This is a genomic window from Variovorax sp. GW821-FHT09B01 (genome assembly GCF_059418345.1).
In genome coordinates this window covers 1-54,144 of record NZ_JBWKPQ010000031.1, presented here as the reverse complement: position 1 = coordinate 54,144, position 54,144 = coordinate 1, and the positions used below count along the sequence as shown (strand labels likewise).

Genomic DNA, 54,144 nt, shown 5'->3' with positions numbered 1-54,144 from the left:
CGTCGATCGACCTCGAGCACGACGAACACGGCCGAGCCGCCGGCGAGCGCGTGCGCTGCCCGGTGCATGTGCTGTGGGAGCGCGGGCGCTTCCCGGCCGAACGCACGCCGGTCCACATCTGGCGCGACGCGGCCGCCGAAGGCACGCCGGTGGGTGGCGGCGAGATCGACTGCGGCCACCTGATGATGGAAGAGGCCCCCGAGGCGGTGCTCGCCGAGCTGCTGCCCTTCCTGCGCGCGCACTGGCCGTCGCCAAGCACCGCGCATCCAAGCCACATCCCCTGAACACGAACCCGAGGGCGCATCCGAACGCCCTCTTCCTGGAGACATGCCATGACTTTCAGCCACCGCCTTCTTTCGCCGCGCCGCGCGCTGCTGCTCGCCGCCGGCCTCGCGCTGGCCACGCCCCTGCACGCCATCGCGCAGGGCGCCTATCCCTCGAAGCCGATCCACCTGGTGGTGGGCTTCCCGCCCGGCGGGCCGGCCGACCTCGCGGCACGCATCGTCGGCGAGAAGCTCGCGCAGGACCTGCGCCAGCCGGTGCTGGTCGAGAACCGGCCCGGCGCCTCGCAGAACATCGCGGCCGACTACGTGGCCAAGAGCACGGCCGACGGCTACACGCTGCTGATGGGCAGCACCGCGGTGGTGGTGAACCACTTCCTCTACAAAGACATGCGCTTCGACGTGTTCAACGACCTGGTGCCCGTGGGCACGGCCGCGCGCACGCCGCTGATGGTGGTGGCCAATCCGCGCTTCACGGCGAAGAACATGAAGGAGCTGGTGGCCGCCGCCAAGGCCGCGCCCGGCAAGATCAACTACGGCTCGGGCGTGCGCGCGAGCACCACGCACCTGGCGGTGGAAGCCTTCAAGGCGCAGGCCGGCATCGAAGTCTCGAACATCCCCTACCAGGGCGCGGGCCCGATGCTCACCGACCTGATGGGCGGCCAGGTCAGCTTCGCCTTCGACACCATGGTGACCTCGATGCCGCTGGTGAAGGCCGGTCGGCTGCATGCGCTGGCGGTCACCAGCGCCACGCGCTCGCCGATCGCGCCCGAGCTGCCGACCGTGGCCGAGTCGGGCTACCCAGGCTTCGAGGCCATCGGCTGGTTCGGCATCCTCGCGCCCAAGGGCACGCCGCAGCCTGTGGTGCAGCGGCTCAACGCCTCGCTGCAGAAGGTGCTGGCCGCGCCCGACGTGGCCCAGCGCCTGGCCGGCGCGGGCGGCGACGTGATGCCGGGCACGCCCGAGGACTTCGCGCGGCTGATGCGCAGCGAGTCGGAGAAATGGGGCGGCGTGATCAAGCGCGTGGGCATCACGCTCGACTGAGAAGGAGTGAATGAACCTGCTGCGCGCCCCGATCTCGCATCTGCGGTCCTCGCCGTACGTGAGTACGGCTCCGGTCCTCGACGCGACCTCGGGGCGCTCGCGACGGTTCCTTCACACCTTCTGAGCGCCAGCTTCAGAGCGCTGCGATCGCGGCCTGCCGCGCGCGGTCGATCTCCGCGTGGTGGGCCTCGGCCCAGCGGTCGACCGCGATCAGCGTGCGGCTCAGCGACAGCCCGAGCGTGCTCAGCCGGTACTCGACGTGCGGCGGCACGGTCTGGTGGTCCTCGCGCAGCACCAGGCCATTGATCTCGAGATCGCGCAGGGTCTGCGTGAGCATCTTCTGCGAGATGCCGCCGACCCGGCGCAGCAGCTCGTTGTTGCGCAGCGGCTCGTCGCGCAGCAGCGGAATGATCAGCAGCGCCCACTTGTTGGCGACGAGCTCGAGCACGCGGCGCGAGGGGCAGCCGGCGCTCCAGACGTCGGCGGGCGCGGGCTCTGCCACGGCGGCGGGTTTCTTCGATGCGGGCATGGCGATTCCCATGGTTACCAGAAGGTGCGTACTTGTGGCTTGGTGCCTGGACCGGAATTATCCGTCTCCACATCAACCCTGCACACAACGGAGGAACGGATCATGGGATGGTTGTTACTGCTGGCGGCCGGCGTGGTCGAGATCGCGATGGCCGCGGCGCTCAAGCGCTCGGAGGACTGGACCCGGCTCTGGCCCTCGGTCGTCGGCGTGGCGAGCGCGCTGCTGAGCATCTTCCTGCTCGCCAGGTCGCTGCGCTATCTGCCGTTGGGCCCGGCCTATGCGGTGTGGACCGGCATCGGCTCGGTCGGCGTGGTGCTGATGGGCGTGCTCGCCTTCGGCGAGGCGCTGTCGGGCCCGCGCCTGGCCTGCATCGCGCTGGTGGTGGCGGGCACCGTCGGCCTGCGCACGCTGGAGGGCTGAGCGGCATGGCTTCGACGATCCTCCACATCCAGGCCTCGCCCTCGGGCGCGCGCTCGCGCTCGATCGACACGGCGGAGCATTTCCTGCAGCGGCTGCGCGAGCGCGACCCCTCGGCCGAGATCCGCACCCTCGACGTCTGGTCGCTCGACCTGCCGCCCTTCGACGCCACCATGATCGACGCCAAGTTCGCGGTGCTGCGCGCGCAAGCCGCCACCGACGAGCAACGGCGCCACTGGCAGCGCGCCGTGCGCCTCGCGCAGGAGTTCAACGCGGCCGACAAGTACGTGTTCAGCCTGCCGATGTGGAACTTCGGCTTGCCCTACCGGCTGAAGCACTACATCGACGTCGTGACCCTGCCGGGCGAGAACTGGCGCTGGTCGGCGCAGGAGGGCTACACCGGCCTGCTGCGAGGCAAGCGCGCGGCGCTGGTCTATTCGAGCGCGGGCGACTACCCGGTGGGCCTGCCCTCGCATGCGCGCGATTTCCAGAAGCCGTACATGCGCACCTGGCTCGAGTTCCTCGGCATCGTCGACGTGGTGGAGCTGGCCGTGGCACCGACGCTGGCACCGCCCGAGGCGGTGGCCGCGAACCTCGCGCGCGCCAGGGCGCGGGCCGACGAACTCGCGCGCGACTTCTAACTTCTAGCGCGGCGGCTCGCCCACGCCATCGAAGCGCTGCGCGAGCCACACCAGCAGCGGCATCGCCACGGCCCAGACGACGGCCAGCACCACGAGCGCCGGCCCCCGGTCGACGAACTGGGCCGCGCCGAGCTTCACGCCCGCCACGAACGACGCCGGCCCGCAGACCGCGCCCAGCACCGCCGCGAGCAGGTAGCGCCGGTGCAGCCAGCGCAAGGTGACGTTGAGCGCGATCGCGAACAGGCCCCACAGCGCGACCATCCAGTACGGCGCGAGCTGCGCGATCGGCTGGCCCGAGGGATAGCGCACCAGCCCGCCGAGGGCATGGCCGGTCTCGATCGCCACGCCCAGCGCGCAGGCGATGGCCACCAGCCGGGCCTCCTGCGCCGGCCGGGCCGACACCCACAGGTGCCAGGCGATCGCCGCCGCGATGCAGGCCGTGCCCCACAGCGGATGGCCATGGGCCGCGCCGAGCACGGCCGCGAACCAGGCGAGCTGGAACACGACGAAATTGGTAATCCGAACGGCGGTCATGGCAACAGGTACGCGCGCCGCGGCGATCCGGATGCCGCGATCTACATCGCGGGTGCGTGCGTGCGCGCCGCCGCGCGGCGCAGGCTCTGCGGCGGCTGGCCGAAGGCGCGGTGGAACGCGCGCCGCATGCGCTCGGGATCGGAGAAGCCGGTCTGCGCCGCGATGCGGTCGACCGACTGGCCGCCCTCCTCGATCAGGATGCGCGCGGTCTCCACGCGCAGCTTCTCGATCGCGCGCGCCGGCGACTGGCCGGTTTCGGCCAGGAAGGCGCGGCTGAACTGGCGCGGGCTCAGGTGCGCCACCTCGGCGAGCTGGTCGACCGAGAGGTTCTTGTGCAGGTTCTTCTTCGCGTAGTCGAGCGCCTGCTGGATGCGGTCGGTGCGCGGTTCGAGCTCGAGCAGCGCCGAGAACTGAGACTGCCCGCCCGCGCGCCGGTGGTAGATCACCAGCTTGCGCGCCACCGCGCGCGACAGCTCGAGGCCCAGGTCGCCCTCGACCAGCGCGAGCGCGAGGTCGATGCAGGCGGTCATGCCGGCCGAGGTCCAGACCGGGCCGTCCTGGATGAAGATGCCGTCCTCCTCCACCTTGATCGCCGGGAAGCCGCGCTGCAGCTCGCGCGCGAAATGCCAGTGCGTGGTGGCGCGGCGACCGTCGAGCAGGCCGGCCTCGGCCAACACGAAGGCGCCGGTGCAGATGCTGCCCAGGCGCCGCGTGCGCGGCAGCGCGCGGCGCAGGAAGTCGAGCAGGCCGCCCGAGCTCGGCGGCACCGTGGTCGAGCCCGCGACCAGCAGCGTGTCGAAGCGGCGCCGGTCGAAGGCGCGCGAATCGACCGTGACGCCGGCCGTGCTGGCCACCGGGCCGCCGTGCTCCGACAGCACCTCGAGCTCGTAGACCGTGCGCCCGGCCTCGGCGTTCGCGAGCTCGAAGACCGAGAGGGCCACTAGGTCGAGGATCTGGAAACCGGGAAAGACGACGAGGCCGATGCGCTGGGTCATGATGTCTTTAAAGGAGGGAAACATGTCATTTGAGACATCAGTGTCCGACCCAAACTCCTGGCTGTCAAACCACCTTTCCTCATCCCCTTCGACATCCAAGGACCTTTCCCATGAGCTCGCAAGACATCGCCATCTCCGCCCCCGGCAAGGGCACCGCGCTGATCACCGGCGCTTCCACCGGCATCGGCGCCGTCTACGCCGAGCGCCTCGCGCGCCGCGGCTACGACCTCGTGCTGGTCGCGCGCAACAAGGAGCGCCTCGAGGCGCTGGCCGAACGGCTGGTGCGGGAGACCGGCCGCCGCGTCGAGGTGCTCGCGGCCGACCTCACGGCCACCGCCGACCTGCGCCGGGTCGAGGAGCGGCTGCGCAGCGACGAACGCATCACCCTGCTGCTCAACAACGCCGGCCTCGGCGCCACCGCGACCCTGCTCGATTCCGACCCCGACCAGATCGATACCATGATCCAGCTCAACGTGGTCGCGCTCACGCGCCTCACGCGCGCCGTGGCGCCCGGCTTCGTCGCGCGCGGCGGCGGCGCGCTGATCAACATCGCCTCGATCGTCGCGCTCTCGCCCGAGCTGCTCAACGGCAGCTACAGCGGCAGCAAGGCCTACGTGGTCAACCTGAGCCAGTCGCTGCACCACGAGCTCGGCGCCAAGGGCGTGAAGGTGCAGGCCGTGCTGCCGGGCGCCACGCGCACCGACTTCTGGGGCATCGCGGGCGTGCCGGTCGAGCACCTGCCGCAGGAGATCGTGATGTCGGCCGAGGACCTGGTCGACAGTGCCCTGGCCGGCTTCGACGCGGGCGAGCTGATCACCATCCCCTCGCTGCCCGACGTGGAAGACTGGCAACGCTTCGACGCCGCGCGGCAGGCGCTGGGCCCGAACCTGTCGCGCAGCGTGCCGGCCGCGCGCTACGCGAACGCGGCGACAGCAACAGCAGCCTGAGCGGCGCGCGCTCGCGGCCCGCGCCTTGACCTTGGCGCGGGCAGGTGGATTCGCGCGGGCGGCGCGGCCCGCGCCCGGCCGGCGGCAAGATGGCCGGCCATCCCCAGGAGCCCGCCCCATGAACAGCCCCCGAAGCATCAAGATCCCCGGCCCCGACCATCCGATCACCGTCGCGCCCAACCCCGCGCGCGTGGTCGTGACCCTCGGCGGCCGCACCATCGCCGACACCCGCGCCGCCCTCACCCTGCGCGAGGCCTCGTACCCGGCCGTGCAGTACATCCCGCGCGCCGACGTCGACATGTCGCTGCTCGAGCGCAGCACGCACACGACCTACTGCCCGTACAAGGGCGAGTGCAACTACTTCAGCATCCCGGCCGGCGGGGAGCGCTCGGTCAATGCGGTGTGGACCTACGAGTCGCCGTATGACGCGGTGGCGGGGATCAAGGACCATGTGGCGTTTTATGTGGATCGGGTGGATGGGGTCGAGGAGCGGGCGGGCTGAGCTGTTCGCCTGATCCGCAACGTCCCCCTTGTGCAAAACCCCGGCGATGAGCCAGCATCGGGGCCACGAACAAGGGAGGACGTGCCATGTGCACCAGAGAGGCGGCGGTCGTTTCATCCACTGGGGCATGGGCGAATCGTCGCACCGCGTCCCTGCCTCCTGAGCCGGAACGCCCGCCCTCGCTCAGAGCACCCTCGACCCTGCGCCGGTCCGCCAAGTGGATCGCCATGACACTGCTGTCGGGGTGGCTCGCAAGCAGTGCCATCGCCGCCCCGCGTTGCGCCAACCTCTTGCCCAAGGAAGGCACGTGCGGCCGGTACAACGTATCGCTGGTGGACCTGACCGCCAACTCGGAGCAGTTCGACGGAAAACGCGTTGTCGTCGCGGGTTTTCTCAGCCTTGAGTTCGAAGGCCATGCCCTGTATTCCGATAGTCGCCCAAACCTTGCGGGAAGCGCGCAAGGATACTTGCGTTGTCTCCGTCTTCATCGGATAGCTCTTGCTTCAACGCTTCAGGCGACGACTCATGCATCTCACCATCGACCGTGAACATTACGCTGCATTGGAAGCCCGGTTCTTTCTGCTGTATGCAGACCCCTCCCATTCGATCGACCAGTGGAAAGACGAGGTCGATCGCTACGGCCTGCTGGAGGCCTGCAGTGCCGGTCGTTCCTACTATCTCGATGCCGAAACCCTGGCCGAGGGCGCGGCCGACATTGCGCTGAAGGACCTCGAGCGCGTGCTCGCCATGAATGGGGTGGCGATCGGCAATCCGACAGTGGAATACGATCCTCTCAAAGATGAAACCATCCTGAGGGTCGACGGAAAATGCTGGCCCTTGTGCGCGCATCCTTCCTCCTCCCTGGACAGCTGGGCCGACTTCTCACGGGGATTCTTTTCCATGGTGAACGGCCTGCTGGCGTCTGTTGGATCGCAGGAGCGGCTCTACGCTTTCAGACCCTATGCCAACGACCAGATGGGCATCTTCCTCACACCGCCGCTGTTCGAAGCACTCGCGGACATTGGCTTGGCCGCCCGTCTGGAACGCATCGACGTGCCGAGCTTCTGAACGGCAAGCAGACATCGATACAGCACCCGAGCAAAGGATTCACAACCGATGACCGCCATCTTCACCTTCAAGTGCAGCCGTTGTGGCGACATCCACGAAGGTTCGCCCAGCTTTGCTTTCAGAGCGCCCGACCACTATGCCTGCCTCTCGGACGAGCAGAAGGCCTCCTTGGGGAAACTCAGCGATGATTTCTGCACCATCACGCACGACGAGGGTACCGACTACTTTGTCCGAGCCATCCTCGAAGTCCCCATTCACGGGGTCGAGGAGCCATTCCTCTGGGGAGTCTGGGTCTCGCTGAGCAAGAAGAGCTTCGATCGCTATGACGAGACCTTCGACGATCCGGTCGAGGGAGAAGGATTCTTCGGTTGGGTCTGCAATGACATCGACGTCTATCCGTATCCGTCGACGCGGCCCGCCGATGTCCGGGTTCAGCTCGGCAACCAACGCCCCAAGGTGATCCTGCACAAGAGAGACTCGGAGGATGACCCCTTGGTCATCGACCAGACCCGAGGTATCTCGGTGGCACGTGCGCAAGAACTGGCCGAGCAGGTGCTGCACAGGACTTGAAGAGGGCGGCGTGCGGAAGAGACGTTACGGACCGTTTCGTTCACCGGCTCTTTCCAGAGGGGCCACAGACTCACTTCAGCGCTTCATGCCCGTACTGCACATCACGAAGAACGACATCCACCTCTGCAGCGTCGGCTCGGACAACGTGTGGATGTTCTCCGCCTCCGTCCACGCAGACATCTGGGGGCCGGCTTGCTCCGAACTCACGGTCACGGGCGGCGGAAAACGACGCTCCGACGGCTCCTTCGACTTCCTGATCTGGGAAATGGCGCACGAGTTGCGCAAGGGTGACCGCATCGTCTTCTCGTTCGAGGAGGGTTCGACCTCATCGCCCAGGCAGCCCGCCATCGATGACGAGACGCCGTCCGAGGACATGCCGACCGATCTCGTCGCTTCCGAGGAGGACATCACCCGGCTGGCGGCGCGACCGAAGTCGAACCAGGATTGCAGGTGGCGATGCGTCGTGTCCGGCGAACCGGAAATCCTCGTGCTTCCGGACGACCACCGCCAGAACCTGGACCTCCACTTGCTCTGGAACGAAATGCGCGCCCACCGGGTTCGGGTCGGCCTGTCCAGATCGTCGCTGGACGAGGTCATGAGCCGAAGCGGGGGCGAGGACGTCGTTCTCGCGTACATCGAGGGAGCTGCTCGCATCGAGCTCGGCATCGAATGAACCCCGCCCTCCGCCACGCCCTCCAGGTCTTCCTCCGCGCGATCCTGGCCCTGTGCGTAGCCGCCGCGCTGCCCTTGGCGCATGTCGAATGGGGAGAGCCCTATCCAGGCGAAGGCCAGAAATCCTTCGGGATGGTGCTGATGTTTTTCCTGGTCGGCATGGGCGTTGCGCTCGTCTACTTCATCGTCGGTACGGTGGCGCAAGTGCTCCTGCAGCGAAGACCGCCCAAGGTCTCGCTGGGCATCGATCTAGGGCTTGCCTTGCTGCTGGGTTTGCTGCTCGCCTACGGCGGCGTCACGGCCCACTATCTCGATGAGTCACCCACCCGGCCCGAAGCCGACACCACGGCTCACGCACCCCCACCCCGCCGATAGACCCCCGGCGCGCTCCCGGTCCAGACCTTGAAGGCCCGCTGAAACGCCGAGCTGTTGGCGAAGCCGAGTTCGTCGGCCAGTTCGGCCAACGGAACGGCGCTGGTGCTGAGCCGGACGATGGCGGTGTCGCGGCGCAGCTCGTCCTTCAGCGCCTGGAACGAAGTCCCCTCCAGCGCGAGCCGCCGCTGCAAGGTGGAGACCGTGACATGCAGCGCGTTCGCCGTGGCCACGAGGTCGGACCATGCGGGCTGCATGAACTGAAGATGGGCCCGCACGCGCGCACTGACCGCGTCGCTGCCTCGGCGCGGCACGAGCATGTGGAGCTGCGCATCGGCGAGAAAGCTGCGCAGCGCGGCCTCGTCGCGGCGCACGGCGTCGTTCAGGCGCCTGGCATCGAACCAGAAGGCCGAGCGCTCGCTGTCGAACTGCTGCAGCGCGGGGAAGATCTTTCCGTAGCCGCCGGCATGCGCGGGCGGACCGAATGCGAAGTCGAAGCGCACGACCGGCAGCTGGCCGCCCACCACCCAGGCCATCAGGCGCCACGTGGTGCGCAGCAGCACCTCCTGCAGGAACACGGTCTGCAGGGCGGCGGGACCGTTGAAGCGCATCACCACGCCGGCCAGGTCGTCCCTGCACACGGCCTCCAGCACCACGTCGTCCTGCAGCAGGTGGAAGGTTCGCGTGGCGCGGCGGATGGCGACCTCCAGGGTCGGGGCGCCCAGCGTCGAGCGCGCGATCAGCGCGAAGCTGCCGCGCTTGAGTGGGCGACTCAGCAAGCCGATGAAGTCATCGTCCAGGCCTTCGGTGAGCGCACGGAACAGCTTCGCGTACTGCTGCGCCGTGACGCGTGCATCGGCCTGGGGAAGCAGTTCGGGGGCGATGCCGGCCTCGGCGAGGAAGGGCTCGCAGGGCCGGCCGCTGGCGCGGACGCCCGACAGCATGCCGTGCACGAAGCTGATGGAGACCGTCTGGGGAGGATGAAGCATCGAAGGCAAGGCGCTGGAACGGAACGGCATCGACTGTGCACCGGCAGGCACCGCCGAGGCAAGCGCCGCGACCCGCACGGGGGCACGAGGGCGACATCAGATTGAGGTCTTCCGACATTCGAACAACGCAAAGCGGCATCGTGCAAACGGCGATCGATTCCTAGCATTGGCGGCATGGGCATGAGCCCGCGAACGAAGACCAACGAGAAGGAGACGATGCCATGTACGTGACCCAGGCACTGCACCGCGCGGTGCAGCAGCACCCCGACAAGGTGGCGGTGCGCTTCGCCGGCCGCACGCGCACTTTCGGCGCCTATGTCGAGCGCGTCGCCCGCCTCGCCGGTGCGCTGCAGCAGCTCGGCATGCGGCCGGGCGACCGCGTGGCCATGCTGGCGCTCAACTCCGACCGCTACCTCGAATATCAGATGGCCGTGCCCTGGGGCGGCGGCGTGCTCAATCCCTGCAACATCCGCTGGTCGGCCGCGGAGATCCTCTACTCGCTCGAGGACTCGGGCTCGACCCTGCTGCTGGTCGACGAGACCTTCCGCCCGATGGTCGAGAAGATGCGCGCCGAGTCCGGCAGCCTGCGCGAAGTGATCTATTGCGGCAGCGGCGTGGAAGACGGCGAGGTGCCGCGCGGCATGCATGGCTACGAGGCGCTGCTGGCGGCGGCCTCGCCCGTCGCCGACGCAATCCGGCGCGACGAGGACCTGGCCGGCATCTTCTACACCGGCGGCACCACGGGCTTCCCCAAGGGCGTGATGCTGAGCCATGCCAACCTGTGCAGCTCGGCGATGGCGATGCAGGCCGAAGGGCTGGCGGCATCGGGCGGCAACTACCTGCATGCGGCGCCGATGTTCCACCTCGGCGATATGGGCCTCGCGATGCCGCACTGGCCCGCGGGCAACACGCACACGATCATCCCGATGTTCAGCCCGCAGGGCGTGCTCGATGCGATCGAGCGCGACCGCGTGACCAACACGCTGCTGGTGCCGACCATGATCCAGATGCTGGTCGACCACCCGTGCATGAAGGAGCCGCGCGACCTCTCCAGCCTCAGGTGCATCTTCTACGGCGCTTCGCCGATGCAGGAGGCCGTGCTCGAACGCGCGATGGCCGCGCTGCCCCACGTGGCCTTCGTGCAGGGCTACGGCATGACGGAGCTGGCGCCGCTGGCCACCATCAATCCGCCGAGCTCCTACACGGCCGAGGGCCACGCGCTGGGCCGTCATCGCTCCGCGGGGCGCGCGAGCGTGTGCATGGAAGTGCGCATCCTCGACCCCGAGGGCATCGAGGTGCCGCGCGGCACGGTGGGCGAAGTGGCGGTGCGCGGCCCCAACGTGATGCAGGGCTACTGGGGCAAGCCCGAGCAGACGGCCGCGGCGGTGCGCGAGGGCTGGATGCACACCGGCGACGGTGCCTGGATGGACGACGGCGGCTATATCTACGTGGTCGACCGCATCAAGGACATGATCATCAGCGGCGGCGAGAACGTCTACTCGGCCGAGGTCGAGAACGCCATCGCCCAGCACCCGGCCGTGGTGGCCTGCGCGATCATCGGCATCCCCAGCGACGAATGGGGCGAAAGCGTGCACGCGGCGCTGATCCTCAAGCCGGGGCACGGCGTCACAAGCGACGAGGTCATTGCCCACTGCAAGGCGCTGATCGCGGGCTACAAGTGCCCGCGCAGCGTGGCCTTCGTCGATGCCCTGCCGATGTCGGGCGCCGGCAAGGTGCTCAAGACCCAGCTGCGCGAGCCGTTCTGGCAAGGCCGCCAGCGCAACGTCGCCTGAGCCTTTTCACCCCTCCCCTTCCTCTCCACTTTCAGGAAATCTCCATGCATCACGATGTGTTCGTCAGCGGGGTCGGCATGATCCCCTTCACCAAGCCCGGTGCCAGCGAGTCCTACCAGGCGATGGCGGCCGAGGCCACGCGCCGCGCGCTGGCCGATGCCGGCATCGGCTACGAGCTGGTGCAGCAGGCCTACGTGGGCTATGTCTATGCCGACTCGACCGCGGGCCAGAGCGCGCTCTACGCGGTCGGCATGACCGGCATCCCGGTGGTCAACGTCAACAACAACTGCTCGACCGGTTCCACCGCGCTGTTCCTGGCGCGCCAGGCCGTGGCCAGCGGCGCCGCTGATTGCGTGCTGGCCCTGGGCTTCGAGCAGATGACGCCGGGCGCGCTGGGCGCGGTGTTCAAGGACCGGCCCAGTCCCTTCGAGCGCTTCGACCAAGCCACCGACGAGCTGGTCGAGGAAGCGGGCATTCCGCTCGCGCTGCGCTACTTCGGCGGCGCGGGGCTGGCCCACATGCAGCAGTACGGCACCAAGCTGTCGACCTTCGCGAAGATCCGCGCCAAGGCCAGCCGCCATGCGGCCAACAACCCGGTCGCGCTGTTCCGCAACGTGGTGAGCGAGGACGAGGTGCTGGCCACGCCCGTGATGTGGCCCGGCGTGATGACGCGGCTGATGGCCTGCCCACCGACCTGCGGCGCGGCCGCCGCCATCGTCTGCTCGGCCGGGTTCGCGCAGCGCCATGGCCTGGACCGCAGCGTGCGCATCAAGGCGCAGGCCATGACCACCGACAAGCCGGTGAGCTTCGAGGCGCGCGACATGCGCGAGGTGGTCGGCTTCAGCATGGCGCGCGAGGCGGCGCAGAAGGTCTACGAGGCGGCAGGCGTCGGTCCGCAGGACATCGACGTGGTCGAGCTGCACGACTGCTTCGCGCACAACGAACTGATCAGCTACGAGGCGCTGGGCCTGTGCCCGGTGGGCGGGGCCGAGAAGTTCGTGGTCGACGGCGACAACACCTATGGCGGCCAGGTCGTGACCAATCCCTCGGGCGGCCTGCTGTCCAAGGGCCATCCGCTGGGCGCGACCGGCCTCGCCCAATGCACCGAGCTGGTCGAGCAACTGCGTGGCACGGCCGACAAGCGCCAGGTCGAGGGTGCGCGGCTCGCGCTGCAGCACAACCTGGGCCTGGGCGGCGCCTGCGTGGTCACGCTCTACGAACGCGTCTGAACCCCCTCAACGACAAAGGAGACCTTCCCATGATCGACAAGAAATGGATCGGCCACGAGCTGCCGGCCTCGGTGCTGCCGATCGAGCGCAGCCGGCTGCAGTTCTTCGCCAAGGCGATCGGCGAGACCGACCCGGTCTACACCGACGCCGCCGCCGCGCGCGATGCCGGCTACCCCGACCTGCCGGCACCGCCCACCTTCCTGTTCGCGGCCGAGCTCGACTCGGGCGCGTCCGACCGGCTGCTGGCCGACCTGCAGATCCCGCTGGCCAAGCTGCTGCATGGCGAGCAGAGCTTCAGCTACCACCGCCCTGCCTGCGTGGGCGACACCGTGACGGTGCGCTCCACCATCGGCGACATCTACGACAAGAAGAACGGCGCGCTCGAGTTCGTGGTGAAGACCTCGCGCGCCACCAACCAGCGCAACGAACTGGTGGCCGAACTGCGCACCGTCATCGTCTGCCGCAACTGAAGGAACACGCCCATGACCTCCCCCACCTTCGACACCGTGCAGGTCGGCGACGAACTGCCCGCCGTGCAACTGCCGGCCGTGAACCGCGGCACGCTCGCGCTGTTCGCGGGCGCCTCGGGCGACCACAACCCGATCCACATCGACACCGACATGGCGCGCCGCTCGGGCATGCCCGACGTGTTCGCGCAGGGCATGCTGGGCATGGCCTGGCTCGGCCGCGTGCTCACGCAGTGGGCGCCGCAGAGCCGGCTGCGCCACTTCGAGGCGCGCTTCCAGGGCATCACGCACCTGGGCAACGCCATGCGCTGCAGCGGCCGCATCGCCGAGAAGACCGAACGCAACGGCGAACGCGGCGTGCGCATCGAGCTGCAGAGCACCAACCAGTTCGGCCAGACCAGGATCGTCGGCGAAGCCTTCGTCGCCCTGCCCTGACACCCCATCCCCCGCAAAGAAAAGAGAACACCATGACACGCAAACTCGAAGGCAAGGTCGCCCTCATCACCGGTTCGGGCCGCGGCATCGGCCGCTCGATCGCGCTCAAGCTCGCCAGCGAAGGCGCGCGCATCGTCCTCAACGACCTCGACGCCGAACCCGCGCAGGAGGCGGTGCAGGCCATCCGCGAGGCCGGCGGCCAGGCCGTGGCCTGCGTGGGCAACGTGACGGCGCCCGACTTCGCCGAGCGCTTCGTCGGCACGGCGGTGAGCGAATTCAAGGGCCTGGACATCCTCATCAACAACGCCGGCTACACCTGGGACAACGTGATCCAGAAGATGACCGACGAGCAGTGGTACGCGATGATCGATTGCCACCTGACAGCGCCGTTCCGCATCCTGCGCGCCGCGCAGCCGGTGATCCGCGCGCTCGGCAAGGCCGAGACCGAGGCCGGGCAGCGCATGATGCGCAAGGTGGTCAACATCTCGTCGATGGCGGGCCTGTTCGGCAACCCGGGCCAGACCAACTACGCGGCGGGCAAGGCCGGCATCGTCGGCATGACGCAGACGTTGGCCAAGGAATGGGGCCGCATGAACGTCACCGTCAACTGCGTGGCCTACGGCCTGATCAAGACCCGGCTGACCGGCAATGCGGCCGAGGGCGGCACGGCCCATATCGACGGCCGCGACATCAAGGTGGGCGTCAACCCCGACCTGATGGCCGCGATGGAGCGCGGCATTCCGCTGGGCCGCGGCGGCACGCCCGAGGAAGCGGCCGGCGCGGTGTACCTGCTGTGCATTCCGGAATCGGACTACGTGAGCGGCCAGACGCTGGTGTGCAGCGGCGGCCTCACGGGGTTCTGAGCGATGGCTGCCGCTGTGCGCAGCGAGGTGCGCGAAGGCATCGCGACCCTGGTGCTCGACCGGGCCGAGGCCCTCAACGCGCTGGGCCCGCCGCTGCTCGACGCGCTGCTGGCGGCGCTGCGCGCCTGCCAGGCCGACGCGCAGGTGCGTGCCATCGTGCTGACCGGCGCGGGCCGCGCCTTCTCGGGCGGCGGCGACATCGGCTACTTCGGCGACGTGCTGGCCGGTGGTCCGCAGCATGCGCAGGAGCAGATCGGCCGCGGCATGGAACAGGTGGGCAACCCCATCGCGCAGGCCATTTCCGACAGCGCGGTGCCGGTGGTGGTGGCCGTCAACGGGCCCTGCGTGGGCGCGGGCGTCGGCATCGCGCTGGCGGCCGACGTCGTGATCGCGGCGCGCTCGGCCTACTTCCTCGTGCCGCAGGTGGCGCAGCTCGGGGCCGTGCCCGACCTGGGCGCGACCTGGTCGCTGCCGCGGCTGGTCGGACGCAGCCGGGCGCTCGGCATCGCGCTGCTCGGCGATCGCATCGATGCGGCGCGGGCCGAGCAATGGGGGCTGATCTGGCGCTGCGTCGACGATGCCGCCCTGCTCGACGAGGCGCATGCACTGGCCCGGCGGCTGGGCAGCGCATCGGCCGCGGCGCTGCGCGACACGCGCCAGCTGATCGACGCGGCCACCGACCGCACGCTGGCCGAGCAACTGGCCGGCGAATGCGAGGCCCAGCGCCGGCACGTGGCCGGCGCATTCTTCAACGACGCCTGCGCGCGCTTTCTCGCGCGCGCCAGGGCCTGAACGAGCACCCGAAAGAACCATGCTGCCCCAACTGCTGCGCCATCGCTGGATGGACGAAGACATCGATGCCTTTCGCGAACAGGTGCGCCGCTACATCGCGGCCGAGCTCTCGCCGCAACTGGAAGGCTGGCGCCGCCAGGGCTTCATTCCGCGCGAGGTCTGGCGCCCGTTCGGCCGGATGGGCTTCCTGCTGCCCGAGATCGACGAGGCCTACGGCGGCGCCGGTGCCTCGCTCGCCTACCAGATGGTGGTGCAGGACGAACTGGCGAAGGCCGAGTTCCCTGCCAACACCGGCGTGCACAACCTCGCCGCGCACTACATCCTCGACTACGGCACCGAGGCGCAGAAGCAGCGCTGGCTGCCGCGGCTCGCGAGCGGCGAGCTGCTGGCCGGCATCGCGCTCACCGAGCCCGGCTGCGGCTCGGACCTGAAGGCGCTGCGCACCCGCGCGCGGCGCGAAGGCGAGCACTACGTGATCGACGGCGCCAAGACCTTCATCACCAACGGCTTCTCGGGCAACCTGCTGGTGGTGGCGGTGCGCACCGGCGAGGCGGGCAGCCGCGGCGTGTCGCTGGTCGTGCTCGAGACCGAAGACCTGCCGGGCTTTCGCGTAGGACGGCGGCTCGAGAAGCTGGGCCAGCATGCGTCGGACACGGCCGAGCTCTTCTTCGACGGCGTGCGCGTGCCGGCCGACCATCTGCTCGGCGGCAAGGAAGGCGACGGCTTCATCCAGCTCATGAGCCAGCTCTCGTACGAGCGGCTGTTCCTGTGCGTGCCGGCCGCGGGGGTGATCGAGCGCGCGGTGGAACTGACGGTGGAATACACGCAGCAGCGCAAGGCCTTCGGCCACAGCGTGTTCGATTTCCAGAACACGCGCTTCAAGCTCGCCGAGTGCGCCACCATCGCGCACGTGGTGCGCAGCTTCGTCAACGACTGCATCCAGCGCCTGGTCGACGGCACCCTCGACCAGGAGGCCGCCTACATGGCCAAGCTGTGGTGCACCGAGCAGCAGGGCAAGGTGACCGACGAGTGCCTGCAGCTGTTCGGCGGCTACGGCTACATGGTCGAGTACCCGATCGCGCGCATGTATGCCGATGCGCGCGTGCAGCGCATCTACGGTGGCACCAGCGAGATCATGAAGGACCTGATCGCGCGCAAGCTGGGCGCGTGAAGCGCGCAGCGCGCGGGCGCCCCCCATAAAAAAGCCGGCCCCTGCTTTCGCAAGGGCCGGCTTCTTGTTGGCTGAACCGCTGGCCTCAGTGCGGGGCTGACCCCGCGGTGCGACCTGGTTCTATGCGCCGATTACAGCGGCAGCGAGTCGCCGCGGGCAGCAGCGCGGGCTTGTGCGCGCACTGCGTTGCGGTCCACAGTGCTGGCGACCAGCGGAGCCACGCCCGACGAAGCGCCTTCGGCGTAGGGGTTGTCGCTGTGTGCAGCAGCAACCGCTTCGGCACGCACGGCAGCACGGCTGGTCTGCGACACGATCACTTGGGCCGGGCCGGCGTTCGCGCCTTCGGCATAGGGATCGGCGCTGCGAGCGGCGATGACGGCTTGGCCGGCGACTTCGGCGCGGCTGGCGGCCGAGGTCAGGGGATGCACACCCTCATAGGTTTCTGCATGGGCTGCACCGGCAGCGGCCAGCAGGGAGAGGGCAACGGCGGAGAGGAGCTTCGAGGCGTTCATTTGAGTATTCCTTCAATTCTTGTGACTTGACTTTGGATGATTCGAACCGGTCTTGGTGGGGCGCCGTCCCTTCGGGGGCGGCCACCTCGTCAGTGCCTGTTCACCCAGATCAGTCGCTGCCTTCTGCTTGTCTTGGAGTCGGCGGCTGGTCCGTGAGATGAATTGTGCGCCTCGAATCTAGGTAAAAACCCTAGGCAAATGGAACCGCGGCGTTCACGGGAAGGAAACAATCGATCGCCTGCGCCCCGCCTGCCCCCTCCTGCCTCCTCTTCATCGGTCCTCGAGGAAATCGACCACCGCGCCCACGAACTCCTTCGGAAACTCCACGTTCGACAGGTGCACCGCGGGCAAGGTCAGCAGCCGCGCGCCCGGCACGGTGGCCGCGATCAGCTCGCCATGGCTCGCGGCCGTGACCGGGTCGAACTCGCCCGCGATCACCAGCGTGGGCCGCTCGATCAGCGCGATGGGCCGGCGCAGGTCGGCGTCGCGCACGGCGGCGAGCGCGCCGGCCAGGCCCTGCGGGTCGATCTCGAGCAGCACCTGGCGCAAGGCCTGCACCACCGGGCCGTTCTCGATCAGCAGCCGCTCGGGGAACCAGTTGCGCAGGAAGCCCTCGGCCGTCTCCTTCATGTCCGGGGCGGCGAGCACGCCGACGATGCGCTCGTCGAACACGCTGGCCGGACCGAGCCACGAGGAGGTGTTGGCCAGCACCAGCCGGTCGATGCGCTCGGGCGCATGCACGCCCAGCCACTGGCCGATGAAGCCGCCGAGCGAGAGGCCGAGGAAATGCGCGCGCTCGATCTTCAGCGCGTCGAGCAGCTCGATCGCGTCGCGGCCGAGCCGGTCCATCGAATAGGCGCCCGGCGTGACGCCCGAGCCGCCATGGCCGCGCGTGTCGTAGCGCAGCACGTGGAAATGCCGGCCCAGCGCCTCGAACTCGCCGTCCCACATCGAGAGCGTGGTGCCGATGGAGTTCGACAGCAGCAGCACGGGCTTGCCGGCATCGCCATCGAAGCGGTAGGCGATGCGGGCGCCGTCGCCGGCGGTGGTGGTGTGGGTGAAGTGGCTCATGGCGTGCTTTCCTTGGCATGGCTTCGGAGCCTCGGGCCCCTGCAACGGCGATCACCGTGGCACAAATCGTAGTTGCGCCCCTTGGCGAAAGAAATTACAAAGTTCGATCAATCCTTGTCAGCAAATCGAACATGAGCGAATTCACCCTGCACGACCTCCAATGCTTCGACGCGGTGGTGCGCGCGGGCGGCTTCCAGGCCGCCGCCACGCAGTTGCATCGCTCGCATCCGGCGGTGTTCGCGGCCGTGGCCAAGCTCGAGCGCCAGCTCGGCCTGGTGCTGCTCGACCGCGGCGGCTACCGCGTGCAGCCCACCGAGGCCGGCCGTTCCTTCCATGCGCGCGCGCAGTCGCTGCTGCGCGAGCTCGAGGGCCTGCGCGGCCATGCGCGCCAGCTCGCGGTGGGCGAGGAAAGCGAACTGCGCGTGGTGATCGGCGACCTGTGCCCGCGGCCGCAGGTGCTGGCGATGCTGGCGCGCTTCTTCGCGCAGTGCCCGGGCACGCGGCTCGCGCTCTATTTCGAGGCGGTGGCCGGTCCGGCCGAGCGGCTGTTCGACGGCGAGGCCGACCTGATCCTGCACGGCATCGACAAGCGCGATCCGCGGCTCGAATGGATCGACCTGTGCAAGGTGCCCTTCGTGCCGGTGGTAGCACCGGCCCTGCTGGCCGAGCCGCTGCCGCGCGCGCCGGGGCCCGAGCGCATGCGCGCCTACACCCAGTGCGTGATGCGCGACACCGCGCGCCACACGCCGCCCCAGGACCACTTCCTGATCGAGGGCGCGCACCAGTGCACCGTGGCCGACCAGCTCATGAAGAAGGAAGTGATCCTGCTGGGCCTGGGCTGGGGCCACATGCCGCGCTTCCTGATCGAGAAGGAACTGCGCGACGGCCGGCTGCGCTCGATCGCGGGCCGCCACCTGCCCGGCAGCGTCGAGGAACTGGTGGCGGCGCGCCGGCGCGACCGCTCGCCGGGGCCGGTCGCGAGCCGGCTCTGGGCCCACATCGAGGCCGAGGCGCCGACGCTGCGCCGTGCGCTGGCCGGCACTGGCGAGGCGGCTAGCGCCCCAGGTCCTTCGCCGACACCCCGGCGATCCCCCAGTTCTCCTTCGGCACGTCGTGCAGCCACACGCGCACGTTCTCCTTCGGCGCGTTGACGGCCTCGACGATGGCGGCCGTGACCTTCTCGATCAGCGCGCGCTTCTGGTCCTCGGTGCGACCTTCGATCAGGTAGATCTGTGCAAACGGCATGGTCTGGCTCCTTCCGTGTTCAGACGAAGCGCAGCCCGACGCTGCCCATGCCCTGCACCTTGAGCGTGACCGAGTCGCCCGCCTGCACGGCCACCGCCTCGGTGATGCCGCCCGACAGGATCAGCGTGCCGGCAGGAATCTCCTCGCCGCGCGCGCCCAGGTGGTTGGCCAGCATCGCGATGGCCGCGGCCGGATGGCCGAGCACCGCCGCGCCGGCGCCGAAGGCCACGGGCTGGCCGTTCTTCTCGAGCACGATGCCCACGGTGCGCAGGTCGACTTCGCTCGCGGGCACGGCCCGGCCGCCGACCACGAAGCGCGAGGCCGAGGTGTTGTCGGCCACCACGCTCTTGAGGTCGAACTTGAAGTCGCGGTATCGGCTGTCGATCACCTCGATGCCCGGCAGCACGAAGTCGGTGGCCGCGAGCACCGCGCCGATGTGGCAGCCCGGGCCCCTGAGCGCGCGCTTCGTCACGAAGGCGATCTCGGGCTCGACCTTCGGATGGATCAGCTCGCTCACCCGGCACTCGCCGCCCTCGGGCACGGCGTAGTTCTCGGCCATGAAGCCGAAGACCGGCGTGGTCACGCCCATCTGCTTCATCTTGGCGTGCGAGGTCAGGCCGGCCTTGAGGCCGACGATGCGCAGGCCGCGCGACGTCTTGCGGCGGCGGATCTCGTCCTGGATCGCATAGGCGTCGTCCCAGTCCATCTGCGGGTATTCGTCGGTGATCTTGGGCGTGTCGCGCGCCTCGAGCTCGCAGGTCTCGAGGTGCTCGGCGAGCGCGGCGATGGTCTTCGCATCGAGCTTCATGCCGCCACCTCCTGACGCGAGCGCGCCAGCGTGATCGCCGTGTCCTCGATCATGTCCTCCTGCCCGCCGACCATGCCGCGCCGGCCCAGCTCGACCAGGATCTCGCGCGCCGGCACGCCGTACTTCTTCTCGGCGCGCTTGGCGAACAGCAGGAAGCTCGAGTACACGCCCGCGTAGCCCAGCGTCAGCGAGTCGCGGTCGACGCGGATCAGGTGGTCCATGATCGGCACCACGCGGTCCTCGGCCACGTCCTGGATGCCGAACACGTCGACGCCGGTCTCGATGCCCATGCGGTCGCAGACCGCGACGAACACCTCCATCGGCGTGTTGCCCGCGCCCGCGCCCAGCCCCGCGGCGGCGGCGTCGATGCGGTTCGCGCCCGCCTCCACCGCGGCGATCGAGTTGGCGATGCCCATCGCGAGGTTGTGGTGACCATGGAAGCCCAGCTCGGTGTCGGGCTTCAATGCCGCGCGCACCGCGCCCAGCCGCGCCTTCACGTCCTCGGGCAGCATGTGGCCGGCCGAGTCGGTCACGTAGATGCAGTTGGCGCCATAGCCTTCCATCAGCAGCGCCTGGCGCACCAGCAGTTCGGGCGAGGCCATGTGGGCCATCATCAGGAAGCCGACCGTGTCGAGGCCGAGCTTGCGCGCCATCGCGATGTGCTGCTCCGACACGTCGGCCTCGGTGCAGTGCGTGGCCACGCGCACCGTGTGCACGCCCAGGCCGTGCGCCATGCGCAGGTGGTCGACGGTGCCGATGCCCGGGATCAGCAGCGCCGAGACCTTGGCGCGCTTCATCAGCGGGACCACCGTGCCGAGGTACTCCTCGTCGGAGTGGGCCGGAAAGCCGTAGTTGACCGAGCTGCCGCCCAGGCCGTCGCCATGCGTGACCTCGATCAGCGGCACGCCCGCCTCGTCGAGGCCGGTGGCGATGTGCTTCATCTGTTCGAGCGTCATCAGGTGGCGCTTGGGATGCATGCCGTCGCGCAGCGTCATGTCGTGCACGGTGACGCGGCGGCCCTTCAGGGTGGTGGTGTTCATGGGGTGGGTGCTCCTATGCCGCGACGGCTTCGGGTTGCGGGGCGCCGGCGAGCATCGCCTCGGCGAACATCTCCGCCGTGCGCGCCGCGGCGGCGGTCATGATGTCGAGGTTGCCGGCGTACCTGGGCAGGTAGTCGCCCAGGCCCTCGACCTCGAGGTAGATCGACACGCGCTTGCCGTCGAACACCGGCCCATTGACCAGCTTGTAGCCCGGCACGTAGCGCCGCACCTCGGCGATCATGGCGTGCACCGAGGCCGTGATGCGCGCCTCGTCGGGCGTGTCCTCGGTCAGGCAGTGCACCGTGTCGCGCATGATCAGCGGCGGCTCGGCGGGGTTGACGATGATGATCGCCTTGCCCTTTGCGGCGCCGCCCACGCGCTCGACCGCGCCGGCCGTGGTGCGGGTGAACTCGTCGATGTTCTTGCGCGTGCCCGGGCCGACCGAGCGGCTGGCCACCGTGGCCACGATCTCGCCATAGGCCACGGGCTGCACGCGCGACACCGCCGCCACCATCGGGATGGTGGCCTGGCCGCCGCAGGTGACCATGTTGACGTTGGCGGGCCGTTCGCCGGCATCGGCCATCAGCGCCTGCAGATTGACCGGTGGCACGCAGAACGGGCCGATGGCCGCGGGCGTGAGGTCGATCATCAGCACGCCGAGCGCATGGAGCTTCGCGCTGTTCTCGGCATGCACGTAGGCGCTGGTGGCATCGAAGGCGATCCGCACGCCGTCGGCCTCCACGTGCGGCAGCAGGCCGTCCACCCCCTCGGCGGTGGTCTTCAGGCCCATCTCGCTGGCGCGCTTCAGGCCGTCGGACTCGGGGTCGATGCCCACCATCCACACCGGCTCGAGCACCGGGCTGCGCTGCAGCTTCGCGAGCAGGTCGGTGCCGATGTTGCCCGGGCCGATCAGCGCGCACTTGATCTTGTTCGTCATGGGTTTTTCTCCGTCAATGGAAGCGCACCGAGCAGCCGCCGAGGCCGCCGATCGAGACGCGGAAGTTGTCGCCGGCCTGGGCCGGGAACATGGCGGCGAGCGCGCCCGAGAGGATCACCTCACCGGCCTTGAGGCCGATGCCGAGCGCGCCGAGGGTGTTGGCCAGCCACGCGACCGCGTTGACCGGCGAGCCGAGCGCGGCGGCGCCCGCGCCGGTGGCGATGATCTCGCCGTTCTTCTCGAGCACCATGCCGCAGGTCGAGAGGTCGACGCGGCGCGGATCGACCGCGCTGTCGCCGAGCACGAACACGCCGCACGAGGCGTTGTCGGCCACGGTGTCGGCGATCTTGATCTTCCAGTCGCGGATGCGCGAGTCGACGATCTCGAAGCAGGGCATCACGCATTCGGTGGCGGCCAGCACGTCGGCATTGCCGATGCCCGGGCCCATCAGGTCGCGCTTGAGGATGAAGGCGATCTCGCCCTCGGCCTTGGGCTGGATCAGCGTGGTGCTGTCGATCGATTCGCCCTCGCCGACGATCATGCCGTCGAGCAGGTAGCCGAAGTCGGGCTGGAACACGCCGAGCATGTTCATCACGGCGCGCGAGGTCACGCCGATCTTCTTGCCGACGATGCGCTCGCCGGCATCGAGGCGGCGCGCGATCATGCGCTGCTGCACGCCGTAGGCATCGGCCACGGTGATGCCCTCGTGCCGGCTGGTGAGCGGATCGACGACGCCGCGCGCGCGCAGCGCCTCGTAGAGCTCGTCGCCGAGCTGCTGGATCAGTGTGGGGTCCATGGTCTCTCTTTGCGTTGGGATGGAAGAAATCAGTCGGCCTCGGCCAGGAAGTCGCCGACCAGCCGGGCGAAGCGCGCGGCATGCTCGATCTGGGTCCAGTGGCCGCAGCGGCCGAACACGTGCAGCTGGCTGTCGGCGATCCACTCGGACAAGGTCAGCGAGGTGGCGAGCGGGATCACGCGGTCCTCGCGGCCGTGGATCAGCAACGTCGGATGCGGCAGCGCGCGGATGTCGGCCTCGGGACTGGCCAGCGCATCGACCCAGCGCTGGCGCGGTGCCGGGAACATGGCGCCGAAGGACTCCTGGAAGCCAGGCCGGATGCTGGCCTCGTAGCGCAGCTGCGCGAGCTCGTCGCTGACCAGCGTGCGGTCGAAGGCGAACACGTCCATGATGCGGCGCATGTTCTCGAACGAGGGCGTGTAGCCCCAGACGGCGTCGAGGCCCGGCGTGATCGCGAAGGGCACGCCCACGCTGCCCATCAGGACCAGCCGGCGCACACGATGCGGCGCGCGGATGGCCAGCGCCAGCGCGAGCGCGCCGCCGAAGGAGTTGCCGATCAGGTCGGTGCGTTCGATGTCGAGCGCATCGAGCAGGTCGAGCGCCTGGCGCACCCAGCCGTCCATGTCGTAGGCCGCGCCCGACACGCGCTCGGTGAAGCCAAAGCCGGCCATGTCGGGCGCGATCGCGCGCCGGCTCGCCGCCAGCACCGGCAGCACGAGCCGCCAGTTGGCCCAGGCGCTGACGCCCGGGCCCGAGCCGTGGATTAGCAGCACGGGCGCGCCCTGCCCCAGGTCGTGCACGTTGGTGGCGAAGCCGCCGGTGCGCACGCTGTGGGCGATCTCGGGATGGGTCACTGCCGTGTCCTCAGAGCTTGATGCAGACGTTGCGGAGCTCGGTATAGAACTCCAGCGAATGCACGCCGCCCTCGCGGCCGATGCCCGAGGCCTTGGCGCCGCCGAAGGCGGTGCGCAGGTCGCGCAGGAACCAGCTGTTGACCCAGCAGATGCCGACCTCGACGCGCTTGGCGACGCGGTGCGCGCGGCCGAGGTTCTCGGTCCACACGGTGGTGGCGAGGCCGTAGTCGGTGGCGTTGGCGAGCGCGATCGCTTCCTCCTCGGTGTCGAAGGGTGCGATGTGGCAGCAGGGGCCGAAGATCTCCTCGCGGATCACGGCGGCCGTCTCGGGCAAGCCGGTCCAGATGGTGGGCTGCACCCAGTTGCCCTCGGCCAGCGCGCCCTTCATGGCGGGCACGCCGCCGCCCGTGACGACGGTGGAGCCCTCCTTCACGGCCTTCTCGTAGTACGACAGCACCTTGCGCTGATGCTCGCGCGAGATCAGCGGGCCGAGGCCGACGCCGGGTTCTTCCGAAGGACCCGGCTTCAACGCCTCGGCCTTGATCTTGAGCGCCGCGACGAACTTCTCGAAGATCGGCCGCTGCACATAGACCCGCTCGGTGCCCAGGCAGACCTGGCCGCAGTTCTCGAAGGCCGAGCGCGTGATGCCGGCCACGGCCTTGTCGAAGTCGGCATCGGCGAACACGATGCCGGCGTTCTTGCCGCCGAGCTCGAAGGACACGGGCCGCACGCCCTTGGCGGCCGCGGCCATGATGGCCTCGCCGGTGCGGGTCTCGCCGGTGAAGGTGATGCCGTTCACGCCCGGATGCCGGGTCAGGAACTCGCCGGCCGAGTCGGGCCCGAAACCGTGCACGACGTTGTAGACGCCCGGCGGAATGCCGACGGCGTTCATCACTTCGCCGAGCAGGGTGGCGGTGGCGGGCGTTTCCTCCGAGGGCTTGACGACGACGGTGTTGCCGCAGGCGAGCGCGGGGCCGACCTTCCAGGTCATCAGCAGCAGCGGCAGGTTCCAGGGGCAGACGACGCCGATGACGCCCAGTGGCGAGCGCACGGCATAGTTGAGCGCCTGGCCGCCGTCGGGCGTGGCCATCTCGAAGCTCTCGGTGGGCACGTTCTTCACGATGTCGGCGAACACCTTGAAGTTGGCCGCGCCGCGCGGGATGTCGACATGCGAGGCCAGCGCATGCGGCTTGCCGGTGTCGGCCATCTCGGCGGCGAGGAAGTCGTCGAAGCGCCGATTGATCTCGTCGGCCACCGCATGCAGCAGCTCGACGCGGCGCGCGACGCTCATGCGGCCCCACTCGCCGTCGAGCGCGGCGCGGGCCGCGCGCACGGCGGCATCGACCTCGGCCGCGCCGGCTTCGTGCACCAGGCCGATCAGGCGGTTGTCGACCGGTGCCCGGTTCTCGAAGGTCTTCGCGCCGGCGACGAACTCGCCGCCGATGAAGTTCATGAACTGCTTCATCGAGCGCTCCTCAGGTCAGCACGCTCAGGAAGTTCTCGTTGAGCTTGCGGTCGTGATAGAAGATCGCGCGCCCGAGCTCGTCGTCGGTCCACACCAGCGGCGGCTTGTCGGGGTAGTAGATGTAGCCGCCCGAGAACACCTCGTTGCGGTTGCCGCTCGGGTCGAAGAAGTAGATGGTCTCGCCGCGCGTGATGCCGTGGCGCGTGGGACCGATGTCGAGCGACACGCGCTTCTTCGAGATGATGTCGGCCGCCTTCAGCACCTCGCCCCAGTTGTCGAGCAGGAAGGACGCGTGGTGGAACTTGTTCTTCTCGGCATGGCGGATGAAGGCGATGTCGTGCGGCTTGGTCGAGCAGGTCAGGAAGGCCGCGATGTACATGCGCTCGGGACCGGCCACCACGCTCTCGGCGAGCTGGAAGCCCAGCACGTCGATGAACAGCTTCATGGTGCCGTCGAGGTCGTCGCCGTACAGCAGGCAATGGTCGAAGCGCGAGGGCGCCATGCCCTTGAGATCGTCGGGATAGACCTCGGGGTTCTCGTAGGACATGCCGTTGCCGACCTTCTCCTTCTCGGCGAACAGTTCGATCGAATGGCCGGTGGGCACGGTGAAGCGGAAGCGCCGGCCGGTGCGCAGATGCTCGCCGGCCTCGATCCACTGCGGCTCGGTCGCGAGGCCGCTGGCCTTGACGTCGGCCGCGAGCTTCTCGAGCGTGGCGGGCGAATCGACGCGAAAGCCCATGAAGTCCATGCCGGCCTCGTCGGCCTCGCGCAGCACCACGCTGTGGTGATCGTGCTCGTCCCAGGCCTTGAGGTAGATGCGGCCCTGCGGGTCGCGCGCGGTTTCGATCAGGCCCAGCACGTCGCGGTAGTGCTTGAGCGCGGCCTCGATGTCGAGCACGCGCAGTTGCACGTGTCCGGGACGGATGACGCCGGTGATTGCCATGAGAGTCTCCTTGGTGGTTGAAAAGGTTCAGGTGGGGGAACTGGAATTTCTGGAAGCCGTTGCTGCATGCCGTTCGATGCAGCGGGCCAACTTGTCGACGGCGCGCAGGGCAAGATCGCTTTGCGGATAGGCCCTGCAGGCGAGCACATAGCCCTGGGCTTCTTCCGCGGCGCTGACGTGGCAGCGGCTCATGCGGTCGTGGCGCACGTGGCCCGATTCGATGCGGACCTTGCAGACGCCGCAGCCGCCGCCTCGGCAGCCGACGGGGATGCCTTTGCGGCCCAGTTGCTCCATGCCGCCGAGCAGGGTCTGGTCGGGTTTGCAGGGGTAGCGTTCGCCGGTGTTGTCTATGGCTACGGAGAAGCTCGCTGGATTTGCCATGTTTCGTCCTTGTTCTTTTGAGGTAGGCCGGGGCGCGTGCACAGGACAGCGGGTACTTCCCTCCGCGAATGTCCCCCGCCCTTCGGGCTCCTCCTTGATTTCGCTGCGGGAAGCACCCACTGCCCTGTGCACGTGGGCGCTGCGGTGGTGCGGGCGGTTCAACAGCCGTTGCGTCCAGGCGCACGTCGATGGGGTACTCCCCGCAGCGAAATAAAGGAGGAGCCGAAGGCGGGGGACATTCGCGGAGGGGAGTACCCCGTCGGCGTGCGCCCGCCCCGATGCATCCAAAAAAAGACGAGCCATCGCTAGAGCGCCTTGAACAAGGGACTGCGAGGCGCAGCAGAAGCCGCATCCGCCGCCGTAAAGAACTTCTCGGTATAGATATCGCGCTCGAACAGCCGCCCCTGCATCAGCGTTGCGATACAGGCCTCGGTCATCGGTGGCGGACCGCACAGGTAGGCCTTGTGCCCCCGGAAGTCGTTCGCGAAATGCGCCTTCAACGCTTCGTGCGCATAGCCCCGCGCACCGGCCCAGTCCGAGCCTTCGGGCAGGTCCGACAGCACCGGCAGATAGGTGAAGTTCGGATGCGCATCGGCCAGCTGCTCGAACAGCTCGCGGTAGTACAGCTCCTCGGGATTGCGCGCCCCCTGGATCAGCGTGATCGGCAAGGTGCAGCCCTCGGCCAGCAGGTCGAGCACCATCGACTTCGGGCTCGACAGCCCCGAGCCGCCGGCCACGAAGATCATCGGCAGCCGCGCCGACTTGCGCACGAAGAAGCGGCCGTTGGGAGCCGTGAAGCGCAGCCGCTGGCCCGGCTGCAGCTCGTCGTGCAGCCAGCCCGTGGCGCGGCCGCCGGGCACGCGGCGGATGTGCAGCTCGATCAGGTCCTCGCCCGGCGCATTCGCGATCGAGAAGGCGCGCTCCCCTTCCACCCCCGGCACCTGCAGCATCACGTACTGCCCGGCCTGGAACGAGGCCGCGCGTTCCGTGCGCAGCCACAGGCCGCGGATCGTTGGCGTCAGCATGCGCGCCTCCACCACCTCGGCATCGAAGTCCTCGAGCGGCAGGAAGCGCGCGTCGGGGTCCTCGTCGATCTCGGCCTCGATCACCAGGTCGGCCTGCGCCATCGCGCAGCACGCCAGGATCTTGCCCTCGTCGCGCTCGAAATCCATCAGCGCGAAGTTCGAGGCCTCGCCGTGGTCGCATTCGCCCTCGAGCACCTGCACCTTGCAGGTGCCGCACACCCCGTGGCCGCAGGCGTGCGGCAACCACACGCCCGCGCGCAGGCAGGCATCGAGCACCGTCTGGCCGTCGCGCGCCGCCACGCCCTGGCCCAGCGGCTCGATCATGATCTGGAAGCTCATGGCATCGCTCCTTGCTCGGTGGGCAGCCTCAGCTGCACGAACCCTCGATGCCGCGCAGGCCCGGCGTGCGGAAGCGGATCGCCGACTTGTGGACCAGGCCGTTGTCGGCCAGCGACTTCGCGGCATCGGGCACGAAGGGCTTGCCCGAGTCGAACCACTCGGCCGTGGTCCAGTCGATCTTTTCGAAATCGGGATGGCTGCCGTAGACGCCGGGCAGCACCTCCGACAGCAGCGCGCCGAAGGGCATGGCCGCGGGCAGCGGCAGGCACACGGGCGAACAGAACAGCAGGTGGTCTTCCCAGCCGATGTAGAGCAGGCGGTTGCCGTGGAAGCGCTCCTCGGCATCGGCGACGGTGCCGGTGTAGCCCGGGGCGAGTGCAATGACGGACATGTTTTTTCTCCTTGATGAGTGACGGCTTCGGCAGCGCGGCTTCGCCCTGCCGTTCAGGCGACGATCGCCTCTTGCTCGGGCGGGGCGCGGCGCTCGCCCGAGGTGTCCTGTCCCGTCCACCGATCCCAGTTCACCTGGTCCGGGGAGCCGTTGAACTCGCCGTTGTCCGCGCCCACGTTGATGTGGTAGTAGTCGAGCACCGCCGCGAGCGGGTTGAAGCCCTCGACCGTCGGGTCGGTGCCCTCGGGGAAGCAGTTGCCCTGGTAGATCTGGTGCACCGGCAGCCAGGCCTGCACGTACTTCTCGGGCTCGCCGTCGAACACGTCCTTGCAGCCGTCGGAGCAGAAGTGGTACTTCATGCCGTGGTAGCTGCTCTCGCGATAGCAGATCTTGGTCGGGTCGTCGGGCTCGGTGAAGGCCATCGGGATCTGGCAGGTCTGGCACAGCATCGGCAGCGTGTTGTTGAACCAGCGCTTGCCCTGCTGCTCCTGCGCGGCCAGCCATTCGAAGCGCGGGCGGTACAGCGCGTCGAAGGTGTCGGGGTACTTGGCCGACAGCCACTCCATCTCGTCGGGGCGCGGTGCCCACACGTTGATGTTGGCCGCGTGGCCGTAGTTGTTGAAGATGGCCCAGGCCTCGTGCGAGAGGCGGCCCTTCTCCTTGCTCGCCACCTCGTGGTACTTGGGCATGCGGATGCCGTACCGCGAGAGGTCCTGGAACAGCGCGCCGCCGTTCTTCTCGAAGTACATCTCCCAGGCCTCGGACCAGCTCATCACCCGCTTGGGCAGCATGTAGTCCATCATCATCGACACCAGCGTCAGCAGCCGGTAGCCGCGCCAGAACCACTTGTCGACCCACTTCTGCACGATCGGCACGTTGCCCGGGTCCTGCTCGAGGATGAACTTCACCACCTCCAGGCCCAGCGTCATGTGGCGCGACTCGTCGCTCTGGGCCGAGAAGCCGAAGGTCACGGTGGCCATGTCGCCGTTGTAGGCGGCGCCGCTCATGAAGGGCATGAACAGCAGGTTGGTCAGCACGTACTCGAACGAGAACGAGATCGCGGTCACGAACTCGAAGGGCCCCGCGCTCATCGCGTCCTCGAAGTAGCTCTTGGGCACCGACAGGTACCACACGCGGTCGTGCATGTGCTGCGGATCGTGCAGGCCGTTGAAGTACTTGTTGAAGTGGCTGATGGTGTGGAACTGCGTCTGCGCATGGCGCAGCTCGTCGATCGACTGCATCTGGCAGGCCACGCGCGCGCCCACGCCGCGAAACGACCGCCCGGCCATCGCATAGCCGCGGTGCGCCGCGTACTCGAGCGGCGACACGCCCGTGAGGAACAGCTTCAGCGTGTTCAGGTAGCGCGGGTCGCTGATATTGAACTGGCCGTTGTTCTGCTGGAACGCGTCGATGATCGCGTAGAGCTTCTTCTCCTTCTCGCCCTGGAACTTCCAGTAGGCGTCCATCGTGAGGCGGAACGGGTCCTCCCATTTGTCCCAGTCGTGGATCTTGATGCCCTCGAACTGGTCGAAGGGGAACACGTCGTCCATCGACTGGTAGCTGGTCTCCCAGCCGAGGCCGCGGGTCATCATGGCGTAGCGTTCCTTGAGGCCGAGGCGCTTGCCGGTGCTGCTGTTGGGGGTCGTCATGGCGTTGTCGTCCTGTGCGTTGTCGTTGTGGGTGCGGTGGTCGTCGGGGTGCGCGCGCTCAGGCGCCCCAGTGCAGCGTGAACTCGTCGTCGGTCTCCTCGATGCTTCCCGACAGCGAGATCAGGCTCAGGTGCAGTTCCTGCAGGTCCCAGCGGCGGCCGAGCAGCGACTCGACCGTGGCGCGACGCAGCGTGAGCCGGCCGGGCGCGTCGATCTTGACCATGGCGGGGTACTCGCTGACGATGGCCTCGGGGTTGTCGGCCACGATGGCCTCGACGATGGCGCGGGCGCTCTCGCTGATCTGCAGTGCGATGAAGACCGGCGTGCGGGACAGTGCCGCGGTGGCGGTGGCGGTGGTCATGGGGATGGGTTTCCTTGCGGTGGTGATTCAGGCGGTGCGCACCGAGCGCGCGAAGCGGGCGTCGAGCGCCGTGGCGAGTTCCTGCAGCGCGGGCACGCCCTGGGCGCCGAGCGCCAGCGCGGCCAGCGGCGCGAGCGCCTCGGCGATCTGCGCGCGCCAGTCGGCGTACCAGGCCGCGAGCTTCTGGGCATTGGCCGGCGACTCGTCGGCCGCGGTCTTCAACGTGGCATCGACCCAGCGCGCGTTCTCTTCGAACCACTCGTTCATGAACTCGGTCAGCATCGCCAGCGCATGGCCGGCGGCCGCGCCCTGCGCGTTCACGTAGTGGCGATAGACCAGCGGATACAGCAGGCCGTCGAACACCAGGTTCTGCGCCACGAACAACTCGAACCAGTCCTTGGTGACGAACAGGTTCTCCATCGTGCGGCGCACGCCCTGCCAGGCCGGGTGCGACATCCAGGCCTCCTTGCCCGCGTCGAGCGCCTGGCCCGAGTTGCCGTCGAGCTGCAGCCCGATGCGCGAGAGGTACTGCGCGATGCCGAGCCGGTCCATGGCCGCGAAGACGAAGGGCTGCGTGATCGCGGTGCCGTAGCCGTAGCCGCAGCAGTAGCTGTGGTTCATGTTCGCGCCCCACTCGTAGTGGCGCAGCGGCACCAGCACCTGCTGCAGCGACTCGCGCACGCCGGCATCGGCCTGCGCCAGCAGCTGGCGCTTGTCGGCGAACTCGAACTGCCGGTCGGCGCCCTCCTGCTGGCGCGCGCGCGTCATCGTGTAGACGCCGTAATAGAAATGGCGCGGATCCTTGAACGCATACCAGTCGGCCATGACGATCGCGGTGCGGCGCTTGTCGTAGAGCTCGTGCTGCGGATCCCACAGCGGCCGGTAGTGGAAGTTGGCCGTGGGCTGCATGTCCAGCGTGGCTTCCTGGTAGCGCGAGGCCGGCTTGTCGCCGAGCCGCCGCGCCACGTGCGAGAAGGTCTGGCGGATCGGCCGGATGTCCGAGGTCTTGATGTCGACTTGCACGGTGGGGTCTCCTTGGGTTGTCTTCGGGAAAACGGTGGGTGGGCGTGTCAGTGCTCGATGCCGGGCGCGCCGAAGCGCCACTTCATGCGCTCGAAGTCCAGGCGCGCGCCCTCCTCGGTCGTCAGGTGGCGCACCTCGTGGCGGGTGCAGAACTCGCGGAACTGGTCGAACAGCAGCACCAGCTCGACCGCGAGCTCGGGGTCGCCGATGGCGAACTCGAACTCGACGAAGCGGGCATCGCGGGTACCAGTCACGCGCACGAAACAGGGCTGACCGGTCATCCGGGCCGCGCTGTCGCTGGGGTGGCTCGCAGGCATCGAAGGCATCACTTGTTCAATCCATCACTTGGTGGACGACAACGGCGCCGCCCGTGCCTACAGGGGCAACGGGCGTGCCAGCGCGGCTAAGTGATTGATTTGCAAAGGCCCGCGATGCCGGCGTGCCGCGAGCACCGGGTAGTCCCGGATGCTCGTTTGATCATTTGCTGCGGTGCAGCTTGATCAAATGGTGAAAAAGCCGCGAACGGCTCAGGAGGCCGGCAGGCCTTCCTTCTTGAGGCGGTAGGCGAGCTGCGGCCGCGTGATGCCGAGCAGGCGCGCGGCCTGCGAGAGATTGCCCTTGGCGCGCTGCATCGCGGTCTGCATCAGGCGCCGCTCGAGCGAGGCGATATCGATGTTCTGCTCGAGCACGCGCTGGCACAGCGCGTCGAGCTCGCTGCCCTCGCCCGCGGCCTCGGCCACCGCGCCGACCTGGCCCTTCGCATCGAGCCCGCTGCCGTCGGGCGTGCCGGGCGGCGACATCCACAAGTGGCTGGCCTCGATGTCGCCGTGGTCGCTCGCCAGCAGCACGGCGCGCTCGATCACGTTCTCGAGCTCGCGGATGTTGCCGGGCCAGGCGTGCTTCTGAACGTCGCGCGCGGCCTTGTCGGTCAGGCCGCGCAGCTTCTTGCCATAGAGCGCGCTGTACTTCTCGACGAAGCGCGTCACCAGCGCCGGAATGTCGGCCGTGCGCTCGCGCAGCGGCGGGATCGAGATCGGGAAGGTGTTGAGCCGGTAGAACAGGTCGGTGCGGAAGCGCCCGGCCTGCATCGCCTGCTGCAGGTTGACGTTGGTGGCGGCGACGATGCGCACGTCGACCTTGATCGGCTGCTCGGCGCCCAGGCGCTCGACCTCGCCGGTCTGCAGCACGCGCAGCAGCTTGACCTGCGCGGCCAGCGGCAGGTCGCCGACCTCGTCGAGGAACAGCGTGCCGCCGTGCGCGCGCTCGAAGCGGCCGGCTCGCGCATGGTGCGCGCCGGTGTAGGCGCCCTTCTCCACGCCGAACAGCTCGGCCTCCATCAGCTCGGCCGGGATCGCGGCGCAGTTCACCGCGATGAAGGGCTGGCGCGCGCGCGGCCCGTTGTCGTGCAGCCAGCGCGCGAACACCTCCTTGCCCACGCCGGTCTCGCCGAGCAGCAGCACCGTGATCGCGCTGTCGACCGCGCTGCGCATCAGCTCGAAGGCGGCGCGGAAGCCCGGCGACACGCCCACCAGCTTCTGGTCGTACTCGCGCCGCGGCTGCAGCCGGCGGATGTGCTGCAGCCCGAGGTTGAACTCGATCAGGTTCTCGGCCACGTGGTGCTGGCGGAAGTAGTCGAGGTAGTGGTCGTCGTGCCAGTCCTCGGCCGGCTGGCCGACGATGCGGCAGCGGCTGTCGCCCATGCTCGTGCACTCGACCTCCTTGAACACCACCATGCGCCCCATGAAGGCCGTGGTGTAGCCCGAGGCATAGCCGATCTGCGACCAGCACTGCGGGTCCTCGCCATAGCCGAAGTCGGCCACGTGGGCCTCGCACTCCCACGAGTTCTCCCAGAGGAATTCGCCGTAGAACTGCCTGGTCGCGATGTCGAACTCGAGCTGCGTCTTCTGCACCGAGACGATGCCCTCGATGGAATGCAGGCGCGGGCCGAGCATGAAGGCGTCTTCGGCGCGCATGCCGGCGCGGCGTTCGCGCACCGCCACCTCGCCGTCGCGCAGGCCCGATGCGAAGCCCATGCGCACCAGCAGGCCGCGCGCGCGCTCGATGCCGAGCGAGTCGAGCAGTTCCTTGCGCAGCTCGGCGAAGGCGCGCGCATGCAGGAGCAGCATGCGCTGCTCGTCCAGCCAGATATGGCCCGAGCCGGCGCTGAAGCGCAGGAGCGAGAGAAGTTCTCCCACGGGGTGTCTCCTAGTTTTTGGGGGCGTTCGGTGCGCATTGTGCGGCACGCACCGCGGAAAACGCCACGCCCTTTCAGTCCGCCCCGTCGAGCGGCAGCAGCCTGTTCGACACCAGCGTCGACTTGACGATCGAAGTGCTGGTGGTCGCGAAACTGGCGATCTTGCGCAGGCAATGGTCGAGTTCCTCGATGCCGCGCAGGTGCATGCGGCAGACGAAGGCATCGTCGCCGGTCACCTTGTCGCACTGGACGATCTCGTCGATCTCGGTGATGAGCTTTTCGACCCGGGCCAGTTCTCCGGGCAGCGGACGAACGCGGACGATCGCCGCGATGGGGAAGCCCAGGGCCTTGGGCGAGACCTGGATCGAGCACTTCTCGATGATTCCCTGCTCGATCAGGCGCCGCAGCCGCTCGGCACAGCTGGGCTGCGACAGGTGGACTTTCTCGCTGAGCGCCTTGACCGTGATCCGGCTGTCCTGGTGCAGGATCTTGAGGATTCTTCTGTCGATTTTGTCCATCGTCATTAAATAAGGAGAAGCTGGAAGAGAAGGTTATTTAAATGAGGCGATTCATTCCACATCGAAGATAAATCGATTCCGCCGCCAGCCGGCACTTCATAGGATCAGGCCTCACTTTTCGAGTCCTTCCATGAAGCAATCCGGTGTCTTCGAAATGCTCGCCGCCATGGCCATCTGCGGCACCATCGGCATCACGGTCCTGATGTCCGGCCAATCCGAAGTCAGCCTCATCTTCTACCGCTGCTTCTTCGGCGCGCTGGTGCTGCTGGCGATCTGCCTGCTGCGCGGCTACATCAGTGCCTCGATCCTCAAGCCCAGGCTCATCGCCTATTCCCTCGTGGGCGGCATCGCGTTGCTGGCGAACTGGTATTTTCTTTTCGCGGCCTACGAGAAGACCTCCATCGGCGTTGCGACCACCGTCTACAACACGCAGCCGATCATCATGATCGTGCTGGGCTTCCTGGTCTTCAAGGAACGCATCACCGCCAACATCGCGCTGTGGACGGCGGTATCGCTGACCGGTCTCTTCTTCATCTCCAACCTCACGGCAGCTCCCTCCATCGACGCTCACGGCGCTGGTTCGCCTGCCGGCAACTCCGCCGATGCTCGTTATTTCCTGGGCGTACTTCAAGCGTTGGCAGCCGCCTCGCTCTATGCCGTGGCCGCGCTTTTCGCACGACTGCTCAAGGGTAATCCGCCAACGCTCATCGCGCTCCTTCAGATGGTGCTCGGGGCAGCCGTTCTGTGGCCTTTCGCCGATTTCGGCGCGCTGCTTTCGCAGGGATTCACCCGTCAGGCCATCGCCACGGTGCTGCTGGGCGTCTTTCACACCGGCGTCATGTACATCCTTCTTTACGGTGCGCTGCAAAAACTCGAGGCCTCCCAGGCCGCCTCCCTCTCGTTCCTGTATCCCGCGCTCGCCATCTTCATCGATTCGACCTTCCTCGATGTGAAGCTGTCGCTGCATCAGTACGTCGGCATCGCATTGATTCTGCTGGGTGCGGCGGGGATCAATCTGAAATGGAATTTGACTGCGGTTTTGACAACAAAGGGAGCGTTAGCGAATGATGAGAATGGTAGAAATTGACGGCGATCACGAACAAAAACTGATCGGCCGTGCCGCGCACGAACTGGTACGCAACAGGGTCGATGCCGTCTGGATTCATGGTTTTGTCAAAGGCGATGTCTGCGACGCGATCGCTGGAAACTTCCAAAAATCCAGCGCCCTCCTTCCCCGCAAGGACAATGTTCCGGGCCTGATGGTCGGAGAGTCGCACTATGCCAAGACACCGTCCGCCTACTACGAGACGTGCAGGCAATCCTGCGAATCCGTCGATTCGTTGTTCGAAGGCACGGAAGACCCGGTGCGCCGGCTGTACACGACCGTCGGACGGCACCTCGAACGAAACGTCCGCGCCGCCCACTTCGCGCACGGCGAAGCGCTGCACACGCGGGCCATCGCATGGCAGGACCGCCCCTCCTCCAGCTTTCTGCTCCAGCCTCATGACGATGTCTCGCAGGTCTTCTGCGAACGCAACAGGGGCTGGGAGATCGTCGACATACGAACCCTGCTCGCCGTCAACTTCTATGCAAGCTGCAAAGCAGGCCAAGGCATGCTCCGGGTCTACGACCTCCGGCACTCGCCGGAACTTGCGATGCAGGCCAAGGTGGAAGGCGTGGGCTATCCCTATCCCGCGGAGCTTCTTTCGAGCACCCGCTACACGGACCTCGCCGTTCGAACCGGCGATCTCGTGCTGCTCAACGGCGCATTCATCCACGGCGTCACGAGGAGCCAGGAGCACCGCATCGTGCTGAACAGTTTTCTGGGTGACCTGCGCGACGGTGAGCTGATCTACTGGACTTGAGTGCGAGACGTGGCACTTGCCGGCGTCAAGCCTGCGCCTTGCGCGTCTCGATCCAATGCACGATCTTGCCCGCGTGGCTGTGCGGTGCCTTGGCGCCGACGCGCCGGGCCAGGTCGGCCAGCGTCTGGGAGGACAGCACCTGGCGCATCCGGTCCTCGGCCTCGAGCATCACTGCATGGATCGAGCAGACACCGTCCATCGCCCAGCGCGGCGCCGCGCCGTCGAAGACCGCGCAGCGTCCGCGGATCTCGCGGCACTCGAACAGCGCCTTCGGTCCGTCGATGGCTTCCACCACGTCGAGCACGCTGATCCGGTCGGCGGGCTTGGCCAGGCGGAAGCCGCCGTTCTTTCCCTCGGTCGCCTCGGTCAGGCCGGCCTTGCGCAGCTTGGTGAAGAGCTTGGCCACGAATTCCACCGACAGGCCCTGGAGCTCGGCGAGGTCGCGCACGCTGGCTTCGGTGCCTCCGGTGGGAGGCCCCGACAAGTAGAGAAGGCAATGCAGTCCGTATTCGACACCGGCACTGATGTGGCTCAAGCTGGCTCCCGTGGGAATGGAGGGGCGGATCGTAACTGAGCCCCCCCCCCCCTCGCGCGCGCCGACGCGCGGCGGCGCTCACTTCTTGTCGAGCGTGACCAGGTTCTTCTCCTTCGAATCGGCCACGAAGATCGCGAGCAGCTTCGCGGGCTCGGTGGCGCTCGCGTTGTCGCTCACCGCGTGGTGGGCACCGGGCTGCTCGGTCCAGCTTTCGCCCGCGCGGTAGACGACCTCCTGGCCGTTGTCGAGCTTGCTGCGGACCGCGCCTTCCAGCACATAGCCCACGACGAAGGCCTGGCCGTGACGATGCGCGGGCGTCTTCGCGCCGGGTGCATAGCTGACGACCAGCGCCGTGAGCGTCTTGCCGGGCACGTTGGCGATCGCATGGGCGAAGGCCGGAACGATGACTTCGCGTTGCGGATCGGGCGGTGCCGCGACGGCGGTGCCTGTGCTTGCTGCGGTGAAGGCGAGGAGTGCGAGTGCGAGCGATGCGGTTTTCATGAGAGGTCTTCCTTGGGTTGGCGTTGCGGATATGCACGAGCCGATGCCGTGCGTCTAACTCGGGTCGTTGGCGGCGACCCGCATGGATTCGCCGTCGGCATGAACGTCGACCACCAGCCGTTCGAACGCCCGCTGCTCCTCGGCGCTCAGCCCCCGGGCCAACACCTTCAGCGCGTTGCGATAGCACGGCAGCATCAGCGCGGCGATCGAGCGCCAGGTCTCGTCGCCCGCCGCGATCGCGGACTCGCATCGAAGGATGTTTGTGTACGCGCCCAGCATGGCGAGGGGTCGGTTCATGAAATCGGCGATTGAATTTTTTACTACGACCAGTATAGTCGTAGTTAAGCGATCCACATCGGATCGTCTTGAAGACCCCGCGCGCACCGCACCCTTCGCGCTGCGCCGCGGGACATGAACCTCGAAGAACCGAACCATCCAAAATGACCCAACGAATCCTGGTTGTAGGCGCCGGCTTTGCCGGCATGTGGAGCGCCTTGAGCGCCGCGCGCGCCCTCGACATGGCAGCCCATGCGAACGACGGCGTGGAGATCCTGCTGGTCGCGCCCGAGCCCACGCTGCATGTGCGCCCTCGTCTCTACGAAGTGCCGCAGGAGGCGATGAAGGCGCCGCTGCAGTCCGTCTTCGATACCGTCGGCGTGCGCTTCCTCGCGGCACGCGCGGAGCAGATCCGCACCGATGCGCAGGAGGTCGACGTGGTCGACGTCGCGGGCGCACGACAGACGCTCGCCTACGACAGGCTGGTGCTCGCGGCGGGCAGCCAGCTCTTCCGCCCGCCGGTGCCCGGCCTGCATGCGCACGCGCTGAGCGTCGACCAGTACGAGGACGCCGTGGCGCTCGACGCGCACCTGCGCAAGCTCGCGCTGCAGCCCTCCTCGCTCGCGCGCAACACCATCGTGGTGGTCGGCGGCGGCTTCACCGGCATCGAGACCGCGGCCGAGATGCCCGCGCGGCTGCGCGAGATCATGGGCGGCGACATCGAGCCGCGCGTGATCGTCGTCGAGCGCGCCGATGCGATCGGTCCCGACCTCGGACCGGGCCCGCGACCGGTGATCGAGAAGGCGCTGAAGTCGCAAGGCGTCAGCTGGCGGCTGGGCGTGGAGGTCGAGAGCATCGACGCCGAGGGAATCACCACCTCGGGCGGCGAACGCATCGAGGCAGCGACGGTGATCTGGACCGCCGGCATGCGCGCGACCGCGCTGACGCAGCAGATCCCCGCCGAGCGCGATGCCGCGGGCCGGATCCTCGTCGACCGCAACCTGCAGGTGCCGGGCGTTCCGAATGTCTTCGTCACGGGCGATGCCGCGCGCGCCGCCACCGACGACGAGGGCAACGTCGCGATGATGTCGTGCCAGCACGCGATGGCGCTCGGACGCTCGGCCGGCCACAACGTCGCGGCCGACCTGCTGGGGCTGCCCAAGATCGCCTATTCGCAGCCGAAGTACGTGACCTGCCTGGACCTCGGTCCCTGGGGCGCCGTGTACACCGAGGGCTGGTCGCGCGAAGTGAAGATGGAAGGTGCCGAGGCCAAGGCGCTCAAGCACCAGATCAACACCGAGTGGATCTATCCGCCCACCGGCGACCGGGCCGAGATCCTGCGCTCGGCGGACCCGGGCCGCATCGTCGTGGCTTGAGCCGCGTCGCGGCTGCCGGGTGTCAGTACCCGGTCCGCTTCCAGGCGATGCCGTCGGTGGAGCGGTAGGTGCCGCCGGTGGCGCAGCAACCGCCGGCACCGACCGCCATGCGGCCCAGTTGGGCCGTCATCACGCTGCCCTCGACCTGCAGCGACTGGCGCTGGCAGACGCTGAAGAAGGGATAGAAGTCGGGCTTGAGCACCGAGGTCCATTCGACCTCGCCGCCCTCGAGGCTGCGCACGCTGTAGACCTCGCAGTCGTTCACGACGAGGTGGATCGGCCGCCCGGCGAAGGTGCCGCGGAACATCAGCTCGGGCGGTGCGTCGCGCGTGATCTGTGCTTCTTTGCTCAGCGGCGGTGGCGGCGGCGCGGGCTTCTCGCAGCCCGCGAGCGCGACGATCATGGCCAGGCCGCAGGCGATGTGGTGCAGGCCCCTCACGCGACGTCGCTCCCGTCGTCGCGCTCTTCTTCCGCGACCGCACCGCGGTCCTTGATGCGCGTGACCTGCGTGAGCAGTGCATCTTCGGCCGCCATGTCGGGCCGCTGCCCGCGATACACCGGCTGCTCGAAGCTGCCACCCGCATAGCGATAGAGATAGCGCACCTCGACCAGCGTGCCGGGCGCGGGCAGCGCCTCGTTCGGCGGCACGGTCACGTTGCCGAGGTCGACCAGCACGCCGGCCTCGTCGCGCAAGCCCACGGCCACCGAGCGCTGCGCATTGACGCGCAACACCTCGCAGGTGGCGCTCTGCTGGAACTTGAACTTGAGGCTCGCGGCACTGCGCCCCGCGGCGAAGGGCGCGGCCAGCGCCTTGAGCACGAAGCCCTCGCCATGCGCGGCACGCAGCTCGGCCGCGCGCCGGTGCTTGGCCGAAGCCTCGGTCTCGAGCGGCAACACGGCCATCCATGGCAGCGCGGCGGCGAAGACCTCGAGCCGCCGGAAGCGTTCGACGAAAGCCTGCGCGCGCAGATCCTCGCCGCCGGCCTCGAGCAGGTCGAAGGCCAGGAAGCCATCGCCCACGTGTTCGCCCGCGATCACCGCGCGGCCCGCTGGCAGCGCGGCGGTCGCGACCCAGGCCTGCGGGATGTCGACGAACAGGCCGCGGCGGTTGGTGCCGCGCACGGCGCCTTCCTCGATCAGCAACATGCGGTTCTCGCCATCGGCCTTTTCCTGCAGACCCCATCCGGGGTCGTCGAGGTAGCGCGCGAGCTGCGTCTCGGCGATCAGCGTCGGCAGCTGCGGCAGCTCGCCGCTCCTGCGGCCCGCGAACTCGGACGCGGTGTAGAGCGCGCCCGAGGCATCGGTGGTGTAGCCCTTGCCGGTCTTCTCCTTCACCACCTTCTGGTAGATCTTGAGCGCGGCCTCGTAGCCGACCGGACTGCTGGTCTTGGTGCCGGTGGCCAGCGTGCCGCCGCGCCGGCCATTGCCGTAGTCGACCACCCAGCCCTCGTCCTTCGGCCGCAGGTGGACCTGGTAGACCTTGTCGGAGCCCTGGCCCGTGAAGTAGAGGAAGCTGGATTGCGCGAGAGGTTCGGTGCTGGACATGGCGGCGGATGCGATGGAACGAACGGCGCCGTGGCGGAACCGCACGACGCTGCGATGCTACACAGCACGCGCCACGCCGCCGAATGACTTTAGGCACTGGTGCCGCTCGCCCGGCGCACCTAGCCTACGCCCGCACAGGCGAACACAAGGGGACGGCGCCATGGGATTTCTGGACAAGGTCCGCAAGCTTTTTTCATTCAGTTTCAATCGGCTCGAGGACGGCACGCCGCTGACGCCCGCGCAGCATCGCGGCCTCGCGCTCGGCGCGGTCTATGCGGCCGAGTCCTACCTGCCGATCAACGCGCTCACCGCGGAATCCGACCGCGCCACCGCCGTGGCGCTGCTGGCCTCGGCCTGGGGCGTCACCAGTGCCGGCAGCGCGCGCGAGGTCACCGAGTCGCTGCTCTCGCAAGGCCATCGCGCCCACTACGCGGTGGTGAACCCGCGCGTGGAGCGCCTCCACCGTGGCAGCCGAAGCGACGCGGCGGCGGTCGCGCAAGCCAACCTCGCGGCACTGCCCGGCGAGGCCGTGGCGCGCGGCCTCGATCTCGAGAGCACGCGCGACTACTACGAAAGTTGGCACGAGGCCGCCGAGGAAGGCCTGTTCGACAAGCTGCCGCGGCCGCTGCCCGCGAGCATCATGGCCTGGGACATGGGCCGGCTGGTGCAGCTGCATCGGCTGATCCAGGACGCACGGCTGCTGCGTGCCGAAGAATCATGGAACGCGATCGCGAGCGCGGCGCGCCTCGCGCAGCCCGCCTACCAGTCGTGGCGCGACTTCGGCGACAGCTTCGTGGTCGGGCGCGCGTTCTGGCTCGCCACCCACGATCTCGACCGCATCGCCGAGGACACCGACACCTTCCAGCGCGCCACGGCCCACCTGCTCTCGCACGAGCACAGCCCGTGGCGGCAGATGGCGTGGTGAGCCGCCGCTCATTCGCGCGTCATCGAAGCATGCAGCTGCAGGGCCTAAGATAGGCGAATGCCCCGATCGGCCACACCGCGCGATCGAGGGCATTCAACCGAAGGCAGGGAGGCCTCCGCGTGAAGCGCATTCGATCCGAGAAACTCACACGAACGAGACCGGGGACATCGACGGTCACGGAACACGTCACCATCGAACTGTTCGAGCTGCCCGCCGACGCCGGGCACGTGGTGCACCTGAGCAGCAGCCGCGACGGACTGCAGTGGCGCGAGACCGTGCTGACGCCCGCGCCGCTCGCGCTCGACAAGGCGATGGCCGTGTTCGGCGATGCGCTCGCCGCGCAGCTCTCGCGCGGCCTCGCGCTCGAAGGCGCGCCCATCGTTGCATCGGCACCGGCCGCGCCCATCGCCGCCGCTGCTTCTATTTCACCGGCCGACACCATCCTGCTCGAGCGCATCGCGCCCGATGCCTGGCGCTTGCTGCCGCCGCTGCGCCGCAGCCGCACCGTGTGGCGCCTTGGCGAACGCCGTCTCGCGCAGGCGGTGCCGCGCCTGGTCGAGCTGATCGAGACCGGCGACGCGATGCTCGACTACTGCATCGCCTGGGCCATCGGCCGCTGCGGCGACGCGGGCGCCTTCGAGGCGATGGTCGAGCTCTCGCGCCGCGCGACCGACCCCAAGGTGACGCGCGTCGCGCGCTGGGCCGCGCTCGCGCTGTGGCCCTCCGAACGTCGCGCCGCGGAGGCCGAGCGCATCGTCGACGACTGGCCCGGCTCGCTGCGCCGCGCCTGGACCGAGGCACAGGTCGTGCCGGTGGCCGAGGCCGCCGCGCTGCTGCGCGAACGGCTCGCCGATCCCGCGCACTGGCAGAGCCTCGCGCACACCGACTGGACGCAGCAGCTGTTCGAACTCGCACTGCTCGAAGGCCTCGACGAGGACCAGCCCGCCGGCCTGGCGCGCCGTGCGCTGCACGACGTGGCGCAGCAGCTGTCGCTGGCCGCGGGCAGCTTCCGCGCCTGGCGCCGGCTCTACAAGGGCGCCGAGTTCGCGGGCGACTACCGCCTGCTGGGCCTGCTGAACCAGCGTCTCGAAACGCAGCGCGCGGGCTTTCGCGGCACCAGCCAATGGGCGATGCTCAACGGCCGCTATGTCGACATCGCGAAGGAGATCGTGCGCCCCGACAGCCGGCTCGCGCTGAGCCAGCGCACGCACGACTACCTGCGCCGCCGCACCTGGCGCACCCTGCGCCGGCTCGCGCTGCGCGGCGCGGCCGACGAGCGCGACTGGCTGCGGCTCGCGATGGGCGTGCTGCTCGCCGCCGACGATGCGAACGCGGCCGTCGCGGCGCGCCATGAAGATGCGGGCTGGAACCGCGAGACGCGCGTCTGGCACAGCGGACCCTACAGCCGCTGGCTGGTCGTGATGCAGCTGCTGCACCGCCACGACCCCGAATGGACCGCGCTGGCCGGCGGCCTCTACTGGCGCCGCGAGACGCCGCCGGCCGAGCACCGCGCGCAACGCGGCGAAGCCTGGCCCGAGCGCTGGGACCGCCATCCCGAGGCGCTGCTGCAGCTGATGCAGCAGTCGCGCTGCGCCGGCGTGCATGCCTTCGCGGCGCGCGCGCTGCAGGACAACCGCGCCTTCTGCCAGGCGCTCGATGGCACCGTCCTGCGCGAGCTGCTCGCGAGCGCCTGGAGCGACACGGCGCGCTTCGCGTTGACACTGGTGCGCGAGCGCATCGAGGCTGGCGAGCCGGCCAGCCCGTGGCTCGTGCCACTGATCGATTCGCCACTGGACGAAGCACGTCGCCATGCGCTCGACCTGATCGCCGAGGACCCGGCGCGCTACAGCCGCGATGTCGAGCTGCTGCTGCGCCTGCTGGTCTCGGCCGATGCCGAGGTGCGCCGCGCCTCGCGCCTGCTGCTGCAGGCCGCGGCCGGCCAGCCCGAGGCCGCGGACAGCTTCGACGCGCTGTGCACCGCGCTGCTCGACTGGCTCGCGCGCTGCGATGCGCAGGCTCCCGAGCTCGCCGCCATCTGCGAGAACCTGCAGTGGGCGCTGCAGAACCCGCTGCGCGAAGCCGGCGCGAAGGCGCCGCTGGCCGCGCTGCTGGCCCTGTTCGACCACGCGAGCCCCGACGTGGTCGCGCTCGCGGCCGAGTGGCTGCTGCTGCATCCGGCGTCCGTGCAAGGCCTGCCGATCGAGGTGCTGACGCGATTGCTGCAGTCGGACGACGAGCGGCTGCGCGGCGCCGGCGTGCGCCTGTTCACCGCGCTGCCCGACGACACGCTGCTCGCGCAGCCGGCGCTGTTCGCCGTGTTCTGCGCCAGCCCGATGCCGCGCGTGCGCAGCGCGGTCGCGCCCAAGCTCGCGCAGTTGCTGCCCGGCCATCCGGACTTCGGCGCGGCGCTGATGCCGATGCTGCGCGACGAGCTGTTCCGCACCGAGGCCGCCGAGGGCGTGTTCGATTCGCTGCTGCAGTGGCTGTGCGGCCCGCTGGCCGAGCACACGCGCGCGGGCGACAGCGCCACCACCGTGCGGCTGCTCGAGGCGCGCAGCAAGGGTGCGCAGCGCCTGGGCGCCTGGTTGCTGCCGCAGCAGCCGGCCGAGGCCTTCGACGTGCTGCAGACCGCGAGCCTGGGGCTGGTCGATGCCGCCGTCGCGCGCCAATGGGCCTGCGAACGGCTCGCCGCGCAACCCGAGCGCACGCTCGCGCAACTCGACGACGCACTGCGCATCTTCGACAGCCGCTGGGACGATTCGCTCGCCTGGGCGCGCCAGTGGTTCGCGGCGCAAGGCCAGTCGCCGCAATGGACGCCCGCGCTGCTGGTGCGCCTGTGCGACCACAAGGATCCCGGCGCGCAGCGCCTGGGCCGCGAACTGCTGACTGCCCATTTCGAACTCACCGACGTCACCACCTACATGCTGCAGCTGAGCCAGCATCCCTCGAGCGGCATGCAGCTGTTCGTGACCAACTGGCTGGCGGCCGCCGCGGGCGGCAAGCCCGAGGTGCTGGCGCGGCTCGAGCCCTACTTCCTCACCGTGCTGTCGCAGGCCAACCGTGGCCGGCTCGCGAAGGCGCGCGTGAGCGAATTCCTCGCGGCGCAGGCCGAGCAGTCCGAAGAGGCGGCGCGCATCGTCGCGCGCGTGTTCGCGCGCCAGGCCGTGAGCGGCGCCATCACCGAGCGCGCCCGCTACGTGGCCGGCCTGCGCAGCATCCAGCAACGCTATCCGGCGCTCGAGAACCCGCTGCAGGCCGCGCCCGTGCGCGCCGTCGCGCCGCGCCGGGCCGCCGTCGCCGGGGGTCCCGCCGCATGAAGTTCCAGTACCGCTATTTCGGCCACTCGGGCGCGCAGCAGACGCCCACCAGCACCGCGCTGCAGTTCGCGCCCGACACCTTGCGCGCGCCCGTGCACTTCATCGGCGAGGTCAACCGCCACCTGCCGTTTCGCGAAGGCATGTCGGCGCTGCACGACGTGGTGGTGGGCGACCTGCGCTTCCAGCCGCGCGACAAGAGCGCCTACCTCGAATGGCTCGCGAGCCAGGAAGGCGAGCTGCTCGCGCAGTACATGGCGCGCAGCGACGAGCTCAAGGCCCGCATGGCGCCGCTGCGCGAGGAGCTCGACGTGCTGCGCCAGCGCAAGTCGGCCATGCTGCAGCCCTTCTACAAGGCGCAGAAGCGCTACTTCGACCACCTCTACAAGGTCAACCGCGAAGCCTGGTTCGTGCTCGACCCGGTGATCACGGTGCATCCCGACCGCGTGTTCTTCGAGTGCTTCAGCCAGGACGAGTCGAGCTACGGCATGTTCTCCTGCGGCCACGAGGTCTTCGACCGCGTGAGCGACCATGCCTTCGGCACCACCAACGTCGACTACTCCGAGTCGCTCTACGACGAGTTCCAGAAGATCCGCGACTACAAGGCCACGCGGCTGGCGATCGATCCCGGCGGCTTCCAGGTACAGAGCGGCAACGACCCGGCCTTCCACGAGCCCAAGATCGAGGTGCCCGACAGCTGGGTGCGTGGCTTCCTGCAGGTCAGCAGCGCGATGCTGCTGCCCGCGCACCGGCTGCAGCTGCATCCGATGGACGTGCACAACATCTGCCTGGTGCTGCGCCGGCGCAAGGAACGCGCGGGTCCGCGCTCGCTGCGCTTCATCCTGCGGCCCGGGCAGCCGGTGCGCATCCTGTTCGAGCCCTGGGGCCATGAACTGGTGTGCCCGCGTTCCTCGCACGACGCGCCCGCCGACATCGACATCCGCGTCTGGGGCCGGCGCCGGCTGCTGCAGCTCGAACGGCTGGTGCCGGTGGCGCAGGGCTTCACGGTGCACCTGCTGGGCACCGGCATGCCGAGCTTCTGGGTCGCGCGGCTGCCCGACATGGAGTTCACGCTGGGCCTGTCGGGCTGGACCGCCAACGACTGGTCGCGCAACGGCCACTTCGAGCTGCTGCAGCCGCGCCACGACGTCGACCAGGACAGCCTGCTGCGCGTGTTCGCGGCGCTGGGCGAACGCTGGCGCGCCACCACCGCCGAGCTGGCCGCGGCCACCGGGCTCTCGCCGCTCACGGTCGAGTCGGCGCTCGGCGGCTATGTGCAGGCCGGTCGCGTGGTGTACGACATCGCGCACGGCGTGTGGCGGCTGCGCGAGCTGAGCCGCGAGCCGCTGCCGATGGAACGGCTGCGCCATGCCAGCCCCGAGGAAGCGGCCGCGGCCGAACTGGTGCAGGCCGGGCGCCTGAAGGACACGAAGGTCGAGGCCCGTGCCGATGGCGGCCTGCTGCTCAGCGGTCTGTGCGGCACCCAATCCTCGCGCCAGTACCAGGTGCGGCTGCAGCTCGATGCCGACCAGCGCGTGGCCACCGGCGAATGCCAGTGCGACCACTTCATCCGCCTGCGCATGACGAAGGGGCCGTGCGAACACATGCTCGCGCTGCGCCTGGCCACGGCCTCGGCCGCGCTGGCCCTTGGCACCACCGCGGGCGCACCGACGCCCGCGACCGACTCGGAAGAAAGGACTGCAAGCATCGGCTGATACACTGGTTTTGCGAACGGGGCGGGAAGGCTCTTGCAATCCGGATGGCGCATCGCCATCCTCGATCTCAGCACTTCCCAGGCTTCACTGGACATCTCTTCACTGTGCCGTACGCGCATGGTGGCGCGATGACGGTGCGGCTTCTTCGAAGCTCATCGCGCCACCATGCGCGTACGGCGTCGAGTGGAGCTGTCCAGTCTTCAGGCTCTTCGACGAGATTCCCGTCCCGTTCGCATCTTTTTCTTCCAGTGCATCGGTCCATGCGGCGCACACCGCCCATGACCCCACCCTCTCCCTCCTCCGTACCCGATTCGGCGCTCACGCGCGAGGAACTCTACGCGCGCATCCGCGCGAGCTCCAAGCAGGAGGTCGTGCTCGAGGAGATGCAGCGCCTGGGCTTCTGGCCGCGCGACACGGCGCAGCCCACGGTCGAGGCGCAACTGATCCGCCGCGAGGGCGAGCTGCAGACCGCGCTGCGCGATCTGGGCGACGAGCTGCGCGGCATCGAGGACCGCGAGACCGCGCTCAAGGCCATGCGCAAGGAACGCATGGCGCGGGCGCGCGAACGCCGTGAAGAAACCCGCCAGCGCCTCGCGCAGCAGCGCCATGCGCGCGCGCTCGACTGGCATGGCAGGCGTCAGCGCGAGCTGCTGTACCTGGGCGAAGGCGTCTCGGGCGGGCTCAACGCGGCGCGCAGCGACGAGCAGGCGCTCGCGCGCCATGCGCTGCCGGCGCTGCACGACGCCACCGATCTCGCGCGCGCCATGGGCCTGGAACTGGGCGAGCTGCGCTTCCTGGCCTGGCACCGCGAGGTCGCGCGCGTGAGCCACTACCAGCGCTTCACCGTGCCCAAGAAGACCGGCGGCGAACGCCAGATCTCGGCGCCGATGCCGCGGCTCAAGCGCGCGCAGTACTGGGTGCTCGACAACGTGCTGGCCAAGGTGCCGGTGCACGAAGCCGTGCACGGCTTCCTGCCGGGCCGCTCGATCCTCAGCAATGCCGCGCCGCACGTGGGGCAGGCGGTGGTGGTCAACCTCGACCTCAAGGACTTCTTTCCCTCGATCGGCCTGCGCCGCGTGCGCGGCGTGTTCCGCCAGCTCGGCTACTCGCCGCAGGTCGCGACCCTGTTCGCGCTGCTCGCGACCGAGGCGCCGACCGACGAGGTCGAGCTCGACGGCGAACGCTACTTCGTCGCGCGCGGCGAGCGCGTGCTGCCGCAGGGCGCGCCCACCAGCCCGATGCTCACCAACGTGCTGTGCCGCCGGCTCGACGCGCGGCTGGCCGCCTGCGCCGCCAAGCTGGGCTTTCGCTACACGCGCTATGCCGACGACCTGAGCTTCTCGGCCGATGCCGAGCATGGCCGCGATGTCGGCAAGCTGCTGTGGCGCGCCAAGCAGATCGTGGCCAGCGAAGGCCTCGTGGTGCATCCCGAGAAACAGCAGGTGATGCGCCGCCATCAGCAGCAGCACGTGACCGGCATCGTGGTCAACGACAAGCTCTCGACCGACCGCGACACCCTGCGGCGCTTTCGCGCCGTGCTGCACCAGGCCGAACGCCACGGCCCGCAGGGGCTGCACTGGAACGGCCAGCACGACCTGATCGCCGCGCTGCGCGGCTATGCGAACTTCATCGCGATGGCCGATCCCGCGCGCGCCGAACCCTACCTGCGGCGCGTGAAGGCGCTGGCCGCGAAGCATGCATCGGCGCCCGCGACGGTCGCGGCGCCGGCCCGCGCGCCGCTGCCCGCGGGCCACTTCCGCCAGCATTCGGCCGCCGGGCTCGCGCCGCTGCCCACGTGGTGGCAGCCCGCGCGCGCGCCCGAGCCGGTGCTCGAGAAGACACCCGAGCAGATCGCGGCCGAGAAGAAGGCGAAGCGCGAGGCCGAGCGCGAACGCCAGCGCGCGCTCGACGACACGCAGCGGCGCGAACAGGCACCGCCACGCAACGACACGCGCGCGGCCGAGCCCGTGGCGGCCCCGCAGCCCGCGAAACCGCGCAGCGCGCTGTCGCTGCTGGGCCTGTGGGTCAGCATCGCGATACAGGGCACCTACGTGCTGGGCTTCCTGCTGTCGCTGCGCGATGCCTGGCTGATCGGCCTCGTGACGGGCGCGATCTGGGTCGCCAACATCTACCAGCGCAAAGCCGGCTGGATGCGCTTCTTCATCGCGCTGATCGCCGGCTCGGGACTCTCGGCGGTGCTGCGCAAGATGTGGTCCTGAAAAGGCCGGCCCCCAAAGAAAAATCGCCCCGAAGGGCGATGTGCTTCTAGGACGTGGCCGATGTCGAGGGCCGCGACGCCACCGCGGGTGCCTGCGCCTGCGCCGGCGCGCGCATGTCGAACAGCCGGCACTCGGTGGTGGCCTTGGCATACAGCGTGCCGTCCGGACCCACGAGGCTGGCTTCGGCCAGCGCCACGCGGCCTTCGATGCGCGTGACCGTGGCCTCGGCGCGCACGCGCCGCACGTCGAGCGTGAGGCCTTTCAGGTAACGGGTCTCGAGGCTGGCCGTGGTGTAGACCTGCCCCGGCGGCAGCGATGCGAGCACCGCGCAGCCCAGCGCCGAATCGAGGATCGAGGTCATCCAGCCGCCATGGATGGTGCCCATGGGATTGAGGTATTCGCGCTGCGGCGTGCCCTGGAACACGGCCGAGCCCGGGCGCGCGACGATCGCATAGAAGGTCAGGTGCTTGGCGAACTCCGCATAGGGAAGCTGGCCGTTCATCATCGCGTGCATCACTTCGAGGCCGCTCTTGCCGACGAGCTGCGCGGGCCGTGCCACACCGACACCGGGACCCGAATTAAGCAGTTCGACTACCTCGCGTTCCTCGGAGAGCCACAGGTCCAGTCGTTGTTCAGGCGTCATTTGAAAAGATCTCGAAAGCAATGCGGATCGGATCGGGAGAAGTGGCACGCGACGGTGCTTTCTCATGCATCTTCTTGTCGCGGCCAGTTTAGCAATTGCCTGCTGCGAAGACGATGCTTTCAAGCGCCTGCACCACGCATTCCTTGTCGAATCCTTAAGCCGCGTGCGTTAAGTGGCGCTGTCGCGCGCCGAACACAGCGCCGGCCCCGCGCGAACGATGGGCTTCACAGTTCGCGCGCATGCGACTACATTCGCATCCCCGACAACCACGCACCACAGGAGGTATGCGCAATGAACAAGCCAGTCCTTGCCCCCACCACCGTCTCGGTGCCCGGCCGCTCGATCGCATTGCGCACACGCCGCTGATGCCTTCGCCTCGCTGAGCGTCGCAGTCCCCGCGCTGCACGCGACGCCGCCCCGCCCGAGATTCGCCAAGCCCGCCGCGCGCGCCATCGCGTGCGGCGCCCGGTCTTTCGTTTCCGAATCAAGGTGCCCACACCCATGCTCGATACAGCAGCCGCCCACGCGCGGCATCGTTTCGTTTTTCTCTCGACCGTCCGCATCGCCATCCTCCCCGCCCGCGCCAGGAAGGAGGTGGCCCCATGAAGATCCCGCCCCGACTCCAACCCCTGGTCGACGAAGGCCTGATCGACGGCGTCAGCCGCCAGCTCATGAGCGGCAAGGAGGCGATGGTCTACGTCGTGCACAGCGGCGACGAAGCCCGTTGCGCCAAGGTCTACAAGGAGGCCGACAAGCGCGCCTTCCGCCAGGCCGTGGACTACACCGAGAACCGCAAGATCCGCAACTCGCGCGAGCGCCGCGCCATCGCCAAGGGCACGCGCTTCGGCCGCCGCATGACCGAGAGCCACTGGCAGAGCGCCGAGGTCGATGCGCTGTACCGGCTGGCCGACGCGGGCGTGCGCGTGCCCGAGCCCTTCGGCTTCTGGGAAGGCGTGCTGCTGATGGAGCTCGTGACCGATGCCGAGGGCGCCGCCGCGCCGCGGCTCAACGACGCCGAGTTCACGCCCGACGAGGCACGACGCCATCACGCCACGCTGGTGCGCGAGGTGATGCGCATGCTGTGCGCGGGCATCGTGCACGGCGACCTCTCGGAGTTCAACGTGCTGCTCGGCGCCGGCGGCCCGGTGATCATCGACCTGCCGCAGGCCGTCGATGCCGCGGGCAACAACCATGCGCAGCGCATGCTGCTGCGCGACGTGGCGAACCTGCGCGAGTTCTTCGGCCGCTTCGCGCCCGAGCTGCACGAGACGCGCCATGGCGAGGAGATCTGGCATCTCTACGAGCGCGGCCTGCTGCGGCCCGAGACGCAGCTCAGCGGCGCGCTGCCACGCGACACCGGGCCGGTCGACCTCGGCGAGGTGCTGCGCGCCGTCAACGACGCGCGCGCCGAGGAGGCGCTTCGGCGCGAGCGGCTGGCGAACCGGGGCGAGCCCTGAACCCGGCGGCGACAATCGGCGCAGCACCGCCCTTCCTCCTCCACGATGTTCCAGCCCCCCGACCTCGCGCCCTCCCCGCGTCCCGCGCGCCACTTCGCCTCGGCGCTCTCGCTGGCCGCGGCCTTCGCGCTCGGCGGACCGGCGCTGGTCCATGCGGGCGTGCGGCTCGACGACGACCGCGGCAGCGTGCTCGAGCTGCCGGCGCCCGCGCGGCGCATCGTCTCGCTGATGCCCTCGCTGACCGAGACCGTCTGCGCGCTCGATGCCTGCGACCGGCTGGTGGGCATCGACCGCCACGCCAACTGGCCGGTGGCGGTGCAGCGGCTGCCGCAGGTGGGCGGCATCGACGACGCGAACATCGAGCGCATCGTCGCGCTCAAGCCCGACCTCGTCCTGCTGCGCCCGCGCAGCCGTGCCGCCGAACCGCTCGAGCGGCTCGGCATCCGCGTGCTGGCGCTCGATGCCAAGACCCATGCCGACATGCGCCGCGTGATGGAGACCGTGGCGCGCGCCACCGGCCAGCCCGGCAAGGGCGAGGCCTACTGGCGCCGGCTCGATGCCGGCCTCGATGCCGCGCGGGCACGCGTGCCCGCGGGCTGGCAGGGTCGGCGCGTCTATTTCGAGGTGCATGGCGGCATGGCGGCCGCGAGCGAGAGCTCCTTCATCGGCGAGACGCTCGCGCGCCTGGGCCTCGCGAACGCGGTGCCCGGCACGCTGGGGCCGTTTCCGAAGATGAGCCCCGAGTTCGTGGTGCGCGCCGATCCCGACGTGCTGATGGTGTCGGCGCTCGGCGAGCTGTCGGCGATGGCCGCGCGGCCCGGCTGGTCGGCGATGAACGCGATCAAGCGCGGCCGCGTCTGCAGCTTCGCGTCGGCGCGCTTCGACCTGATGATGCGGCCCGGTCCGCGGCTGGACGAGGCGGCCGATGCGATCGTCGACTGCCTGCTGCGGCTCGGCGATCCACGCTCCTGAGACGGCGGGTCGCGCTCAGTCGGGCGCGTGGCGCACGACGAAACCGCGCACCGGCGCGATCCATTCGACCGCCACGTCATCGGGCCACGCCACGGCCGCGCCCTGCGCGCTGCCCGAGAACAGCATGCGCTCCTCGACCAGCAGGAAGCGCCGCGCTGCGGCATCGTCAGCGCCCAGCACCTTCAGTGTCGCGCCGCCGAGGTCCAGCGACTCCCCAGGCTGCGGCGCAACCGCACGCGCCTCGGGCCAGCCGGCGGCCGATGCCTCGCCGCGCGTGGCCAGCACCCAGCGCACCGGCCCCGGCGCCGCGGTCCGCAGCGCCTCGCCCGGCACCGGATCGATCAGCGCCCAGCCTTCGTCGCCTCCCACGAAATGGCTGTGCGTTCCATCGCCGCCCGTCACGCGCCACACGCGTGCCGACAGCCGCATCGAAAGCCCCGCCTCGTGCGCATAGCGCCCGCCGCCCTGCCCGTCGGGATCGACCAGCGCCACCTCGTCGTAGGGCGCCTCGTCCACGTTCACCGGCCGCCGGCCCTCGGGGCCGTCGGCCAGCCGCGGCATATTGAGCCGTACGCGCGCACGAGCGCGCGCCTGCGCGAGGCAATCGGCCACCGAGGCGAAGCCCGCGAGCTCCAGCAGCACGCGCCGCGTCACGTTCATCAGCTTGAGCCCGAGCGCCGGGCTCGCGGCCTCGGCCGGCGGCAGCCAGCGGTGCTCGACGATCTCGAAGCCGTCGACCTGCACCTCCTGCCCCGGGGGCATGGCCGCGACGAAGAAGCGCGTGTCGAAGCGCCGCGGCATGCCGGGCGGCGTGAGCCAGTGGCTGAAGTAGGCGAGCTGGTCGACCGCGAGCCGCCAGCCCTGGGCGTCGCACAGCGCGAGCAGCGCCTCGGTGCTGTCGGCCACCGCGGCGCGCATCGCGGCCAGCCGCTCGGGATCGACACGCTCGAGCGCGACCAGCGCGCCCTCGGCGTCGCTCGCGAACAGCACGCCGGCCTCCTCGAAGCATTCGCGCACCGCCGCGGCGTAGTAGTCGAGGCCGCCCGCGGGCAGCGCGAGCCGCGCGCTCGCGGCCGCGTCGTCGAGCCCGGCGCAGCGCGTGTGCAACTCGCGGTCGTGCGCGTCGACCACGCCGCCCGGGAACACGCTGGCGCCGCTGTTCTGGTCGTCGGGCTTGTCGGCCCGGCGCAGCATCAGCACCTCGAGGCCGCCGGGCCCGTCGCGCAGCAGGATCAGCGAGGCGGCAGTGCGGATCGGGCGTGGCTTGGGCGGCGTGGCGTTCATGGGAAGCGATTGTCGGTCCGCGGCCGCCGGCCTGCTGTCACGCACGTCCACGGCTGAGCCGGGGGCCGGCCGCGCCGTCCTCGACCTGCCAGCCCTGCGCGCGCAAGTCTTCGCGCAGCCGGTCGGCCCGGGCCCAGTCGCCGGCGGCACGGGCCTCGAGCCGTTCGCGCACCAGGGCCGCGATCGCCTCGGGCACCGCGTCGCCCTCCTCGCGCCATTCGGCCAGCCGCAGCCCCAGCACCGCCTCGAACACATCGACCGTGGCGCGCCGCGTCGGCGCCGGCAGGTCGCTGCGCACCAGTTCCCACAGCACGGCCAGGCCGCGCGGCAGGTTCAGGTCCTGCTCGACCTCGGCGCGAAAGCGCGCGACGAAGCCCGCGTCGGCCATGCCACCCTCCGGCCAGCCCGCATAGGCGCGGCGCAGGCGGTCGAGCGCCGACTGCGCGCCCGCGATCGCGGCCTCGTTGAAGCGCAGGCTGCTGCGGTAGTGCGCGCCCAGGCACAGGTAGCGGTAGGCCAGCGGATCGATGCCGCGGTCGACCAGCGTCTGCAGCCGCACGAAGTCGCCGTCGGACTTCGACATCTTCAGGTCGTCGTCGAGCGTGAGGAAATGGCCATGCAGCCAGAAGTTGGCCAGGCGCGTGCCGTGGCAGGCCTGGGTCTGCGCGATCTCGTTGCTGTGGTGCACGCCGATGTGGTCCTCGCCGCCGCAGTGGATGTCGAACCAGGGCCCGAGGTAGCGGGCCGACATGGCCGAGCACTCGATGTGCCAGCCCGGGAAGCCGCGGCCCCAGGGGCTGTCCCATTCCATCTGGCGCCGGGTGCCGGGCGGGCTGAACTTCCAGAGCGCGAAGTCGGTGGCCTCGCGCTTGTCGCCCATCGCCACGCGCTGGCCCGCGCGCAGGCCGGCCTTGTCCAGCCGCGCGAGATGGCCGTAGTCGTCCTGCTTCGAGGTGTCGAAGTACACGCCGTCGGCGGTGCGGTAGGTGAAGCCCTTGCGCTCGAGCTCGGCGATGAAGGCGAGCTGCTCGGGGATGTGGTCGGTGGCGCGCGGCCATTCGGCGGGCTCGCGCAGGTTCAGCGCGCGCCAGTCGGCGCGAAAGGCCGCGGTGAAGCGCTCGGCGATGGCCCAGGCCGATTCGCCCGCGCGCCGGCTGCCCTTTTCCATCTTGTCCTCGCCCTCGTCGGCGTCCGAGACCAGGTGGCCGACGTCGGTGATGTTGACCACGTGCCGCACCTCGTGGCCGCCGAACTCCAGCACGCGGCGCAGCAGGTCCTCGAACACGTAGGTGCGCAGGTTGCCGATGTGGGCATGGTCGTAGACCGTGGGACCGCAGCAGTACAGCCCCACCGGGCCGGGGCGCAGCGGAACGAAGGGGCGCAGGGAGCGCGACCAGGTGTCGTGGAGGACGAGGGACATGCGTGTGGACTCTCGAGGTCGTTGCAGAAAACAAAAAGGCCACCGGTCTTGCAACGGGTGGCCATCGGGCATGCGGGTTCGCGCGAAGTCGCTAGGGCCTGTTAACACTATTCAAGGGGTCGCGTTGCCCCGCAAAGGGGCTGGATGCAAGGCGCCTGCGCGCAGCAAGGCTGATGCCTTGCAAGCGCGGGCAACGCCGCAGACGGCCCCTTTGCGGGGCAACCCGGAGGGAAG

At 69.1% G+C, this 54,144-nt stretch carries 58 protein-coding genes and 1 pseudogene (1 of these 59 only partly in view); 28 read left to right on the top strand and 31 right to left on the bottom strand.

The genetic code is table 11. The features are described 5' to 3' along the window. Both AC07RV_RS41530 and AC07RV_RS41525 read left to right on the top strand, forming a co-directional pair. Positions 1-284, top strand: partial view of an alpha/beta fold hydrolase gene (locus AC07RV_RS41530; protein ID WP_296775338.1) — the 3' portion only. Its footprint begins 655 nt before the window's first position; only the last 284 of its 939 coding nucleotides appear in the window; the start codon falls outside the window, past its left edge; the stop codon is at positions 282-284. 48 nt (positions 285-332) lie between these two features. Next, a complete protein-coding gene (locus AC07RV_RS41525; RefSeq protein ID WP_296775335.1) occupies positions 333-1,325 on the top strand; it encodes a tripartite tricarboxylate transporter substrate binding protein in 993 nt (330 codons plus the stop codon). Between the two features lie 133 nt (positions 1,326-1,458). On the opposite strand, the gene AC07RV_RS41520 is transcribed toward AC07RV_RS41525, so the two are convergent. Further along, on the bottom strand, positions 1,459-1,854 hold the full coding sequence (locus AC07RV_RS41520) for a winged helix-turn-helix transcriptional regulator (protein ID WP_296775333.1): 396 nt from the start codon (positions 1,852-1,854) through the stop codon (positions 1,459-1,461). Positions 1,855-1,956: 102 nt separating this feature from the next. Here AC07RV_RS41520 and AC07RV_RS41515 point away from each other — a divergent pair, with 102 nt between their 5' ends. Then, the gene (locus AC07RV_RS41515) at positions 1,957-2,274 is read left to right on the top strand and encodes a DMT family transporter (protein WP_209540814.1); all 318 of its coding nucleotides are present in this window, start codon (positions 1,957-1,959) and stop codon (positions 2,272-2,274) included. A gap of 5 nt (positions 2,275-2,279) precedes the next feature. Then, on the top strand, positions 2,280-2,912 hold the full coding sequence (locus tag AC07RV_RS41510; protein WP_296775328.1) for an FMN-dependent NADH-azoreductase: 633 nt from the start codon (positions 2,280-2,282) through the stop codon (positions 2,910-2,912). A gap of 3 nt (positions 2,913-2,915) precedes the next feature. Here AC07RV_RS41510 and AC07RV_RS41505 read toward each other — a convergent pair whose 3' ends face one another. Together AC07RV_RS41505 and AC07RV_RS41500 are read right to left on the bottom strand one after the other, a co-directional pair. Next, complete coding sequence (locus AC07RV_RS41505) at positions 2,916-3,446, bottom strand: DUF2878 domain-containing protein (protein ID WP_296775325.1); 531 nt, start codon at positions 3,444-3,446, stop codon at positions 2,916-2,918. 41 nt (positions 3,447-3,487) lie between these two features. After that, positions 3,488-4,441, bottom strand: coding sequence for a GlxA family transcriptional regulator (locus tag AC07RV_RS41500; RefSeq protein WP_209540817.1), 954 nt, complete (start codon positions 4,439-4,441; stop codon positions 3,488-3,490). 110 nt (positions 4,442-4,551) lie between these two features. Between AC07RV_RS41500 and AC07RV_RS41495 the strand changes: the two genes are divergently transcribed. The 7 genes from AC07RV_RS41495 (at position 4,552) to AC07RV_RS41465 (ending at position 8,575) form a co-directional block, all read left to right on the top strand. Further along, entirely contained in the window at positions 4,552-5,388 is an 837-nt protein-coding gene (locus tag AC07RV_RS41495; protein ID WP_296775320.1) for an SDR family NAD(P)-dependent oxidoreductase, read from the top strand. Between the two features lie 118 nt (positions 5,389-5,506). Next, positions 5,507-5,890: a DUF427 domain-containing protein gene (locus AC07RV_RS41490; RefSeq protein WP_208513494.1), complete on the top strand. Its 384-nt coding sequence runs from the start codon at positions 5,507-5,509 to the stop codon at positions 5,888-5,890. Positions 5,891-6,117: 227 nt separating this feature from the next. Then, positions 6,118-6,438 (top strand): hypothetical protein, encoded by a 321-nt coding sequence (locus AC07RV_RS41485; protein WP_296775314.1) that lies wholly within the window; start codon positions 6,118-6,120, stop codon positions 6,436-6,438. After that, a complete protein-coding gene (locus tag AC07RV_RS41480) occupies positions 6,416-6,958 on the top strand; it encodes a hypothetical protein (protein WP_296775312.1) in 543 nt (180 codons plus the stop codon). The genes AC07RV_RS41485 and AC07RV_RS41480 overlap by 23 nt, the downstream gene beginning before the upstream one ends. A gap of 48 nt (positions 6,959-7,006) precedes the next feature. Further along, positions 7,007-7,528, top strand: a complete 522-nt coding sequence (locus AC07RV_RS41475; protein WP_296775309.1) for a DUF2199 domain-containing protein — start codon at positions 7,007-7,009, stop codon at positions 7,526-7,528. An 85-nt stretch (positions 7,529-7,613) separates the two neighbouring features. Then, complete coding sequence (locus AC07RV_RS41470; protein ID WP_296775306.1) at positions 7,614-8,201, top strand: hypothetical protein; 588 nt, start codon at positions 7,614-7,616, stop codon at positions 8,199-8,201. Next, complete coding sequence (locus tag AC07RV_RS41465) at positions 8,198-8,575, top strand: hypothetical protein (RefSeq protein ID WP_296775302.1); 378 nt, start codon at positions 8,198-8,200, stop codon at positions 8,573-8,575. The genes AC07RV_RS41470 and AC07RV_RS41465 overlap by 4 nt, the downstream gene beginning before the upstream one ends. Here the strand turns inward: AC07RV_RS41465 and AC07RV_RS41460 are convergent. Next, a complete protein-coding gene (locus AC07RV_RS41460) occupies positions 8,551-9,561 on the bottom strand; it encodes an AraC family transcriptional regulator (protein WP_296775299.1) in 1,011 nt (336 codons plus the stop codon). The two genes, AC07RV_RS41465 and AC07RV_RS41460, sit on opposite strands and share 25 nt — an antisense overlap. A gap of 221 nt (positions 9,562-9,782) precedes the next feature. On the opposite strand from AC07RV_RS41460, the gene AC07RV_RS41455 reads away from it, so the two are divergent. Genes AC07RV_RS41455 through AC07RV_RS41425 form a run of 7 tightly spaced genes read left to right on the top strand, consistent with a single transcriptional unit; the run spans position 9,783 to position 16,311 of the window. Beyond that, on the top strand, positions 9,783-11,354 hold the full coding sequence (locus AC07RV_RS41455; RefSeq protein ID WP_296775296.1) for a long-chain-fatty-acid--CoA ligase: 1,572 nt from the start codon (positions 9,783-9,785) through the stop codon (positions 11,352-11,354). A 44-nt stretch (positions 11,355-11,398) separates the two neighbouring features. Then, entirely contained in the window at positions 11,399-12,583 is a 1,185-nt protein-coding gene (locus tag AC07RV_RS41450) for a lipid-transfer protein (protein WP_296775291.1), read from the top strand. A gap of 29 nt (positions 12,584-12,612) precedes the next feature. Beyond that, positions 12,613-13,053, top strand: a complete 441-nt coding sequence (locus AC07RV_RS41445; protein WP_093342793.1) for a MaoC family dehydratase N-terminal domain-containing protein — start codon at positions 12,613-12,615, stop codon at positions 13,051-13,053. Positions 13,054-13,065: 12 nt separating this feature from the next. Next, entirely contained in the window at positions 13,066-13,485 is a 420-nt protein-coding gene (locus tag AC07RV_RS41440) for a MaoC/PaaZ C-terminal domain-containing protein (RefSeq protein ID WP_296775287.1), read from the top strand. 32 nt (positions 13,486-13,517) lie between these two features. Beyond that, positions 13,518-14,348, top strand: a complete 831-nt coding sequence (locus AC07RV_RS41435; protein ID WP_296775284.1) for an SDR family NAD(P)-dependent oxidoreductase — start codon at positions 13,518-13,520, stop codon at positions 14,346-14,348. A gap of 3 nt (positions 14,349-14,351) precedes the next feature. Further along, positions 14,352-15,140: an enoyl-CoA hydratase/isomerase family protein gene (locus tag AC07RV_RS41430; protein WP_296775281.1), complete on the top strand. Its 789-nt coding sequence runs from the start codon at positions 14,352-14,354 to the stop codon at positions 15,138-15,140. A 19-nt stretch (positions 15,141-15,159) separates the two neighbouring features. Then, positions 15,160-16,311: an acyl-CoA dehydrogenase family protein gene (locus AC07RV_RS41425; RefSeq protein WP_296775279.1), complete on the top strand. Its 1,152-nt coding sequence runs from the start codon at positions 15,160-15,162 to the stop codon at positions 16,309-16,311. 131 nt (positions 16,312-16,442) lie between these two features. Here AC07RV_RS41425 and AC07RV_RS41420 read toward each other — a convergent pair whose 3' ends face one another. Both AC07RV_RS41420 and AC07RV_RS41415 read right to left on the bottom strand, forming a co-directional pair. Continuing rightward, on the bottom strand, positions 16,443-16,823 hold the full coding sequence (locus AC07RV_RS41420; protein ID WP_057598380.1) for a hypothetical protein: 381 nt from the start codon (positions 16,821-16,823) through the stop codon (positions 16,443-16,445). A gap of 270 nt (positions 16,824-17,093) precedes the next feature. Further along, a complete protein-coding gene (locus AC07RV_RS41415; RefSeq protein ID WP_296777676.1) occupies positions 17,094-17,894 on the bottom strand; it encodes an alpha/beta fold hydrolase in 801 nt (266 codons plus the stop codon). A gap of 131 nt (positions 17,895-18,025) precedes the next feature. Between AC07RV_RS41415 and AC07RV_RS41410 the strand changes: the two are divergent. Next, a pseudogene (locus tag AC07RV_RS41410) lies at positions 18,026-18,928 on the top strand (LysR family transcriptional regulator); the annotation flags it as partial. Positions 18,929-18,947: 19 nt separating this feature from the next. Here AC07RV_RS41410 and thmT read toward each other — a convergent pair. From thmT to AC07RV_RS41325, 17 genes are all read right to left on the bottom strand, one after another. Beyond that, the gene (gene thmT / locus AC07RV_RS41405) at positions 18,948-19,139 is read right to left on the bottom strand and encodes a 2-hydroxymuconate tautomerase (RefSeq protein ID WP_057597602.1); all 192 of its coding nucleotides are present in this window, start codon (positions 19,137-19,139) and stop codon (positions 18,948-18,950) included. A gap of 19 nt (positions 19,140-19,158) precedes the next feature. Continuing rightward, complete coding sequence (dmpH, locus tag AC07RV_RS41400; RefSeq protein WP_296777673.1) at positions 19,159-19,947, bottom strand: 2-oxo-3-hexenedioate decarboxylase; 789 nt, start codon at positions 19,945-19,947, stop codon at positions 19,159-19,161. Beyond that, positions 19,944-20,987, bottom strand: coding sequence for a 4-hydroxy-2-oxovalerate aldolase (gene dmpG, locus AC07RV_RS41395; protein ID WP_296777670.1), 1,044 nt, complete (start codon positions 20,985-20,987; stop codon positions 19,944-19,946). The genes dmpH and dmpG overlap by 4 nt, the downstream gene beginning before the upstream one ends. Before the next feature lie 13 nt (positions 20,988-21,000). Beyond that, a complete protein-coding gene (locus AC07RV_RS41390) occupies positions 21,001-21,924 on the bottom strand; it encodes an acetaldehyde dehydrogenase (acetylating) (RefSeq protein WP_296777667.1) in 924 nt (307 codons plus the stop codon). A gap of 13 nt (positions 21,925-21,937) precedes the next feature. Then, positions 21,938-22,720 carry a 2-oxopent-4-enoate hydratase gene (dmpE, locus tag AC07RV_RS41385; protein ID WP_296777662.1) on the bottom strand — a complete coding sequence of 261 codons (783 nt, stop codon included), beginning with the start codon at positions 22,718-22,720 and terminating at the stop codon, positions 21,938-21,940. Between the two features lie 29 nt (positions 22,721-22,749). Continuing rightward, a complete protein-coding gene (locus AC07RV_RS41380; RefSeq protein WP_296777659.1) occupies positions 22,750-23,574 on the bottom strand; it encodes an alpha/beta fold hydrolase in 825 nt (274 codons plus the stop codon). A 10-nt stretch (positions 23,575-23,584) separates the two neighbouring features. Next, the gene (locus tag AC07RV_RS41375) at positions 23,585-25,039 is read right to left on the bottom strand and encodes a 2-hydroxymuconic semialdehyde dehydrogenase (protein WP_296777657.1); all 1,455 of its coding nucleotides are present in this window, start codon (positions 25,037-25,039) and stop codon (positions 23,585-23,587) included. A 10-nt stretch (positions 25,040-25,049) separates the two neighbouring features. Continuing rightward, positions 25,050-25,982 carry a catechol 2,3-dioxygenase gene (locus tag AC07RV_RS41370; RefSeq protein ID WP_093342811.1) on the bottom strand — a complete coding sequence of 311 codons (933 nt, stop codon included), beginning with the start codon at positions 25,980-25,982 and terminating at the stop codon, positions 25,050-25,052. 27 nt (positions 25,983-26,009) lie between these two features. After that, the gene (locus AC07RV_RS41365) at positions 26,010-26,363 is read right to left on the bottom strand and encodes a 2Fe-2S iron-sulfur cluster binding domain-containing protein (RefSeq protein ID WP_208513510.1); all 354 of its coding nucleotides are present in this window, start codon (positions 26,361-26,363) and stop codon (positions 26,010-26,012) included. Between the two features lie 305 nt (positions 26,364-26,668). After that, positions 26,669-27,727: an NADH:ubiquinone reductase (Na(+)-transporting) subunit F gene (locus AC07RV_RS41360; RefSeq protein ID WP_296777654.1), complete on the bottom strand. Its 1,059-nt coding sequence runs from the start codon at positions 27,725-27,727 to the stop codon at positions 26,669-26,671. 28 nt (positions 27,728-27,755) lie between these two features. After that, positions 27,756-28,118, bottom strand: coding sequence for a phenol hydroxylase subunit P4 (locus AC07RV_RS41355; protein WP_296777653.1), 363 nt, complete (start codon positions 28,116-28,118; stop codon positions 27,756-27,758). A 53-nt stretch (positions 28,119-28,171) separates the two neighbouring features. Then, complete coding sequence (locus AC07RV_RS41350; protein WP_296777650.1) at positions 28,172-29,767, bottom strand: aromatic/alkene/methane monooxygenase hydroxylase/oxygenase subunit alpha; 1,596 nt, start codon at positions 29,765-29,767, stop codon at positions 28,172-28,174. A 58-nt stretch (positions 29,768-29,825) separates the two neighbouring features. Beyond that, positions 29,826-30,128 carry an MmoB/DmpM family protein gene (locus tag AC07RV_RS41345; protein ID WP_296777647.1) on the bottom strand — a complete coding sequence of 101 codons (303 nt, stop codon included), beginning with the start codon at positions 30,126-30,128 and terminating at the stop codon, positions 29,826-29,828. Positions 30,129-30,155: 27 nt separating this feature from the next. Further along, positions 30,156-31,151: an aromatic/alkene monooxygenase hydroxylase subunit beta gene (locus AC07RV_RS41340; RefSeq protein WP_296777645.1), complete on the bottom strand. Its 996-nt coding sequence runs from the start codon at positions 31,149-31,151 to the stop codon at positions 30,156-30,158. Positions 31,152-31,198: 47 nt separating this feature from the next. After that, positions 31,199-31,477: a phenol hydroxylase subunit gene (locus AC07RV_RS41335; RefSeq protein WP_203205410.1), complete on the bottom strand. Its 279-nt coding sequence runs from the start codon at positions 31,475-31,477 to the stop codon at positions 31,199-31,201. A 201-nt stretch (positions 31,478-31,678) separates the two neighbouring features. Further along, positions 31,679-33,346, bottom strand: coding sequence for a sigma-54-dependent Fis family transcriptional regulator (locus tag AC07RV_RS41330; RefSeq protein WP_296777641.1), 1,668 nt, complete (start codon positions 33,344-33,346; stop codon positions 31,679-31,681). A 73-nt stretch (positions 33,347-33,419) separates the two neighbouring features. Beyond that, on the bottom strand, positions 33,420-33,869 hold the full coding sequence (locus AC07RV_RS41325; protein ID WP_256222501.1) for an Lrp/AsnC family transcriptional regulator: 450 nt from the start codon (positions 33,867-33,869) through the stop codon (positions 33,420-33,422). Between the two features lie 124 nt (positions 33,870-33,993). On the opposite strand from AC07RV_RS41325, the gene AC07RV_RS41320 reads away from it, so the two are divergent. Beyond that, complete coding sequence (locus tag AC07RV_RS41320) at positions 33,994-34,950, top strand: DMT family transporter (RefSeq protein ID WP_296777639.1); 957 nt, start codon at positions 33,994-33,996, stop codon at positions 34,948-34,950. Next, positions 34,937-35,728: a 2OG-Fe(II)-dependent halogenase WelO5 family protein gene (locus tag AC07RV_RS41315; RefSeq protein ID WP_296777637.1), complete on the top strand. Its 792-nt coding sequence runs from the start codon at positions 34,937-34,939 to the stop codon at positions 35,726-35,728. Before AC07RV_RS41320 ends, AC07RV_RS41315 begins: the two co-directional genes overlap by 14 nt. A 25-nt stretch (positions 35,729-35,753) precedes the next feature. Here AC07RV_RS41315 and AC07RV_RS41310 read toward each other — a convergent pair whose 3' ends face one another. The 3 genes from AC07RV_RS41310 to AC07RV_RS41300 form a co-directional block, all read right to left on the bottom strand. Then, positions 35,754-36,263 carry an RrF2 family transcriptional regulator gene (locus AC07RV_RS41310; RefSeq protein WP_296777635.1) on the bottom strand — a complete coding sequence of 170 codons (510 nt, stop codon included), beginning with the start codon at positions 36,261-36,263 and terminating at the stop codon, positions 35,754-35,756. A gap of 78 nt (positions 36,264-36,341) precedes the next feature. Next, positions 36,342-36,764: a cupin domain-containing protein gene (locus AC07RV_RS41305; protein WP_296777633.1), complete on the bottom strand. Its 423-nt coding sequence runs from the start codon at positions 36,762-36,764 to the stop codon at positions 36,342-36,344. Positions 36,765-36,818: 54 nt separating this feature from the next. Beyond that, a complete protein-coding gene (locus tag AC07RV_RS41300) occupies positions 36,819-37,061 on the bottom strand; it encodes a hypothetical protein (protein WP_296777631.1) in 243 nt (80 codons plus the stop codon). 143 nt (positions 37,062-37,204) lie between these two features. Here AC07RV_RS41300 and AC07RV_RS41295 point away from each other — a divergent pair, with 143 nt between their 5' ends. After that, on the top strand, positions 37,205-38,416 hold the full coding sequence (locus tag AC07RV_RS41295) for an NAD(P)/FAD-dependent oxidoreductase (RefSeq protein ID WP_296777629.1): 1,212 nt from the start codon (positions 37,205-37,207) through the stop codon (positions 38,414-38,416). A 22-nt stretch (positions 38,417-38,438) separates the two neighbouring features. Here the strand turns inward: AC07RV_RS41295 and AC07RV_RS41290 are convergent, their stop codons facing one another. Both AC07RV_RS41290 and AC07RV_RS41285 read right to left on the bottom strand, forming a co-directional pair. Next, the gene (locus tag AC07RV_RS41290) at positions 38,439-38,855 is read right to left on the bottom strand and encodes a hypothetical protein (protein ID WP_444814251.1); all 417 of its coding nucleotides are present in this window, start codon (positions 38,853-38,855) and stop codon (positions 38,439-38,441) included. Continuing rightward, entirely contained in the window at positions 38,852-39,961 is a 1,110-nt protein-coding gene (locus tag AC07RV_RS41285) for an ATP-dependent DNA ligase (protein WP_296777627.1), read from the bottom strand. Before AC07RV_RS41285 ends, AC07RV_RS41290 begins: the two co-directional genes overlap by 4 nt. Positions 39,962-40,121: 160 nt before the next feature. Between AC07RV_RS41285 and AC07RV_RS41280 the strand changes: the two genes are divergently transcribed. From AC07RV_RS41280 to AC07RV_RS41265, 4 genes are all read left to right on the top strand, one after another. After that, the gene (locus tag AC07RV_RS41280; protein WP_296777625.1) at positions 40,122-40,886 is read left to right on the top strand and encodes a DUF1266 domain-containing protein; all 765 of its coding nucleotides are present in this window, start codon (positions 40,122-40,124) and stop codon (positions 40,884-40,886) included. A 119-nt stretch (positions 40,887-41,005) separates the two neighbouring features. Next, the gene (locus tag AC07RV_RS41275; RefSeq protein ID WP_296777623.1) at positions 41,006-44,203 is read left to right on the top strand and encodes a HEAT repeat domain-containing protein; all 3,198 of its coding nucleotides are present in this window, start codon (positions 41,006-41,008) and stop codon (positions 44,201-44,203) included. Further along, entirely contained in the window at positions 44,200-45,915 is a 1,716-nt protein-coding gene (locus AC07RV_RS41270; RefSeq protein WP_296777620.1) for an SWIM zinc finger family protein, read from the top strand. Before AC07RV_RS41275 ends, AC07RV_RS41270 begins: the two co-directional genes overlap by 4 nt. Positions 45,916-46,193: 278 nt before the next feature. After that, positions 46,194-48,134, top strand: coding sequence for a reverse transcriptase family protein (locus AC07RV_RS41265; RefSeq protein ID WP_296777618.1), 1,941 nt, complete (start codon positions 46,194-46,196; stop codon positions 48,132-48,134). 46 nt (positions 48,135-48,180) lie between these two features. Here AC07RV_RS41265 and AC07RV_RS41260 read toward each other — a convergent pair whose 3' ends face one another. Beyond that, positions 48,181-48,777: a PaaI family thioesterase gene (locus AC07RV_RS41260; RefSeq protein ID WP_296777616.1), complete on the bottom strand. Its 597-nt coding sequence runs from the start codon at positions 48,775-48,777 to the stop codon at positions 48,181-48,183. Between the two features lie 602 nt (positions 48,778-49,379). Between AC07RV_RS41260 and AC07RV_RS41255 the strand changes: the two genes are divergently transcribed. Next, positions 49,380-50,234, top strand: coding sequence for a PA4780 family RIO1-like protein kinase (locus AC07RV_RS41255; protein ID WP_296777613.1), 855 nt, complete (start codon positions 49,380-49,382; stop codon positions 50,232-50,234). A 45-nt stretch (positions 50,235-50,279) separates the two neighbouring features. Next, a complete protein-coding gene (locus AC07RV_RS41250; protein WP_093342842.1) occupies positions 50,280-51,206 on the top strand; it encodes an ABC transporter substrate-binding protein in 927 nt (308 codons plus the stop codon). 15 nt (positions 51,207-51,221) lie between these two features. On the opposite strand, the gene AC07RV_RS41245 is transcribed toward AC07RV_RS41250, so the two are convergent. Together AC07RV_RS41245 and cysS are read right to left on the bottom strand one after the other, a co-directional pair. Beyond that, on the bottom strand, positions 51,222-52,490 hold the full coding sequence (locus tag AC07RV_RS41245; RefSeq protein WP_296777608.1) for an NUDIX domain-containing protein: 1,269 nt from the start codon (positions 52,488-52,490) through the stop codon (positions 51,222-51,224). A 37-nt stretch (positions 52,491-52,527) separates the two neighbouring features. Further along, positions 52,528-53,910: a cysteine--tRNA ligase gene (cysS, locus tag AC07RV_RS41240; protein WP_296777606.1), complete on the bottom strand. Its 1,383-nt coding sequence runs from the start codon at positions 53,908-53,910 to the stop codon at positions 52,528-52,530. Positions 53,911-54,144 lie beyond the last annotated feature (234 nt).

Bases quoted from the DNA above. Each gene is read 5' to 3' on its own strand.
- AC07RV_RS41525 (WP_296775335.1), top strand. From the start codon at position 333: ATGACTTTCAGCCACCGCCTTCTTTCGCCGCGCCGCGCGCTGCTGCTC.
- AC07RV_RS41520 (WP_296775333.1), bottom strand. From the start codon at position 1,854: ATGCCCGCATCGAAGAAACCCGCCGCCGTGGCAGAGCCCGCGCCCGCC.
- AC07RV_RS41515 (WP_209540814.1), top strand. From the start codon at position 1,957: ATGGGATGGTTGTTACTGCTGGCGGCCGGCGTGGTCGAGATCGCGATG.
- AC07RV_RS41510 (WP_296775328.1), top strand. From the start codon at position 2,280: ATGGCTTCGACGATCCTCCACATCCAGGCCTCGCCCTCGGGCGCGCGC.
- AC07RV_RS41505 (WP_296775325.1), bottom strand. From the start codon at position 3,446: ATGACCGCCGTTCGGATTACCAATTTCGTCGTGTTCCAGCTCGCCTGG.
- AC07RV_RS41500 (WP_209540817.1), bottom strand. From the start codon at position 4,441: ATGACCCAGCGCATCGGCCTCGTCGTCTTTCCCGGTTTCCAGATCCTC.
- AC07RV_RS41495 (WP_296775320.1), top strand. From the start codon at position 4,552: ATGAGCTCGCAAGACATCGCCATCTCCGCCCCCGGCAAGGGCACCGCG.
- AC07RV_RS41490 (WP_208513494.1), top strand. From the start codon at position 5,507: ATGAACAGCCCCCGAAGCATCAAGATCCCCGGCCCCGACCATCCGATC.
- AC07RV_RS41485 (WP_296775314.1), top strand. From the start codon at position 6,118: ATGACACTGCTGTCGGGGTGGCTCGCAAGCAGTGCCATCGCCGCCCCG.
- AC07RV_RS41480 (WP_296775312.1), top strand. From the start codon at position 6,416: ATGCATCTCACCATCGACCGTGAACATTACGCTGCATTGGAAGCCCGG.
- AC07RV_RS41475 (WP_296775309.1), top strand. From the start codon at position 7,007: ATGACCGCCATCTTCACCTTCAAGTGCAGCCGTTGTGGCGACATCCAC.
- AC07RV_RS41470 (WP_296775306.1), top strand. From the start codon at position 7,614: ATGCCCGTACTGCACATCACGAAGAACGACATCCACCTCTGCAGCGTC.
- AC07RV_RS41465 (WP_296775302.1), top strand. From the start codon at position 8,198: ATGAACCCCGCCCTCCGCCACGCCCTCCAGGTCTTCCTCCGCGCGATC.
- AC07RV_RS41460 (WP_296775299.1), bottom strand. From the start codon at position 9,561: ATGCTTCATCCTCCCCAGACGGTCTCCATCAGCTTCGTGCACGGCATG.
- AC07RV_RS41455 (WP_296775296.1), top strand. From the start codon at position 9,783: ATGTACGTGACCCAGGCACTGCACCGCGCGGTGCAGCAGCACCCCGAC.
- AC07RV_RS41450 (WP_296775291.1), top strand. From the start codon at position 11,399: ATGCATCACGATGTGTTCGTCAGCGGGGTCGGCATGATCCCCTTCACC.
- AC07RV_RS41445 (WP_093342793.1), top strand. From the start codon at position 12,613: ATGATCGACAAGAAATGGATCGGCCACGAGCTGCCGGCCTCGGTGCTG.
- AC07RV_RS41440 (WP_296775287.1), top strand. From the start codon at position 13,066: ATGACCTCCCCCACCTTCGACACCGTGCAGGTCGGCGACGAACTGCCC.
- AC07RV_RS41435 (WP_296775284.1), top strand. From the start codon at position 13,518: ATGACACGCAAACTCGAAGGCAAGGTCGCCCTCATCACCGGTTCGGGC.
- AC07RV_RS41430 (WP_296775281.1), top strand. From the start codon at position 14,352: ATGGCTGCCGCTGTGCGCAGCGAGGTGCGCGAAGGCATCGCGACCCTG.
- AC07RV_RS41425 (WP_296775279.1), top strand. From the start codon at position 15,160: ATGCTGCCCCAACTGCTGCGCCATCGCTGGATGGACGAAGACATCGAT.
- AC07RV_RS41420 (WP_057598380.1), bottom strand. From the start codon at position 16,823: ATGAACGCCTCGAAGCTCCTCTCCGCCGTTGCCCTCTCCCTGCTGGCC.
- AC07RV_RS41415 (WP_296777676.1), bottom strand. From the start codon at position 17,894: ATGAGCCACTTCACCCACACCACCACCGCCGGCGACGGCGCCCGCATC.
- thmT (WP_057597602.1), bottom strand. From the start codon at position 19,139: ATGCCGTTTGCACAGATCTACCTGATCGAAGGTCGCACCGAGGACCAG.
- dmpH (WP_296777673.1), bottom strand. From the start codon at position 19,947: ATGAAGCTCGATGCGAAGACCATCGCCGCGCTCGCCGAGCACCTCGAG.
- dmpG (WP_296777670.1), bottom strand. From the start codon at position 20,987: ATGAACACCACCACCCTGAAGGGCCGCCGCGTCACCGTGCACGACATG.
- AC07RV_RS41390 (WP_296777667.1), bottom strand. From the start codon at position 21,924: ATGACGAACAAGATCAAGTGCGCGCTGATCGGCCCGGGCAACATCGGC.
- dmpE (WP_296777662.1), bottom strand. From the start codon at position 22,720: ATGGACCCCACACTGATCCAGCAGCTCGGCGACGAGCTCTACGAGGCG.
- AC07RV_RS41375 (WP_296777657.1), bottom strand. From the start codon at position 25,039: ATGAAGCAGTTCATGAACTTCATCGGCGGCGAGTTCGTCGCCGGCGCG.
- AC07RV_RS41370 (WP_093342811.1), bottom strand. From the start codon at position 25,982: ATGGCAATCACCGGCGTCATCCGTCCCGGACACGTGCAACTGCGCGTG.
- AC07RV_RS41365 (WP_208513510.1), bottom strand. From the start codon at position 26,363: ATGGCAAATCCAGCGAGCTTCTCCGTAGCCATAGACAACACCGGCGAA.
- AC07RV_RS41360 (WP_296777654.1), bottom strand. From the start codon at position 27,727: ATGAGCTTCCAGATCATGATCGAGCCGCTGGGCCAGGGCGTGGCGGCG.
- AC07RV_RS41355 (WP_296777653.1), bottom strand. From the start codon at position 28,118: ATGTCCGTCATTGCACTCGCCCCGGGCTACACCGGCACCGTCGCCGAT.
- AC07RV_RS41350 (WP_296777650.1), bottom strand. From the start codon at position 29,767: ATGACGACCCCCAACAGCAGCACCGGCAAGCGCCTCGGCCTCAAGGAA.
- AC07RV_RS41345 (WP_296777647.1), bottom strand. From the start codon at position 30,128: ATGACCACCGCCACCGCCACCGCGGCACTGTCCCGCACGCCGGTCTTC.
- AC07RV_RS41335 (WP_203205410.1), bottom strand. From the start codon at position 31,477: ATGCCTTCGATGCCTGCGAGCCACCCCAGCGACAGCGCGGCCCGGATG.
- AC07RV_RS41325 (WP_256222501.1), bottom strand. From the start codon at position 33,869: ATGACGATGGACAAAATCGACAGAAGAATCCTCAAGATCCTGCACCAG.
- AC07RV_RS41320 (WP_296777639.1), top strand. From the start codon at position 33,994: ATGAAGCAATCCGGTGTCTTCGAAATGCTCGCCGCCATGGCCATCTGC.
- AC07RV_RS41315 (WP_296777637.1), top strand. From the start codon at position 34,937: ATGGTAGAAATTGACGGCGATCACGAACAAAAACTGATCGGCCGTGCC.
- AC07RV_RS41305 (WP_296777633.1), bottom strand. From the start codon at position 36,764: ATGAAAACCGCATCGCTCGCACTCGCACTCCTCGCCTTCACCGCAGCA.
- AC07RV_RS41300 (WP_296777631.1), bottom strand. From the start codon at position 37,061: ATGAACCGACCCCTCGCCATGCTGGGCGCGTACACAAACATCCTTCGA.
- AC07RV_RS41295 (WP_296777629.1), top strand. From the start codon at position 37,205: ATGACCCAACGAATCCTGGTTGTAGGCGCCGGCTTTGCCGGCATGTGG.
- AC07RV_RS41285 (WP_296777627.1), bottom strand. From the start codon at position 39,961: ATGTCCAGCACCGAACCTCTCGCGCAATCCAGCTTCCTCTACTTCACG.
- AC07RV_RS41280 (WP_296777625.1), top strand. From the start codon at position 40,122: ATGGGATTTCTGGACAAGGTCCGCAAGCTTTTTTCATTCAGTTTCAAT.
- AC07RV_RS41270 (WP_296777620.1), top strand. From the start codon at position 44,200: ATGAAGTTCCAGTACCGCTATTTCGGCCACTCGGGCGCGCAGCAGACG.
- AC07RV_RS41265 (WP_296777618.1), top strand. From the start codon at position 46,194: ATGACCCCACCCTCTCCCTCCTCCGTACCCGATTCGGCGCTCACGCGC.
- AC07RV_RS41260 (WP_296777616.1), bottom strand. From the start codon at position 48,777: ATGACGCCTGAACAACGACTGGACCTGTGGCTCTCCGAGGAACGCGAG.
- AC07RV_RS41255 (WP_296777613.1), top strand. From the start codon at position 49,380: ATGAAGATCCCGCCCCGACTCCAACCCCTGGTCGACGAAGGCCTGATC.
- AC07RV_RS41250 (WP_093342842.1), top strand. From the start codon at position 50,280: ATGTTCCAGCCCCCCGACCTCGCGCCCTCCCCGCGTCCCGCGCGCCAC.
- AC07RV_RS41245 (WP_296777608.1), bottom strand. From the start codon at position 52,490: ATGAACGCCACGCCGCCCAAGCCACGCCCGATCCGCACTGCCGCCTCG.
- cysS (WP_296777606.1), bottom strand. From the start codon at position 53,910: ATGTCCCTCGTCCTCCACGACACCTGGTCGCGCTCCCTGCGCCCCTTC.